Source organism: Ensifer sp. D2-11 (assembly GCF_054161295.1).
On record NZ_CP096433.1, the window covers coordinates 3,190,001 to 3,247,671 of the forward strand.

Sequence of the window (57,671 nt, forward strand, 5' to 3'; positions counted from 1 at the left end):
CTGACGACGGTCGCAGCGACAGCGGTCGTCGGCACATTCGTCGCGGGCTTCGCCGGCACGCCGACTTTCGCCCGCATCCAGCATCTCGTCTCTCCCCTGCTTGCCGTTCCGCATGCCGCCGCCGCCTTTGCGTTGGCTTTCCTCGTCGCCCCGTCGGGCTTCCTGCTCCGGCTGATCTCGCCGGAGGTGACGGGCTTCACGCGGCCGCCGGACTGGCTTCTTCCCAACGACCCTTGCGCGCTGACGATGATTGCCGGGCTCATCGCCAAGGAGGTGCCGTTTCTCTTTCTGGTGACGCTTGCCGCCCTGCCGCAGCTTGCCGTCACGAGAGCCTCGCGCCTTGCGGCGGCGCTCGGCTACGGGCGCGTCGCGGGCTTCGCCGTCTGCCTTTGGCCGGCCCTCTACCGCCAGATCCGCCTGCCGGTCTTCGCGGTGCTCGTCTATTCGGTATCCGTCGTGGACGTCGCCATGATTCTCGGGCCGAAGCTGCCGCCAACATTGCCGGTGCGAGTAACCCAATGGGCCGGAGATGACGACCTCGGCGCGCGATTTCTCGCATCGGCGGGCGCTTTCCTGCAGCTTGGGGTCGTCGTCGCTGCAATGGCCATCTGGATCGCGCTCGAACGGATCGGGAAAGCCGTTCTCGCGCGCCTGACCTTTTCGGGACGGCGCTTTGCGCGGGACGGCGCGGTTCGCGCCGCGGGCGCCCTCGCCATGACCACCTGTACGGTCACCATTTTCGCGGGGCTCAGCCTGCTTTCGATCTGGTCGGTTGCGGGCCTCTGGCCATTTCCCGACGCGTTGCCCGGAAGTCTCACGCCCAATACCTGGATGCGCATATTGCCTCAACTCTGGGCGCCGCTTGGCACCACGGTCGCGCTCGCTCTTTCGGCGTCATCGCTGGCGCTCGTATTTACGATCCTCCTGCTCTACCGCAACGGCATCGCCGGCGGACGGAAGAATGCAGCCGGCTACCGGCTGCTTTACCTCCCCTTGCTCGTCCCGGAGATCAGCTTCATCTTCGGGCTGCAGGTCCTGATGCTCTCGGCGGGGCTCACGCCGGGCTTCGCGAGCGTGCTGGCGGTCCATTTCGTTTTCGTGCTCCCTTACGTGCTTCTGTCACTGTCGGCCCCCTGGCGCGAGGTCGACCCGCGCTTCGAAAAAATCGCCGCCGGCTTCGGCAAGCCGGCGTTGGAAATCCTGTTCGCGGTCCGGCTGCCATTGCTCTTTCGTGCCTGCCTCACCGCGCTCGCGGTCGGTTTCGCGGTGTCGGTCAGCCTCTATCTTCCGACGCTCCTCATCGGGTCCGGGCGGCTGACGACGATCACGACCGAGGCCGTCGCACTCTCGTCGGGCGGCGACCGGCGGGTCATCGGCATCTACGCCCTCGTTCAGGGGCTCCTGCCTTTCCTCGCATTTCTCGTTGCGTCGCTCGGCCCGCAGTTGCTATTGCGCAACCGGCGGGCAATGAGGACGTGAATGCAGGAAAACGCCGGGTCAAAATCCCCGATCAAGACAGGATGCCTGACGCTCTCGGAGGTGACGATCGGTCTGGGCGGCCGGGCCCTGCTCGCCATATCGGCGGCCGTCGCGCCGGGCGAGGTGCTGACGATCATGGGGCCGTCCGGCTCCGGCAAGTCGACCCTGCTGGCCTTTGCGGGAGGCTTTCTCGATCCGGCATTCGATGTGAGCGGCCGCATCCTGATCGACGGCAAGGACCTGACGGCGGTTCCCGCCAACCGGCGACACGCGGGCATCCTGTTTCAGGATCCGCTGCTCTTTCCCCATCTATCGGTCGGCGGCAACATCGTCTTCGCCATAGCGCCCGATGTCAAAGGACGGGGCGCACGCCGCCGGCTGGCCGATGCAGCCCTCGACGAGGTGGGCCTTGCCGGCTTCTTCGACCGCGACCCGGACACGCTCTCCGGCGGCCAGAAGGCGCGCGTGGCACTGCAAAGGGTGCTCGTTTCAGCGCCACGATTCCTGCTGCTCGACGAACCCTTCTCCAATCTCGACGCGGCGCTCAGGCAGCAGACGCGCGAGCTCGTCTTTTCCAAGGCGAGGGCGGCCGGGCTGCCGACCATCCTCGTGACCCACGACAGTGCCGACGCGGAAGCCGCCGGCGGCCGCGTGATCGAAATCGGAACGGAGGAGCAGGCGTGATGCGCGCGCTTCCTGCCCTGCCCATCCGCGAGATCCTGCCCGGCCTTGGCGACGCGCTCGCTTCGGCGGGATCGGTCGTGCTGTCGGCTCCTCCCGGCGCCGGCAAGACGACGCTGGTGCCGCTTTTTCTGCTCGACCAGCCCTGGCGCGGCGACGGCAAGATCATTCTGCTCGAACCGCGGCGGCTCGCCGCGCGGGCCGCGGCCGGACGCATGGCCGAACTTCTGGGGGAGAAGGTCGGCGAAACCGTCGGCTATCGGATGCGGCTCGACAACCGCATATCGGGCAAAACCCGGATCGAGGTGGTAACGGAGGGCGTCTTCAGCCGGATGATCCTCGACGATCCCGAATTGTCCGGCGTTTCGGCTGTCCTGTTCGACGAGTTCCACGAGCGTTCGCTGGATGCGGATTTCGGACTGGCGCTGGCGCTGGACGTGCAATCGGCACTTCGCGAGGACCTCAGGATCGTCGTCATGTCGGCGACGCTCGACGTCGAGCGCATCGCCGGACTCGTCGGCGATGCGCCGGTCCTGAAAAGCGAGGGCCGGAGCTTCCCGATCGACATACGCTACGAAAACAGAGCGGCCGGTGAAAGCGTCGAGGACGCGATGGTCCGGACGATTGCCGAGGCGCACCGGTCCGAGGAAGGTTCCATCCTCGCCTTCCTGCCGGGGCAGGCGGAAATCGCCCGCACCGCCGCGCGTCTCGCCGATCGCTTCGGGGAGGCGACCGCAATCGTGCCGCTCTACGGCAATCTGAGCCAGAAGGAACAGGATGCGGCGATCCGACCGGCACCGAAGGGCACGCGCAAGATCGTGCTGGCGACCTCGATCGCCGAAACCTCGATCACCATCGACGGCGTCAGGATCGTCGTCGACAGCGGTCTGCAGCGGCTGCCGGTCTTCGAGGCCTCGACGGGCATAACGCGGCTCGAAACCGTGCGCGTTTCCAGAGCCTCGGCCGATCAGCGCGCCGGGCGCGCCGGAAGAACCGAGCCGGGTATCGCGATCCGCCTGTGGCATTCCGGCCAGACGGCGGCGCTCGCCGCTTTTACGCCGCCGCAGATCCTTGCCAGCGATCTCTCCGGCCTGCTCCTCGATCTTGCCCATTGGGGTGTGGCCGATCCGTCGACGCTGAGATTCCTCGACCCGCCGCCGGAAACGACCCTGCGCGAGGCGCGAGGCCTGCTCCTCGAGCTCGGCGCCATCGACAGCCGCGGCGCGCTGACGCCGAGAGGCCGCAGGATCCGCGATCTGGCGCTGCCGGTGCGGCTTGCGGCAATGGCGGTTGCAGCCGCCGAGGAAGGGCGGGCGCAGGAGGCCTGCCTCCTCGCGGTGATGCTCACCGAGCAGGGCCTCGGCGGCAACGGCATCGATATCGAGGAGCGGCTGCGCCGGTTCCGGAGCGAGCGCAGCGACCGGGCGGAAGCTGCCCGCGGTCTGGCGCGGCGAATGGCCGCCGAACTCGGCGCCTCAAAGAACGCGGGTCCGAAGCCCGTTTTGCCTGGAGCCCTGCTGATGCACGCCTTTCCCGACCGCATCGCGCTGCAGCGCGGCGGGCGCGGCCGCTTCGTCATGGCGAACGGACGCGGCGCCGAGATACCCGAGACCGAACGGCTTGCTGCGGCCGGAATGCTCGTCATTGCCGATCTTACCGGCAGAGCCGGCGCACAGCGGGTGCTCGCAGCCGCGGAGATAGACCGGTCGGATGTCGAGGGGCACATGCCGGAAGCCATCGTCACCGAGGAGCAGAGCTTCTTCGATCGGGCGAGCCGGCAGGTGCGTGCCCGCCGGGTGACACGGCTCGGGGCGATCATCTTCGAGGAGAAACCCCTGCCTCGTCCCAGCGGCGAGGCGGCGGCGCGGGCACTCGCGGACGGTATCCGGCAGTTGGGGCTCGCCGCTGTCCCGTTCCCGAAGGACGTGGAGCAACTGCGCGACCGCATCGGCTTCCTGCACCGCTCCATCGGCGAGCCCTGGCCGGACATGTCGGATACGGGTCTGATCTCCCGTCTCGACGAATGGTTCGTTCCTTTCCAGGGAGGCGCCGGCGGCATCGACGGGATCAAGGGCCGCGATCTCGCCGAAGGCCTCATGTCGCTCGTTCCATACGAGCTTCAGCGCGACCTCGCCCGGCTGGCCCCGACGCATTTCGAAGCGTCGACGGGCCAGCGTCATCCGATCCATTACGACGGCGACGAACCGCTCCTGTCGATCCGCGTTCAGGAGCTCTTCGGTCTGCAAACGCATCCCGCGATCGGCGACGGTCGACTGCCGCTGCTTCTCGAGCTGATTTCCCCCGGCCACCGCCCGATCCAGACGACACGGGACCTGCCCGGCTTCTGGGCGGGTTCGTGGAAGGACGTGAGAGCCGAGATGCGCGGCCGCTATCCGAAACATCCCTGGCCGGAGGACCCCGCCAATGCGATGCCGACGACGCGCGCGAAACCGCGCGGGACTTAGAGCGGGGTGGGATGAAGTGTACTCGTTTCCCGCTCGCATTCCGCTCCAACGTGGCCGGATGCGGCTCTACGGCGCACCGCGGTTGGGCGCCGTTTCATATTTGCCGGGTTCGGCATAAAGTCCGGTAAGATGAAATGACGCCCGGTCGCGCATGCGACCCGCATCGCGAAACGGAAACGCATGGCAGCTGCGACACTCTATAACGATCTGAACAGCAACCGCAGTCTGAGGCTGCAGACGCTCGTGCGGCTGCGCTGGCTGGCGGTGGGTGGACAATCGCTCGCCGTCATCGTCACGGCGCTGTGGCTGCAGTTCCCGCTGCCGGTCGTTCCCTGTTCCGTATTGATCGCCTGCCTGGCGCTTCTCAACGTCTTGCTCACGCTCCGCTTTCCGCCGACGCAGCGGCTGACGCCGCCGGCCGCCTTCACCCTGCTCGGCATCGACCTTGCGCAACTGACTGCGTTGCTCTTCATCACCGGCGGCCTTGCCAATCCCTTCGCACCGCTTCTCTGCGTGCCGGTCATCATATCGTCGGCCTCGCAGCCGAAGCCGCAGAGCATCGTGCTGGCCGGCCTCGCCGTCCTGGGCGTCACCGCCCTTGCCTTCTCGCCCTTCCCGCTGCCCTGGTATCCGGGCACCCTTCTGTTGATGCCGCGCGTGCTGACGGCCGGCATCTGGTTCGCGATCGTCTCGATGACGGCTTTCGCAGCCTTCTACACCTATCGCGTCTCGCTCGAGGCAAGCGAGCTTTCCGAAGCGCTGACGGCGACCGAGCTCGTGCTCCAGCGCGAGAAGCACCTGTCGCAGCTCGACGGTCTCGCGGCCGCCGCCGCCCACGAACTCGGAACGCCGCTCGCGACGATCAGCGTCGTCGCCAAGGAGATGGAACGGGAGCTCGGCGACGATCCGCGTTTCGGCGAGGACGTTCATCTCCTGCGCAGCCAGAGCGAACGCTGCCGCGACATTCTGAGGCGGCTGACCACCCTTTCGTCCGAAAGCGAGGAACATATGCGGCTTCTGCCGCTCTCATCGCTGATCGAGGAGGTAATGGCGCCACATCGCGAATTCGGCATAGAAATCGAGCTGAAGGAGCAGGGCGATCGCGCCTCGGAACCGGTCGGCATCCGCAATGCCGGCATTCTCTACGGCCTGGGCAATCTACTGGAGAACGCGGTCGACTATGCGCGCAAGAAGGTGACCGTCACGACGGAGCACACGGCCGAGCGCGTGCGGGTGACGATCGAAGACGACGGCGACGGTTTTTCGCCGGACATCCTGGCGCGGATCGGCGAACCCTATGTGACGCGGCGGCAGAAGGACGACAGCGCCGGCGGCCTCGGCCTCGGCCTCTTCATCGCCAAGACGCTGCTCGAGCGTTCAGGCGCCCGGCTGCGCTTCGAGAACGGCGGCTCGAAACACCCGGGCGCCCGGGTCAGCGTCGAATGGCCGCGCGTGCTGATGGACACGAAACTGGCGAAATGACTTTTGGCGGTTTATTGAAGACAGGTGCGGGGAAACCCACATGATTGCCAGAAAAACCACCGGTTTATGCCTACCGCATGTTTCCTTTGATCCTGTCCGGTGAAAGGATGGAACATGCAGCACTTGAAGGGTTACAGCGGCCTCTGCGCGTCCGGTGAGACGCATGGCGCTGTAGGGATTTGAGAAATGATCGAAAAGTCGATGCCTGCGCAAAACACTCACGCCGCGGATGCGGACCTGATCGGGCCTGACAAGAGCCTTCTGATCGTCGATGACGACACGGCCTTTCTGCGGCGCCTCGCCCGCGCCATGGAAGCGCGCGGCTTCGCGGTCGAGATCGCCGAATCGGTCGCCGAAGGCATAGCCAAGGCGAAGACCCGCCCGCCGAAACATGCAGTCATCGATCTCCGCCTGAGCGACGGCAGCGGTCTCGACGTGATCGAGGCGATCCGCGGGCGCCGCGACGACACACGCATGATCGTTCTGACGGGCTATGGAAACATCGCGACCGCGGTCAACGCCGTGAAGCTCGGAGCGCTCGACTATCTGGCCAAGCCCGCGGACGCCGACGACATTCTCGCGGCGCTGATTCAGCGCCCGGGCGAGCGGGTGGAGCCTCCCGAAAACCCGATGTCGGCCGACCGCGTACGGTGGGAGCATATTCAGCGCGTCTATGAAATGTGCGAGCGCAATGTTTCGGAAACCGCGCGCCGGCTCAACATGCACCGACGGACCCTGCAGCGCATTCTGGCGAAACGGGCGCCCAAATAACCGCGCCGCCCTTCTAATCCCGGTCCCCGCTGACGATGTCGCTGATCGACTGGCCAAGGTCGCCGTTCCGTTCGGCTGCCCATTCTGCGAGCGTCAGGCGCTGCGCCGCCGTGCGGGCGAAGGCCTGCGTCACCGATTTTCGCGTGCTCGGCGGCAGGCGGTGTTCCGGTGCCTCGCGCAGCATATGCGCGCCGTAGCCGTCGGAAAGCATCAGCCCGCATTCTTCCGGAAAGATGTCGAGCGGCACCTGCGCATGGGTTGCGAAGAACAGGCGGTCGCAGTGAAGCCGGTATTCCGGCCATTTGCGGTCGACGCGGAAGTCCTCGATCGAGGTCTTGATCTCGATGATCCAGATTTCGCCCTTGGGCGAGAGCGAGATGAGATCGGCCCGCCGCCCGCTCGCAAGCGTCAGTTCGGGCAAAGCCGCGTGGCGCAGTTCCATCAGCAGCCGCTGAACGCCGCGGCGTACCTTCATCGCCCGCTCTGACTGGCGTCCGTCTGCGAGCGGAGTATCGCCATGGATAGACAAGATCGTCATTGCCGCCCTCGGAAAGTGCTACGGCGACCGTTGCGCGTCTGACGGGACGCGCGGCGCTGCAGGGTGGTTTGTTGCAAAAAAGCAATCGTCACGGAATTTACACCTTTCGGCCACATTGCGGGGGGCCGGTCCCTTGCGCACTGCGGTGCAATAGAAAATAAGCTGGTGCCGCTGACGGCCGGACACCCTCCCCCGTATTTTCCTGACCTCTTTTACGAGACCATCATGCGCTTCCGCAACGCTCTCCTTCTGTGCAGCCTGGCGGCCACCGTTGCCCTCGCCGGCTGCTCACAGACCACGACCACGGCCGGCTCCTCTCCCGAGGGCGAGAAAGTGGCGACGAACCAGATATTCTCCAGCAATTATGGCCCTGTTGAGGACCACGGGTATGCGGTGCCGGGCGTTCCGATCAACCGCGTAGACCAGCGTTTCCACCGGCAGATCGTCGACTACCCGACGAAGGAACGCCCGGGAACGATCGTCGTCAACACGCCGAGCCGCTTCCTCTATTACGTGCTGCCCGGCGGCAAGGCCGTACGTTACGGGATCGGCGTCGGCAAGCAGGGTTTCGCGTGGGAAGGCGAGGCCTATGTCGCCTGGAAGCAGGAATGGCCGACCTGGCACCCGCCGAAGGAAATGGCCGAGCGCAAGCCGGAAGTCGCCAGATATGTCGAGGCCGGCATGGGCCCGGGCATCAGCAATCCGCTCGGCGCACGCGCTCTCTACCTCTTCAACAAGGAAGGCCGGGACACGCTCTTCCGCCTGCACGGCACGCCGGAATGGTCGTCGATCGGCACCGCTGCCTCGTCCGGCTGCATCCGCCTGATGAACCAGGACATCATGGATCTCTATTCGAGGGTCCGCCCCGGCCGCAACGCACGCGTCGTCGTGCAGCAGTAGCGGCTGCAACACATCGAAAAAGGGCCGCCCGGTGATGCCGGGTGGCCCTTTCTTTTTGCCGTAGCGGGGTGATTGCGCTCAACTCGATAAGTTAGTGCGTCCCTTTGGACGCACGGCGCGCCTTGTTGATCCCCTCATTCCTGTGCTTGTCACAGGAATGAGGAAATCAAACAAGCGACGGCGGGTGGCCCGAACCTCAACAGGCCTTATGCCCCCTGCTTCGCCTTCAGCTCCAGCCGGCGGCGGTGCAGGACCGGCTCGGTATAGCCGTTCGGCTGCTCGCGGCCCTTGAGCACGAGATCGAGCGCCGCCTGAAAGGCGATCGACTCCTCGAAGCGGCCGGCCATCGGCTGATAGTTCGGATCGCCGGCGTTCTGCCCGTCGACGATTGCCGCCATGCGCTTCATGGTTTCGACGATCTGCGCTTCGCTGACGATGCCGTGATGCAGCCAGTTCGCCATATGCTGCGCCGAGATGCGCAGCGTCGCGCGGTCCTCCATCAGGCCGACATTGTTGATGTCGGGCACCTTGGAGCAGCCGACGCCCTGGTCGACCCAGCGCACGACATAACCGAGAATGCCCTGCGCATTGTTGTCGAGTTCGCGCTGGATTTCCTCCTCGGTCCAGTTCGGCCGTGCGGCGACCGGCACGGAGAGGATATCGGCGAGCTTCGCGCGGGTGCGGCTCTTGAGGCCCGCCTGGACTTCGGCGACGTTGACGCGGTGATAGTGGGTCGCGTGCAGAGTCGCGGCCGTCGGCGACGGTACCCAGGCCGTGTTCGCGCCCGCCTTCGGATGGGCGATCTTCTGCTCCAGCATCGCCGCCATCAGGTCCGGCATCGCCCACATGCCCTTGCCGATCTGGGCGTGGCCGGAAAGCCCGCATTCGAGACCGACATCGACGTTCCAGTTCTCATAGGCCGATATCCACGGCGCCTGCTTCATGTCGCCCTTGCGGATCATCGGTCCGGCTTCCATCGAGGTGTGGATTTCGTCGCCGGTGCGGTCGAGGAAGCCGGTATTGATGAAGACGACTCGTTCGCGGGCGGCGCGGATGCATTCCTTGAGGTTGACGGTCGTCCGCCGCTCCTCGTCCATGATTCCCATCTTCATCGTGTTGGCCGGAAGCCCGAGCGCCGACTCTACGCGGGCGAAGATCTCGCAGGCGAAGGCGACTTCCTCCGGCCCATGCATTTTCGGCTTGACCACATACATGGAGCCGCTGCGGGAATTCGCCCGCCGACCGTTCCGGCCGATGTCGTGGAGTGCGATCAGCGCCGTCACCATGGCGTCCATCAGGCCTTCCGGCACCTCTTCGCCGTCCCGGTCGAGGACCGCGGGGTTGGTCATCAGGTGGCCGACATTGCGCACCAGCATCAGCGACCGCCCCGGCAGTGTCAGCGTCGCACCGTCCGGAGCCGTATAGGCCCTATCGGGGTTGAGCCTCCGGGTGAACGCCCTGCCGCCCTTGGTCACCTCCTCCTCGAGATCGCCTTTCATCAGCCCGAGCCAGTTGCGGTAGACGAGCACCTTGTCCTCGGCATCGACGGCCGCAATCGAATCCTCGCAATCCATGATCGTGGTGATCGCCGATTCCAAAACGACGTCGGAAATGCCGGCGGCGTCGGCCTTGCCGATCGGTGTCGTCGCGTCGATGACGATGACGATGTGAAGGCCGTTCCGACGCAGAACGATCTCGGACGGCGCCGCGGGGTCACCGGCATAGCCGGCGAACTGAACGGAATTGCGCGGCGCGCTCTTCGTGCCGTCGGCAAGCATTACGGTTAGCGTCGCTCCCTCGACCGAGAACGATCTGGCATCGCTCCAGCGGCCGGCCGCCAGCGGGGCGCTCGCGTCGAGAAATTCTCGCGCCCAGGCGATGACCTTGGCACCGCGCTTCGGATTGTATCCCTTGCCGCGCTCGGCCCCGTCGGTCTCGGCTATCGCATCGGTGCCGTAAAGGGCGTCGTAGAGCGATCCCCAGCGGGCATTGGCGGCATTGAGCGCATAGCGCGCGTTCATCACCGGCACGACAAGCTGCGGCCCGGCGATCGTCGCGATCTCGGAATCGACATTTGCGGTCGAGACGTAAAAATCGGGACCTTCCGGCAGGAGGTAGCCGATCTCCCGCAGGAAGGCTTCATAGGCTTCCATGTCGACCGGGGCACCATGCTCGCGATACCAGCCGTCGAGCCTGGCCTGCAGCTCGTCGCGCTTGACGAGAAGGGCCCGGTTCTTCGGTCCGAGATCGTGAACGAGATCCGAGAAGGCGGAAAAGAACCGATCCGCGTCGACGCCGGTGCCCGGCATCGCCTCTTCGACCAGAAAGCGGTGGAGCCCCGCATCGATCTGCAATCCATATTTCTCAACGCGGTCCATGCCACAGCTCCTGAATTCAGTATTTCTATTGCAATAGATAGAAGCGGTGCCCGGAAGGAAAAGCGCCTTGGCCCCGCTTACATGCGCGGACACTCTCTCATCAAACCATTCCCTGTCAATTCCGCAAGGATGCGAAGAATTGTTTCCGGAATGGAAAAGATCAAAACGCGTGATGCGCTATACGGGGCCGGCCGCTTGCCGAGGCGATGAAGCGTGCCTCGATCAGCTTGCGGCTGCCTTCGACTTCCGGCGCGTCGATCTCTTCCCGAAGCACCGCGGCCGGTTCTTCTGCACCGTTGGCGCGGGCGCTCTCCAGCGCCATCGTTTCGGCGCGCCGGCGGGCGACGCCGAAGGCCTCCTGCTGATCGACGAAGCGCTCGCTCGCGCCCGCACCGTTGACGATGAAAATGCCTTCTTCCGGCGTCGTCACGAAGACTGTGACTGTTGCCCGCACCTGACCGACAACCGCGCCGACGGCGTTTGCCACATCTGCCTCCGCGGGGATCGAGGCCTCGGTGGAAAGCATTTCGGCGATGGCGGGGTAATAGACCGGCGCCGAGGCGCCGAGGCCGACAAGCGGCCGGTCGAGGCTGATCGAAAAGCGCACGATGCCCGGTTCCCGTTTCAGCGCCCGGTCGACGGCAAGCGAGGCGGTGGGGTCGATGGCGGCGCTGTCCTCGCTGAGACAGGCCTGCAGGATGGCTTCCGAGGATTGCCGCGTCAGCCGGTCGACGATCATCTGCGCGAGAGCCTCGACGGAGGCGGCGACAGGCTGTCCCGAGCCGTCCTTGGTGCGGGCGGCGATCTCGAGGCCCAGGCGTGCGGCCTCGCCGTTCCACTGCGCCTGCCGTCCGAGAACATGCATCGCGTCCGAGGGGGTGAGCCCGCAGATATGCACCAGCCCGCGCGCCACGAGCCGGTCGAGCGTCGCCTTCTGCGGCGTGCTGACGAGAAGGTCCGCAAGCGCCACCGGCGCCATGCCGATGCGGCCGTAGAGTGCCTGCTCCTGCGGCTGAAGCCCGCTCGCCAGATGGTCGGGCAAGCCGGTGCGGACCGCCAGGCGGCCATCGTGACGGCCGGGATGGGGCGCCCGCAACTGCTTTTCGAGCACCGACAGGACCGCGTCGCCATGCAGCGCCGCGGCGAGGCTCAAGGGCAGAAAGCGGCGCGGCCCCAGATCGAGCCTGGCCTTGAGACCGCGATCGTTGATCTTCACCTCGGAGTCGCCGCCGAGGCCGTAGGTGCGCATGGCGACCGCCTCGACCATGGTCCGAAAGCCTCCGACGACCGCGCCCTCGGCATCGAGCCGCGGGCGGCCTTTTTCGAGTACGGCTACGTCGGTCGTCGTGCCGCCGATATCGGAAACGATCGCGTTGTCCAAGCCGGTCAGATAGCGAGCGCCGACGAGGCTTGCGGCCGGCCCGGAGAGGATCGTCTCGATCGGGCGCAGCCGCGCTTCGGCGGCGGAGATCAGCGCACCGTCGCCGCGCACCACCATCATCGGCACGTCGATGCCGCGGGCCTTGAGGAAATCTTCGCAGGAACCGATCAGCCGGTCGATCATCGAAACGAGGCGCGCATTCAGAAGCGTCGTCAGCGCCCGGCGCGGGCCGCCGAGCTTGGAGGAAAGCTCATGGCTGCAGGTGACCGGCAGGTGCGAGACCTCGCGGATGCGATCGCGCACGCGCTTCTCGTGGTCCGGGTTGCGCACGGCGAAATAACCGGCGATCGCGAAGGACGACACCTGGGAGCTGAGGTCCGGAAGCGCCTCGTCGAGCGCACTCATGTCGAGCGGCGTTTCGCCGCCATGGACGTTGTGGCCGCCGGGAAGGAAAAGAACGGGATCGGACCCGAGCGCTTCCTGAAGACCGTCGCGCTTCAGGTCTTCCGGACCGAAGCCGATCATGATCAGGCCAGCACGGCCGCCCTGGCCTTCGACCAGCGCATTGGTGGCAAGCGTCGTCGAGAGCGACACGAGGCTGATCGCCGAAACCGGTACCCTCGCCTTCGCGAGCACCGCCTCCACCGCGCCTGAAACGCCCTCGGCCAGATCGTGACGGGTCGTCAGCGCCTTGGCCTTGGCGACGACGCCGGTCGCTTCGCTGAAGAGGACGGCGTCGGTATAGGTGCCGCCGGTGTCGATGCCGAGGAGAAGATGCGGGGTCAATTTCTGCTCAGTCCAATGGTGAGGGGTCCGGAAAGGTCTGTCCGGTGATAGGACATATTTTTAGAAAAAACCATCGCGCGACAGCGACGTTTCCGTGTCTGATGGCGGGCGTATCCCGCCAACCGGAGACCTACTTGACCCTTGCCGACACCTTCATCGGCAAGCCGCCCCTCGGCTGCGTCGTCAGCCTTTGCACAGGCCAGGGATGCGTCTCGTCCGTCAGGTCGAAGCGGAAGCGGTGCATGAGCACGGCAAGCGCGATCACCGCCTCCTGCAGCGCGAAGGTCGCGCCGATGCAGACGCGCGGGCCGGCGCCGAAGGGCAGGTACTGGAAGCGGTTTATCTTGTCCCGGTTTTCCGGATGGAAGCGCTCCGGCATGAAGGCGCGGGGTTTCTGCCAGTAGAGCGCGTGCCGGTGGAGCGTCCAGGGCATGACCAGCACCGATATTCCCTTGCGGATCGGCACGCGCTCGCCTTCCGGGGATGTCCACGCATCCTCCTCGATCGCGGCCCGGTTGATGGATGGCGCCGGCGGATAGAGCCTCAACGCCTCCTCGAAGGCGGCAAGCACATGCGGCATGCGCCCGAGCCAGTCGACCGGATCGGCGCCGCTTGCAAGAACCGAATCGATCTCCTGCTCCATCGTCTCGCGATAGGCGGGCGTATTGGCGACGCAGTAGAAGCACCAGGCGAGCGCCCGTGCGGTCGTCTCGTGGCCGGCGCCGATGAAGGTGAGAATATTGTCCTCGATCTCGGAGGTCGAAAGTCCATCCGGACCTTCCAGCTGCAGAAGCAGGGTCAGGAAGTCGTTCGGGACGTCGCCGGGCGCTTCCGTCATTCGTCGCCGGCGCAGAGACATCGTCTCGGAAACGACGCCGCGGAAACGGTCGAGCACCTTCCGGCCGCCGATGCGGGTCAGCCGCGGAACCCAGCTCGGCGCAACCAGGAGGTCCATCGGATCGACGCGCCCCATTCGATGCAGCAATTCCTCGACATTGGCGGCGAAGCCCTGCTTTTCGACGGCGATTTCGCCGGAAAAGAGCGTCTCGGCCAGGATCTCGAAGGTGAGTTCCGTCATGTCCACGGCGACATTGGTGACGAAGGGCTCCGATGAAGCGCCCGCGTAGCGGTCAACGAAGGCCTCGCAAACGCGAAGCATCTGGCCGGCAAAGCCTTGTGCGTGCCTTGGCGTGAAAACCGGCGCCATCGCCTTGCGCGACCGTTTCCAGACCTCGCCTTCCGCCGTCAGGAGGCCGTCGCGCAGGATCGGGCGCAGGATCAGCCGCCGAACATTCGACATTTCGTAGTTGGCGGCGTTCTCGACGAGGATGTAGCGGATGAGGCCTGGATCGTTGACGATAAGCGTCCGCTGATTGATGAACTTCGTCTCGATCCAGGGAAGCGTGTATGAAGGCTCGCCCCAGAGCTCGAGCGGGTTTCGCAGAACCGTGCGGATGATCTCGAGCCGCGAGGGAATGCCGGTGCGCGGCACGGGCGCGGGCGGCTCGAACGGCTCCGGTCGCGTATCCATGTGAATGCCTTCCTAGAGCACTTCCAGGAAAAGTGTGCAGCGGTTTTCCGTCCGGAATGTGGAATGCTCTTGTCTGCGTACCGTTCCAGTTTTTTACGGCGCAATCAAGAAATGCTTCACGTGAATCGCGATGATTCCGGGCGACAAAGGATCACAACAGGCTTTCGAGCTCTGCCAGTTTGTCGTTGACGAGCCAGCCGTAATAGTTCTCCTCCGGCCAGTGGACCTCGCCCCCCTGGTTCTTCGCGGCAAGCGCGGCCGCACGGGCATCCGGATTGCCGACATTATAGAGCGTTGCCGTCAGGCCCGGATTGCCGGAGATATCCATGCCGGCGATCGTGCGATAGGCGTCGATCGAATGCCGGATGGAGGCGGCCATATAGGCAAGCGACACGTCCGGGTCCATGATCGCCTCATAGACGCCGGCGGCATTGCTTTCATCGAGGCGCTCATAGCCGGAGACGCGCGAGACCATATCCGTCAGCATCAATGCGGTCAGCGGATTGATCTGGCCGAGACCGAAGGTCTGCCCGGCGAAGAACGGCTGGAAGAAGACGGCACTGAAGCGGTTGTTCGGGAAGGATTTGCCGGCCACCGTATGGCCGCGGAACTGGCTGTCCCAGACCCGCTCGCGGCAGCTCCAGAGCGCGTAGGAGCCTTTCTTGCCGGCGCATTCGGCAAATTCGGGCCGCTCGACGAATTCGGCGATGGACTCGCCCTCATGGCCGAACTGGAAGCTGTCGCCCGCATAGGCGGCCGCCTTGACGTAATAGGATTGCAGCCGGTCATAGGCGTCGACATTGTAGGTGTGTTCGCCGACGATCGCCCCGACCATGTGGATGGGCGCGATGCCGTAGGCGCCCGCGACCGACTTGATCTTGCCGACGAGGCTGCGGTCGGTGGCGAGAAGCTCGCGCACCTTCTCGTATTTCGCGTCGAAGGATGTGCGGCCGGCCTTGGTGCGGCGCACCGAGGCGCCGGGAACGCCCGGCTGCTCGACGTGGCGATTGCCCTGCGGGACGATGAGTATCCCGCTCGCAGCCGAAGGCCCGGCAGCGAGGCAAAATGTGAAGATCACGAGCATGCAGGCGGTAAGGCGCACGATCTGTTTTCCTGTAGAACTCTTCCAAGAACCGGCGGATCCCGCCCGTTCGGCGGCGCCCCTAAGGCAAGATCATGTCGGAATGATGCCTTAATTCTTAACGGCTCTGATCGGTCTAGAAAAAATGAAGGCGCCTGTCGAGTGACAGGCGCCCCACAATTCGGTGATCGGCTGCTCCCGGCGCCGTGCCGGGTCAGAGGATCGCGTCAGAGGATATAGCGCGACAGGTCGGTATTGGCCGCGAGATCGCCGACATGCCGGCGAACGTACTCGGCATCGATCGTGACGCCCTGGCCGCCCCGATCGGGCGCGTTGAAGGAGACGTCGTCGAGCACCCGCTCCATCACGGTCTGCAGGCGACGCGCGCCGATGTTCTCGACATTGGCGTTGAGCTGGACCGCGACCTCCGCCAGCGCATCGATCGCGTCCTCGGTGAAGTCGAGGGCAACACCCTCGGTCTCGAGCAGCGCCTTGTACTGGCGGATGAGGCTCGCCTCCGTCTCGGTCAGGATGCGGCGGAAATCCTCCTTGGTGAGGGCCCGAAGCTCGACGCGGATCGGCAGGCGCCCCTGCAGCTCCGGCAAAAGATCCGACGGTTTGGCGACGTGGAACGCGCCGGAGGCGATGAAGAGGATGTGATCGGTCTTCACCGGCCCGTATTTCGTCGCCACAGTCGTGCCTTCGACCAGCGGCAGGAGGTCGCGCTGCACGCCTTCGCGCGACACGCCGGCACCGATGCCGCCTTCGCGGGTGGCGATCTTGTCGATCTCGTCGAGGAAGACGATGCCGTCGTTTTCCGCCGCCGCCACCGCCTCTCGCTGGATCTGCTCGTTGTCGAGCAGCTTGTCGGACTCGTCGTTGACCAGGAGCGCATAGGAGTCCTTGACCGTCGTCTTGACCTTCTTGGTCCTGCCGCCGAGTGCCTTGCCGAACATTTCCGAGAGGTTGAGGACGCCGATATTGGCGCCCGGCATTCCCGGGATCTCGAAGGCGCCGCCGGGCGAACCGGTTTCGGCGACATCGACCTCGATCTCCTTGTCGTCGAGTTCGTTGGCGCGCAGCTTCTTGCGGAAGGAATCGCGGGTTGCGGGCGAGGCGGTGGTGCCGACCAGCGCGTCGAGAACGCGCTCCTCGGCGTTCTGATGAGCCTTCGCCTTCACTTCGGCGCGCCTTTTCTCCCGCACGAGGCTGATGCCGACCTCCACGAGATCGCGCACGATCTGCTCCACGTCGCGGCCCACATAGCCGACCTCCGTGAATTTCGTTGCCTCCACCTTGACGAAGGGCGCGCCGGCGAGCTTGGCGAGACGACGGGAAATCTCCGTCTTGCCGACGCCGGTCGGACCGATCATCAGGATATTCTTGGGCATGACCTCGTCGCGCAGCTCGTCGTCGAGCTGCTGGCGGCGCCAGCGGTTGCGCAGCGCGATGGCAACCGCGCGCTTCGCATCCTTCTGGCCGATGATGTAGCGGTCGAGCTCCGACACGATTTCCCTGGGTGAAAAGTTGCTCATCGATTCCTCTCAAATTCCGTCCGCTTGAGCTCCATCAGGAGGGTTCGACCGGACTCGTCTATCCATTCGCCAAAAGGTACGAAACCGGCCTTCGCATAGGCTCGGACGGCGCGGCGGTTGCCGGCGTCGGGGTCGATGACGATGCGCGCGGCGCCGCTTTCGAACAGTCTTGCGGCAAAGGCTCTGAGCGCCATGGCGGCGACGCCTTTGCCTGTCATTTCGGGCGGGCCGATGAAGATGTCGACGCCGGGCGTGTCGCCCGACAGGTCCTTGGCCCAGGGCTCCTCGTCATATTCCGACGGGACCCAGGACTGGATATAGCCGGCCGGCTCCCCCTTCACACGAAAGACGAAACCGTCGACCTCACCCTTCGCACAACCGTCCCGTATCAGCCCGAGTTCCACATCGGGATCGCCCCACCACTGCCGGACATGCGGCTCGGAAAGCCAGGCGAGGAGCATCGGCAGGTGGCCCTCGGCCACCGGCTCGAAGCTGACCTCTGCCGGCTCATTCCGCATCCAGCGTCTCCACGACGACGTTGTGGTTGGTGTAGACGCAGATGTCGCCGGCGATTTCCAGCGCGCGGCGGGCGATCTCCTCGGCCGACTTGTCGCTGTCCATGAGCGCCCGTGCCGCGGCAAAAGCATAGTTGCCGCCCGACCCGATGGCGATCGTCCCGTGCTCGGGCTCGAGAACGTCGCCGTTGCCGGTGATCGCCAGCGTCACCGTCCGGTCGGCAACCAGCATCATCGCCTCAAGATTGCGCAGATACTTGTTGGTACGCCAGTCCTTGGCGAGCTCTACGGCCGCCCGCATCAGCTGGTCGGGATATTGCTCGAGCTTCGCCTCCAGCCGTTCCAGAAGCGTGAAGGCGTCCGCCGTCGCGCCGGCGAAGCCTGCAATCACGTCGCCCTTCGACAGGCGGCGGACCTTGCGGGCATTGCCCTTCATAACCGTCTGGCCGAGGCTCACCTGGCCATCGCCCGCCATAACCACTTTGCCGCCCTTGCGCACCGTGATGATGGTGGTCGCATGCATCGTTCCGTAAGGATTGTGTTCGCTCATGAAAGTACCTTTGGGCCCGGGAAGCCGGGGGGATGCGGCTCGAATGAGCCTGGTTGCTTGAGGCCTATGTAAGTCGCAGCCGCGCGATTGCAAATGTGCGAACCCCGTCCGGGCGCCTTTCGTTTTCACGTCGCCGCGGCGGACCGAATCTCCGTCGCAGTTCTGGATATTTCATGCCTCCCCTGATAAGGAGCGGCTCTGTGACGGAATGCGAAGAGCGAAGGCGGTATTTCGGCCCTCTCCGCAACGCCCGAAAACGATGTTGCTCCGATAGCCCGGCTGGCCCAAAGTCATCGGAGAGTGCAGACAGGAGAGCCTGATGGCAGACGTGACGCCGAGCCGCACCGGCCAAGTTTCGCGAAAGACGAATGAAACCGCCATATCCGTCTCGGTCAATGTCGACGGAACGGGCGTATCGAAGATCGCGACCGGCGTCGGCTTCTTCGACCATATGCTGGACCAGCTCTCGCGCCATTCGCTGATCGACATGGAGATCAAGGCGGAGGGCGACCTCCATGTCGATGATCACCACACGGTCGAGGACACGGGCATCGCCATCGGCCAGGCGCTGGCCAAGGCGCTCGGCGATCGCCGCGGCATCACCCGCTATGCCTCCATCGACCTCGCCATGGACGAGACGATGACGCGCGCCGCCGTCGACGTCTCCGGCCGGCCCTTCCTCGTCTGGAACGTGACCTTCACGTCGCCGAAGATCGGCACCTTCGACACCGAACTCGTGCGCGAATTCTTCCAGGCGCTCGCCCAGCATGCCGGCATCACGCTGCATGTGCAGAACATCTACGGCGCCAACAACCATCATGTCGCCGAGACCTGCTTCAAGTCCGTCGCCCGCGTGCTCCGCACGGCAACCGAAATCGATCCGCGCCAGGCGGGACGCGTCCCCTCGACCAAGGGGACGCTCGCCTGAGCCGGCCAGTATCTGGTTTAAAGACCATGGCCTCCTACCTGATCATGACCCCGCCCGGCGCACCGGCCGATGACGAAAGGGCGCGGTTCATCGCCGACGGATTCTCCTGGGCCGCCTTCTTCTTCCCCGGTCCGTGGCTCATCGTCAAACGCGCGTGGCTCATCGGAATCTTCGTTTCCGTTCTGCAGTTCCTGTTGCTTCTTGCGGCAACGATGCCCGGCGGCTTCAGCGCAGCGCTGCTCATCCATCTGGCGCTCGGTCTCATCGTGTCGCTCGAAGGACCGCTTCTCGTCGCCCGCAAGCTCTCCGCACGCGACTGGACGTTTCGTTCGGTCGTTCCGGCACGCGATCTCGAGACGGCCGAAGAAATCTATTACTCGAACGCCGAGCCGTCCGCCCGTGAAGGACATGCGGCTCCCATGCCGGCCGACCGGTCCGCCACGGGACGGCCGGGCGCTGCCGCCGGGCTCGGCTTCTTTGAATCCTATGGAGAGCGCTGATGCGGGTCGCCATCATTGACTACGGGTCGGGCAATCTGCGCTCGGCCACCAAGGCCTTCGAGCGCGCCGCCCGCGAGGCGGGCATCGCGGCCGAAATCGATCTCACCGACAGGCCGGAACGGGTGGCCACGGCCGATCGCATCGTGCTGCCGGGCGTCGGCGCCTATGCCGATTGCCGCCGCGGCCTCGCCGCCGTGGAGGGCATGGAGGAAGCGCTGACAGAGGCGGTCGAGAAAACCGGCCGCCCCTTCTTCGGCATCTGCGTCGGCATGCAGCTCATGTCGTCCCGCGGACTCGAAAAGACGGTGACGAAAGGTTTCGGCTGGATCGCCGGCGATGTCGTCGAGATGACGCCCGGGCACCCCTCGCTCAAGATCCCCCAGATCGGCTGGAACACGCTTGATCTCAAGCGCCCGCACCCGCTCTTGGACGGCATTCCGACCGGCGAGAACGGTCTGCACGCCTATTTCGTCCATTCCTACCACCTCGCGGCGGAGCGTGCCGAAGACGTGGTGGCCGAGGCGGGCTATGGCGGCCCGGTGACGGCCTTCGTCGCACGCGACAACAAGGCGGGCTCGCAGTTCCATCCGGAAAAGAGCCAGGCACTCGGCCTTGCCCTCATTTCGAATTTCCTGCGCTGGAAGCCCTGAGGCTGCCGCGTCATTTCTGATCGGACGAACAAATGATTCTCTTTCCCGCGATCGACCTCAAGGACGGGCAATGCGTGCGCCTGAAGCTCGGCGACATGGAGCAGGCGACGGTCTATAATCCCGACCCGGCCGCCCAGGCACGCGCCTTCGAGGAGCAGGGTTTCGAATGGCTGCACGTGGTCGACCTGAACGGCGCCTTTGCCGGGGAGACCGTCAACGGCGCGGCGGTCGACGCCATCCTCAAGGCGACGAAGAACCCCGTGCAGCTCGGCGGCGGCATCCGCACGCTGGAGCATATCGAGAACTGGCTTTCGCGCGGGCTGAAGCGCGTGATCCTCGGCACCGTCGCGGTGCGCGATCCGGCCCTGGTGATCGAAGCCTGCAGCAAGTTCCCGGGACGGGTCGCCGTCGGCATCGATGCGAAGGGCGGCAAGGTCGCCGTCGAGGGCTGGGCGGAAGCCTCCGAGCTCGGCGTGGTCGAACTCGCCAGGAAGTTCGAGGGCGCGGGCGTCGCGGCGATCATCTATACGGACATCGACCGTGACGGCATCCTGACCGGCATCAACTGGGTCTCGACGCTCGAACTCGCGGACGCGGTTTCGATCCCGGTGATCGCGTCGGGCGGCCTCGCCTCGATGGACGACATCCGCCGCATGACCGAACCGGATGCGCAAAAGCTCGAAGGCGCGATTTCCGGCCGGGCGCTCTATGACGGGCGCATCGATCCGAAGGAAGCCCTGGATCTGATCCGCGAAGCAAGAAAGGGGAAGTTATGACCCTTAAAGCCCGTGTAATCCCCTGTCTCGATGTGAAGGACGGCCGCGTCGTCAAGGGCGTGAACTTCGTCGATCTGATCGACGCCGGGGACCCGGTGGAGGCGGCACGCGCCTATGACGCGGCCGGGGCCGACGAGCTCTGCTTCCTCGACATCACCGCCTCCTCCGACAATCGCGAAACGATCTTCGACGTCGTCGCCCGCACCGCGGAGCAATGCTTCATGCCGCTCACCGTCGGCGGCGGCGTGCGCCAGGTAGCGGACATCCGCAAGCTCCTGCTTGCCGGCGCCGACAAGGTGTCGATCAACACGGCGGCGGTGAAAAATCCGGAATTCGTCGCGGAAGCCGCCGACAAGTTCGGCGACCAGTGCATCGTCGTCGCGATCGACGCCAAGAAAGTCTCGGCGCAAGGTGAGGCGGACCGTTGGGAGATATTCACCCATGGCGGGCGGCAGCCGACAGGCATCGACGCGATCGAATTTGCGCGGAAGGTCGTCGATCTCGGCGCCGGCGAAATCCTTCTCACCTCCATGGACCGCGACGGTACGAAGAGCGGCTACGACATCAGCCTGACACGGGCGATCGCCGATGCGGTACGCGCTCCCGTCATCGCCTCCGGCGGCGTCGGCACGCTCGACCACATGGTCGAGGGCATCCGCGACGGCCATGCGACTGCAGTGCTCGCCGCCTCGATTTTCCACTTCGGCACCTACAGCATCGGCGAGGCGAAGCGCCACATGGCCAAGCACGGCATCGCCATGCGGCTTGATTGAGACAGTAACGATGCAGGCCAGATGGGTGAACGCGTATGCCGCATAAGACCGAAGGGATCCGACAATGACCGACTTCACCCTTTCCGACCTGGAGAAGATCGTGGCGACCCGCGCCCGGGCGGCGCCGGAGGAGTCCTGGACCGCCAAGCTGGTGGCTGCGGGTCAGACGAAGGCTGCCAAGAAGCTCGGCGAAGAGGCGGTGGAAACGGTCATCGCCGCGATCGGCGAGGACCGGAAGAATCTGGTCGATGAGAGTGCCGATCTCCTCTATCATCTTATGGTCGTATTGAATATCGCCGCCGTCCCGTTGCAGGATGTGATGAGCGAACTGGCCAGGCGGACGAGCCAATCCGGCCTGCAGGAAAAGGCGAACCGGCAGAATCCATGAGCATCGCCGCGAAAGACATCGAACCGGCCGACATTCCGGGCAATCTCCAGGGGGGCGAATATTCGCCCTATCACGTCTTCTCCGCGGAGGAATGGTCGCGCTTTCGCGCCGACACGCCGCTGACGCTGACGGCCGACGAGGTGCAGCGCCTGCGATCGCTCAACGATCCGGTCGATCTCGACGAGGTGCGACGGATCTATCTCTCGCTCTCACGACTCCTCTCGGCCCATGTGGAGGCGTCGCAGATCCTCTTCAGGCAGCGCACGCGCTTCCTCAGCATGTCGAACGAGACGAAGACGCCCTTCGTCATCGGCGTCGCCGGCTCGGTCGCCGTCGGCAAGTCGACGACCGCGCGCATCCTTGCCGAGCTTCTCGCGCGCTGGCCCTCGAGCCCGAAGGTCGACCTCGTCACCACCGACGGCTTTCTTTATCCAAATGCGGTTCTCCAGCGGGAAAACCTGATGGACCGCAAGGGTTTTCCAGCGAGCTACGATATCGGTGCGCTGCTCAGATTCCTCTCGGCGATCAAGGCGGGCCGGCCGAACGTCAAGGCACCGACCTATTCGCACCTGACCTATGACGTGATCCCCGATCAGTTCCAGGTGATCGACCGGCCGGACATCCTGATTTTCGAAGGGATAAACGTACTGCAGTCGCGCGATCTGCCGGCCGACGGCAAGATCGTGCCGATGGTCTCCGATTTCTTCGACTTTTCGATCTATATCGATGCCGAGGAGAGTCTGATCCATAGCTGGTACGTGAACCGCTTCATGCGACTGCGCGAAACCGCGTTCCAGAACCCGCAGTCCTTCTTCCATCGCTATGCCACGATCAGCGAGGATGCGGCGCGCGCGATCGCCGAGGGCCTCTGGCACAATATCAACCTGAAGAACCTGCATCAGAACATCCTGCCGACGCGGCCGCGCGCCGATCTCATCCTGCAGAAGGGTCCCAACCACCTGACGCAGACGGTGGCGCTCAGAAAGCTCTGAACGAGGTGATCGTCTTTTGAGAAGACCCCTCCCCACAGTGGGAGGGGCTTAATCCGCCGCGCCCGCGTCGCCACTGATGACCGCCGCGACAGTTTCAAGATTGCAGGGACGACAGACGGCCGCCGCAAGCGCCGAGCCCCTCCCCCTTGTGGGGAGCTACGGCATGCACATATCTCTTGCGCGCCGGTGCGGCGGATACTGCTCATGAAAGGGATCCCTCGGGAACCCAACCGCCTCAACCCCGCTCGGTCTCGGTTGCCCCTCAACCGGCTGCCGCCACCTTCTCCCCGCAGGCGGGGAGAAGGGGTATGCCGCGCCCGCTCGCTCCCTCGGGCGGGCGGTGAATGCGGGGTTCAGTTGGCGCCGCTTGTCCCTTCTCCCCGCCTGCGGGGAGAAGGTGCCGGCAGGCGGATGAGGGGCGGGTGACCGCTAATGCCAATGTTAGCGCATATGGGTTTGATCCCAAGGACCCATCCGCAAGCCTCTCCACTGCTGGAAAATACAGATGCCGCCACTCCGGAGTAAGTCCGCGAAGGGCTGGACAACAAGAGATATGTGCATGCCGTAGTTGTGACGAGGGGTTGGGGAGGGGCCTTTTGCGGACACCGCGACCTCAAGGATTGACCCGCCGCAGCGTCAGATTGAGCCGGCCGCCGCTCCTCAGGAGCGTCGACGTGTTCGGATAGACGCGGTCGACGCCGTGAAAGGCGAGGCGTCCTTCGCCGCCGAGCACGACGACGTCGCCGCTTTCGAGCCTGAAAGACACGGTCTGTCCGCCGCGCGTGCGGCCGCCGACGCGGAAGAGGCAGTCGTCGCCGAGCGAGATCGAAACGACGGCAATCTCGAGATCGCGCTCGTCCCGGTCCTGGTGGAGCCCCATGCGTGCCTCTGCCGAGTAGAAATTCACCAGGCAGGCCTCGGGGGACTTGTCGCTTCCGGCCACGGCATTCCAGATGTCCTGCAGCATGCCCGGTATCGGCGGCCACGGCTTGCCGGTGACCGGATGCGTGGCCTGGTAGCGGTAGCCGCGCTCGCGGTCGGTGACCCAGCCGAGCGCGCCGCAATTGGTCATGCGCACGGACATGGGTTTGCCGGTCTTCGGCATTGCGGGCGCGAAGAGCGGAGCCTCCGCCACGACGGCGCGGACGGCCTCGACCAGTCCCTCCTGGCGCGAACGGTCGAGGAAACCGGGAATGTGTCTCACCCCTTTCGGCAGCACAAGCATTGGCGGCATCCTGTCATGCGGTATCGATCGAATCCTCCCGTCAGCAGATCCGGCGGGAGATGACAGGTACATAGCGCTCACCGGGGTCGGGATCGACCCGAAACGGCCTTCGTTCAGCCGGCATCCAGATCCGGGATGCGCAGCACCTGCCCCGGATAGATCTTGTCGGGATGGGTGAGCATGGGCTTGTTGGCTTCGAAGATCGCGGTGTGCTTGGCGCCCTTGCCCTTGCCGTAATGCGCCTCGGCGATCTTCCAGAGATTGTCCCCCCTCTTCACTGTGTAGAAGACCGGGGCCTTCGCCTCGGCCGGCGCGGCGGCGCCGTCGGCGACCTTGAGCTCGGATGCCTCGACCTTGGATATGCCGAGCGTATTGCCGACCGCCACGACCGCCTTCTCGAAGGTGGACTGGTCCCGTACGACACCCTTCAGTACGACCTTGTCATCCACGACATCGACCTTGACGTCCTTCGTGCCGAGATCATGGGAAGCGAGCTCCTTTTCGACACTCGCCGCATCCGGCGGCGTGTCGTCGCCGCCAATCCCGAGCTTCTTTCCCGCGTTCTTGATGAAACTGAACAAACCCATGATTGCCTCCTCTTCCGCAGACTATCCAATAAGAGAGGGCGATTGCGGGAAAAAGACAAGAGGAGCGAACACAACTTTCGCGCGCTCAGTCGCCGGCGGGGCGGCCGCGCAGCTTCTTGACTTCGGAACGGCCGGATTTTTCCTTCAGCCGGCGCTCGATCGAACCGCGCGTCGGCTTCGTCTTCCTGCGCGGCGGGGGCGGCGGTTCCGCCGCCTTCAGGATCAGTTCCTTCAGCCGCTCGCGGGCGTCCTCGCGGTTGCGTTCCTGACTGCGGAAGCGATTGGCTTCGATCATCAGGACGCCCTCCTTCGAGGCGCGCCGTCCGGCCAGCTTCAAGGCATTGGCCTTGACGCGCTCCGGCAGGGACGGCGAAGCCTGCACGTCGAAGAAAAGCTGGACGGCCGTCGAGACCTTGTTGACGTTCTGCCCGCCCGGGCCGCCGGCCAGCACGAATTGCTCCGTGAGCTCCCATCCGGCGATCACGATGTTTTCGTTGATGTAAAGCGGTTCGCTTGCCATGGTTCTTCCTCGGCCGTTCTATCGCATGCCTGAAAACCAGCCGCAAATGCAAAACCCGGCCGCAGGCAGCCGGGTTTCACGTGAATCATGGCAAGAGACCGGTTTATTCGGCGGCCACCCTCGCGCCCGGGGCTGCGTCGCGCACGCTGCCGTCGACATGGCGCTCGAACTTGGCGAAGTTGGCAATGAACATGTCGACGAGGCGCCGTGCCTGGGTGTCGTAAGCCACGCCATCCGCCCAGGTCGAGCGCGGGTCGAGAATGCCGGCCTCGACGCCCGGTACCGACACCGGCACCGCGAAGCCGAAATTCGCATCCGTGCGGAACGAGGCGTTGTTCAGCGAGCCGTCGAGCGCTGCCGAAAGAAGTGCGCGCGTCACCTTGATCGGCATGCGGCTTCCCGTGCCAAAGGCGCCGCCGGTCCAGCCGGTGTTGACGAGCCAGCAGGTGACGCCGTTCCTGGCGATGAGGTCCTTGAGAAGATTGCCGTATTCGGACGGATGGCGCGGCATGAAGGGTGCGCCGAAGCAGGTCGAGAAAGTCGCCTCCGGCTCCGTCACGCCCCTTTCGGTGCCGGCGACCTTGGCGGTGTAGCCGGAGAGGAAGTGATACATGGCCTGTTCCGGCGTCAGCTTGGCGATCGGCGGCAGAACCCCGAAGGCGTCCGCCGTCAGCATGATGATCGTGCGCGGCTGCGGCGCCGTGCCGGTCTTGCTGGCGTTCGGAATGAAGTGCAGCGGATAGGCGCAGCGGGTGTTCTCCGTCAGCGAACCGTCGTCGAAGTCAGGAAGGCGCCGCTCGTCGAGGACGACGTTCTCCATCACGGTACCGAAGCGGCGCGTCGTCGCAAAGATCTCGGGCTCGGCCGCTTCCGAAAGGCGGATCGCCTTGGCATAGCAGCCGCCCTCGAAATTGAAGACGCCCTTTTCGCTCCAGCCATGCTCGTCGTCACCGATCAGGGTACGGTTCGGATCGGCGGAGAGCGTCGTCTTGCCGGTGCCCGAGAGGCCGAAGAAGATCGCCGTGTCCCCGGCGGGCCCGACATTGGCCGAGCAGTGCATCGGCATCACCGACTTCTCGGGCAGCAGGTAATTGAGAACGGTGAAAACCGACTTCTTCATCTCGCCCGCATAGGACGTCCCGCCGATCAGCACGAGGCCGTTGGTCAGGTCGCAGGCGATGACCGTCTCGCTGCGGCAGCCGTGGCGTGCGGGATCGGCCTTGAAGCTCGGCAGGTCGATGATCGTGAGCTTCGGCCGAAAAGACGGAAGCGCCTCGCGCTCCGGGCGGATCAACAGATTGCGGATGAACAGCGAGTGCCAGGCGAACTCGGTGACGACGCGCGTCGGCAGCGCGTTCTCCGGGTCGGCACCGCCGACGAGGTCCTGGACATAGAGCGACATGCCCTTTGCATGCGCGAGCATGTCCCGACGAAGAACCTCGAAATGCTCCGGCGAAATCGCGCTGTTGTTGTCCCACCAGATCTGGTCGGCCGTGTTGGCGTCGCGCACGACATACTTGTCCTTGGGCGAGCGGCCCGTGTGCTGGCCGGTGCGGGCGCAAAGCGCGCCATGGGCCGTCAGTTCGGCTTCACCGCGGGCCAGGGCTTCTTCGTAAAGCTGCGCCGCCTCGAAGTTGTAGCGGACCACCGACAGGTCGGAAAATCCGATCGATTCCAGTCCGATAGAGGGATTGCGGCTGCCGAGCTCATCCATGGTCAAGCTTCCTTCGTGTTTGGCCATTGGCGTTGAATTTCGTCGGAACATACCGGCAAGGCAGACCCAAGACAAGATAGCCAATTCTAAAATGGTAATGAATTCAGTATATTAATCGATTTAAAGAAAAATATGCATTTTTTAATCGGTTGAATCGCAGCTTCCGGAAACCCACCTGCGAGGCCAATTGCGGGGAAACTGGATCAGGTGCTTTTGCACTTCGCCACAATTTGTTCCACCTTTATACTCAAGTAACGCGGCCGTGACTCGCGGTTGCCGCGATTCTTGCAACGCATCTCGAAGCGTCTCGGCAACCGGGCCTCGAAACGGAGTAGAATAAGATGCAGACCATCGCGCTTGTCGATGACGACCGCAACATCCTGACGTCCGTGTCCATCGCGCTGGAAGCCGAGGGCTACAAGGTCGAAACCTATACGGACGGCGCATCGGCGCTGGAGGGTCTGCTGGCGCGTCCGCCGCAGCTCGCTATCTTCGACATCAAGATGCCCCGCATGGACGGCATGGAGCTGTTGCGGCGGCTGAGACAGAAGTCCGACCTGCCCGTCATCTTTCTGACGTCCAAGGACGAGGAGATCGACGAGCTCTTCGGTCTGAAGATGGGCGCCGACGACTTCATCACCAAGCCCTTCTCACAGCGCCTCCTGGTGGAGCGCGTCAAGGCGATTCTGCGTCGCGCGGCCAACCGGGAGGCCGCGGCCGGAGGCACCGGACCGGCGAAGAATGCCGACACGCCTTCCCGCTCGCTCGAACGGGGACAGCTCGTCATGGACCAGGAGCGGCATACCTGCACCTGGAAGAACGAGTCCGTCACGCTGACCGTCACGGAGTTCCTCATCCTGCACGCACTGGCGCAGCGACCCGGCGTGGTGAAGAGCCGCGACGCGCTGATGGATGCCGCCTACGACGAACAGGTCTATGTGGACGACCGCACGATCGACAGCCACATCAAGCGGCTTCGCAAGAAGTTCAAGATGGTCGACAACGACTTCGACATGATCGAGACGCTCTACGGCGTCGGCTATCGCTTCCGCGAGACGGCCTGAGGGAGCGAGCCGGCGGATTGCGGATCACTCGTGGCCAGCGCCGTTGCGCCCGTGCCCCCCTTGCTGGATCACGATGTTTTTAGGTCGGGTGGACCTAAAAACATGAACGTGATCGACTAAGAAGTTAGCGGGATGCGGGCGGAAAACCGCACACAGTTTTCCTCATCCCGCTCTACTGCATGTTTCCTTTAATCGCATCCGATTAAAGGGCAAAAACATGCAGCAGATCAAAGTGCTACAGTGACCTTTGCGCGTCTGATAAGACGCGCGGCGCTGTAGCGCTTGCGCAGCAGCGCCGGCTGGCGTAGGGCATCGCGGGAACGGGCGAATGCGACAGGCGACGCGGGCAGTAGCGAACGTCGAATCGCGGGAGCGGGAGACTTGGTAGAAGTCTTGCAGGGCGATATCGAAGAAGCGGAAGGACGGGCATCGACGCTGCGCGGGCAGCGGCGATGGGCGCATCCCTTTACGCTGATCCGGCGCCTGTTCGGCAATGCGGTCTTCTCGAGCCTCACGCGGCGCATCGTCTTCTTCAACCTGGTGGCGCTCGTGGTCCTCGTCGGCGGGATCATGTATCTCAACCAGTTCCGGGAAGGTCTGATCGACGCCCGGGTGGAGAGCCTTCTGACGCAGGGCGAGATCATCGCCGGCGCCATCTCGGCCTCCGCCTCGGTGGACACCAATTCGATCACCATCGATCCGGAAAAGCTGCTCGAATTGCAGGCCGGCGAAAGCATCACGCCGCTGCCGAGCGACGAAGACCTCGAATTCCCGATCATTCAGGAGCGCGTGGCGCCGGTCTTGAGAAGACTGATCTCGCCGACGCGCACGCGCGCGCGCCTCTTCGACGCCGATGCCGACCTGCTGCTCGATTCGCGCCACCTCTATAGCGGCGGACAGGTGCTTCGTTTCGACCTGCCGCCGGTCGATCCGGAAAGTCCGAGCCTCGCCGATGAGTTCGGCACCTGGTTCAACCGGCTGCTGCAGCCGGGCGACCTGCCACTCTACAAGGAGCCGCCCGGCGGCAACGGCTCGATCTATCCGGAGGTGATGAACGCCCTGACCGGCGTGCGCGGCGCCGTGGTGCGCGTGACCGAGAAGGGCGAGCTGATCGTTTCGGTGGCCGTTCCGGTACAGCGCTTCCGCGCGGTCCTCGGCGTGCTCCTCCTCTCCACCCAGGCCGGCGACATCGACAAGATCGTCCATGCGGAACGGCTGGCGATCATCCGCGTTTTCGGCGTGGCCGCACTGGTCAACGTCATCCTCTCGCTGCTTCTCTCGTCGACGATCGCCAACCCGCTGCGGCGGCTTTCGGCCGCGGCCATCCGCGTGCGCCGCGGCGGCGCCAAGGAACGGGAGGAGATCCCGGACTTCTCATCCCGCCAGGACGAAATCGGCAATCTTTCCGTGGCGCTCCGGGAGATGACGACGGCGCTCTACGACCGCATCGCGGCGATCGAGAATTTCGCCGCCGATGTGAGCCACGAACTCAAGAACCCGCTGACGTCGCTTCGCAGCGCGGTCGAAACCTTGCCGCTCGCGCGCAACGAGGAATCGAAGAAGCGGCTGATGGACGTCATCCAGCACGACGTGCGACGCCTCGACCGGCTGATCAGCGATATCTCCGACGCCTCGCGCCTGGATGCGGAGCTTGCCCGCGCCGACGCGAAGAAGGTCGACCTCGAAAAGCTGCTCGGCGACCTCGTCGAAATCTCACGCCAGATCCGGGGCAGCAAGAAACCGGTGCTGCTCGACTTCGTCGTCGACCGCAAGGACAATCCGCGCGCAAGCTTCATCGTCAGCGGCTACGAGCTTCGCATCGGCCAGATCATCACGAACCTGATCGAAAACGCCCGCTCCTTCGTCCCCGAGCAGAACGGCCGCATCGTCGTCCGGCTGACCCGGTCGCGATCGAGGTGCATCGTCTATGTCGAAGACAACGGCCCGGGCATCCAGGCGGAGGACATCGACCGTATCTTCGAGCGCTTCTACACAGACCGGCCGGAAGGCGAGGACTTCGGCCAGAACTCGGGACTCGGCCTTTCGATCTCGCGCCAGATCGCCGAGGCGCATGGCGGAACGCTCAGGGCCGAGAACATCGCCGGCAAGGACGGCCGCATCAGCGGCGCCCGCTTCGTTCTCTCGCTGCCCGCCGGACCGCACCCGTGAATGCGCCCTTCGTCAATGTCCACGGGACCGCGATCGTTCTCGGCACGACCGGGCTGCTGATCACAGGGCCTTCCGGCTCGGGCAAGTCGGCGCTCGCGCTTTCCTGTCTTTCGGAAGTGAGGCACCGGGGCCGCTTCGCCGCGCTCGTCGCGGACGACCGCGTCGATCTGACGCTCGAGAACGGGCGCATCGTCGCGCGCTGCCCTGCCGCCATTCGCGGGCTCATCGAAATCCGCGGATCCGGAATTGCGGAAGTCGATACCGTCTCCGCCTGTGTTCTCGATTGGGCGATCATGCCGGTCAGGGCGCCCTTCGATCCGCGTCTGCCGCCGGAGGAGGAGTTGCAGCTCGAGATCGGGAGAAATCTGCCGCTGTTGCGCCTCCCCGTTGAAGGGCCGCTGTCCCCGGTCGATGCGCTCGCCGCGCTTCTGCCCCAAATCTAGAGCGGGATGAGGAAAAGTGTTTGCGGTTTTCCGCCCGCATCCCGCGTCTCAACTTCTAGGAATCGATCACATTCATGTTTTTAGGTCGACCCCGACCTAAAAACATCGTGATCTAGGACTTTAGCCTTATCGGAAGGCAGTGCGGCTGCTTTTTCGGCATTTTTGGCTTGCACTTCGCCTTTTCCTTGCCAAGATGGCGCCCCCAACAGGTGGACGAAATTGCTGCATTGCGATATCTGGCCATCAACGAGTTGCATATGCAGTTGGAGCAAAGATACCCATGATCGGACTTGTGCTTGTCACTCATGGCAAGCTGGCGGATGAGTTTCGGCATGCTTTGGAGCATGTCGTCGGTCCGCAAAAAGCTATCGAGACCGTCTGCATAGGCCCCGAGGACGACATGGATCAGCGGCGTCAGGATATCCTCGATGCCGTCGAAAAGGCCAATGAAGGCGACGGCGTCATCATCCTGACGGACATGTTCGGCGGTACCCCCTCCAATCTCGCCATTTCCGTGATGCGCGGCGGCAGCGTCGAGGTCATCGCCGGCGTCAACCTGCCGATGCTGATCAAGCTCGCAGGCGTGCGCGGCGAAAGCGACATGGACAAGGCGCTGGTGGAAGCCTCCGAGGCGGGGCGCAAATACATCAACGTCGCCAGCCGGGTTCTGAGTGGAAAATGATGGACCACCGCCCCGACACGGCTCTGACGCGCGAACTGCTCATCGTCAACAAACGCGGCCTGCATGCGCGTGCCTCTGCGAAATTCGTGCAGACCGTCGAGACCTTCGACGCGGAGATCACCGTCTCCAAGGACGGCATGACCGTCGGCGGGACCTCGATCATGGGGCTGATGATGCTGGCGGCGAGCACCGGCTGCTCGGTCTTCGTCACCGCCAGCGGCGCTCAGGCCGAAGAAGCGCTCAACGCGCTGGATAGGCTGGTTCGCGACAGGTTCGGCGAAGAGATGTGACCGATATAAACATATAAAGACCTCTTTATATGTCGGTTGCCCTTCACGGGGTTTCCTGATAGACCGAAGGCACGCTGCCCGCGATCGCGGGAGGCACTGTCATGCCGCCAAACGGCCATGTGGCCGCGCGGCCCTAGGATCAGCCTGGAGAACTTCATGAGCGCAACTCAGGACTATATCGTCGCCGACATCGGGCTTGCCGACTTCGGCCGCAAGGAAATCGCCATCGCCGAAACGGAAATGCCGGGCCTGATGGCCTGCCGTGAGGAGTTCGGCGCATCGAAGCCGCTGAAGGGCGCCCGCATCACCGGCTCGCTCCACATGACCATCCAGACCGCCGTGCTGATCGAGACGCTGGTTGCGCTCGGTGCCGAGGTCCGTTGGGCGTCGTGCAACATCTTCTCGACCCAGGACCACGCTGCCGCCGCCATTGCCGCGAGCGGCGTACCCGTCTTCGCCGTCAAGGGCGAGACGCTCGAGGAATACTGGACCTACACCGACAGGATCTTCCAATGGGCCGATGGCGGCGTCTCGAACATGATTCTCGACGACGGCGGCGACGCGACCATGTACATCCTGCTCGGCGCCCGCGCCGAGGCCGGCGAGAACATTCTGACGAATCCGGGCTCCGAAGAGGAAGAGATCCTTTTCGCGCAGATCAAGAAGCGCCTCGCCGCGACACCCGGCTGGTTCACCAGGCAGCGTGACGCGATCAAGGGCGTGACCGAAGAGACGACGACGGGCGTCAACCGCCTCTACCAGCTCCAGGCCAAGGGCCTGCTGCCCTTCCCGGCGATCAACGTCAACGACAGCGTCACCAAGTCGAAGTTCGACAACAAGTACGGCTGCAAGGAATCGCTCGTCGACGGCATCCGCCGCGGCACCGATGTGATGATGGCCGGCAAGGTCGCGGTGGTCTGCGGCTACGGCGACGTCGGCAAGGGCTCGGCGGCTTCGCTCAGCGGCGCCGGCGCACGCGTCAAGGTCACGGAAGTCGACCCGATCTGCGCCCTCCAGGCGGCCATGGACGGCTATGAAGTCGTCCAGCTCGAAGACGTGGTATCCTCCGCCGACATCTTCATCACCACCACCGGCAACAAGGACGTCATCCGCATCGAGCACATGCGCGCGATGAAGGACATGGCGATCGTCGGCAATATCGGCCATTTCGACAACGAGATTCAGGTCTCGGCGCTTCGGAACCTGAAGTGGACGAACGTCAAGCCGCAGGTCGACCTGATCGAGTTCCCGAAGGGCAACCGCATCATCCTGCTTTCGGAAGGCCGCCTGCTCAACCTCGGCAACGCCACCGGGCATCCGTCCTTCGTCATGTCGGCATCCTTCTCCAACCAGGTTCTGGCGCAGATCGAGCTCTTCACCAAGGGCGAGCAGTACAAGAACGAAGTTTACGTGCTGCCGAAGCAGCTCGACGAGAAGGTGGCGCGCCTGCATCTTGCCAAGCTCGGCGCCAAGCTGACCGAGCTCTCGGAGGAACAGGCCTCCTATATCGGCGTCAAGCAGCAGGGTCCGTTCAAGGCCGAACACTACCGGTACTAATCCTTACCCGGGCAATCCACAACATCTTGTGGCCGCGATCTTGACAAGAGATCGCGGCCGCTTTTTTGGGCCTCGCACTTTCAGCCGAATCGTCAAAGAAGTATGTTTAGCTTATCGATTCGTTATGCCAGCGCGGTCTTTCCGGGCTGGCGCGGTCGAAATGGGATGTCTTGTCGGACAGGCGGCAAACAGACGGAGACAGACCGGAGATGCAATCGGAACTGACAGGAGCCTTTGAACGGGCTCCGGCGCGCGGGGGCGCAAGGTCGCCGGCACTTTCCGGACGAACGGGGACGGCGCCGTGAAAACACATGAAACCATGTCTTCTGCAGGACGGCTGGGGGCGCCGAGACTGATCAAGCGGCTCCTTGCAGGAACGGTATTGCTTGCGGCAAGCGATGCCGCAGCCCAGGCCACCGATCCCGGCAGAAGCATATTCGGCACCTCCGAGGTCGTGACGTTCTCCGTCCTGATCGGCGTTATTTCCGCCGCCATGATTTCGGCGATCTGGCTCATCCGCCAGCGCGGCAACATCGAGGCCGAGAACCGCGAGCTTCGTTCCAATCTATCCGACGCGAACCAGCGCATTTCCCGCTTCCAGGCTCTCATTGCCGACAAGAACAGGCGCATCGTGATCTGGGACGGGCTAGCGGAGCGCCCCGAATTCCTCGGTCAGCTTCCGGCCGAAACCGGCGCGCCGCAGGACGACCGGGACTTTCTCGCCTTCGGCCGCTGGATCAAGCCACAATCGGCAGGCCAGCTCGAAAAGGCGATCGAGGCCTTGCGTGCCCAGGCGCAGAGCTTCGATCTCGTACTCGAAACCCAGCGCAACGAGGTACTCGAGGCCCAGGGCCGGGTATCCGGCGGGCGGGCCTTCGTGCGCTTCATCGCGCTCAACAATCTCAGGGCCGAACTCGCCGAGCTGAAGCTCGAGCGCGACCAGCTGCATGCTTCGCTTTCGACGTTCCGCACGCTGCTCGACGCGGTCGATCTTCCCGCGTGGCAGCGCGGAGGAGACGGCAGGCTCGAATGGGTCAATGCGGCCTATGCCAATGCGGTCGAAACCCAGAGCGCGAGCACGGCCGTCGCCGAAGAGCGCGAGCTGCTTGCGACCACGGCCCGCGAGCGTATCCGGGCGGTCTCGACGCTCCAGACGCCTTTCCGCGACAAGGTTTCGACGGTGGTCAGGGGCAACCGGACGTTCTTCGACGTCGTGGACGCCCGCACGCCCGCCGGCTCCGCCGGAATCGCAATCGACGTCTCCGGCATCGAGGCGGTGCGCGAGGAGCTGGCGCGGACGCTCAAGAGCCATGCCGAGACGCTCGAACACCTGGCAACGCCGGTGGCAATCTTCGACGGCAATCAGCGGCTGCAGTTCTACAATCAGGCCTTCCAGCGGCTTTGGGATCTCGACATGGGATTCCTCGAGCGCAAGCCCGACAACGGCGAGGTGCTCGATCGGCTGCGTGCCGGCGGCAAGCTGCCGGAGCAGCTCAACTGGAAGCAATGGAAGACGAGTGCGCTCTCCGTCTATCAGGCGATCGATACGCAGTCCGATCTCTGGCACCTGCCGAACGGCCAGACGCTCCGCGTTTTCGCCACCGCGCGGCCGCAGGGCGGCGCCACCTGGGTGTTCGAGAACCTGACGGAACGGGTCGATCTCGAAACGCGCTACAACACGCTGGTCCAGGTCCAGGGCGAAACGATCGACCATCTCGCCGAGGGCGTCGCCGTTTTCGGCCCCGACGGCCGCATCCGGCTCTCCAACCCGGCCTTCCGGGCGATCTGGGGCATCAGCGAGACCGAGGCGCAGCCGGGCACCCATATCCGCGCGATCGAGCAGGCTTGCCTCGCCTCCTACGACCAGCCCGACGGCTGGAAGCGCTTCGCCCATATCATCACCAGCTTCGACGACGAGCGGCCGTCGAGCCGCGGCATTCTGGAGCTGCGCACCGGCCTCATCCTCGACTACGCGGTCATTCCGCTGCCCAATGCCCAGACGATGCTGACCTTCGTCAACATCACCGACAGCGTCCGCGTCGAGCGCGCACTCACCGAGAAGAACGAGGCGCTGCGCAAGGCGGATGCGCTGAAGAACGATTTCGTGCACCACGTCTCCTACGAGCTGCGCTCGCCGCTGACCAACATCATCGGTTTTGCCGACCTTCTGAAAACGCCGGTCTTCGGCGAGCTCAACGAGCGCCAGGCCGAATATGTCGACCACATCGCCACCTCCTCGTCGCTGCTTCTGACGATCGTCAACGACATCCTCGATCTTGCAACCGTCGATGCCGGCATCGTCGAGCTCGAACTCTCGGAGGTGAATCTCATCGACCTGATCGACGATGTGACGCAGCAGATGGGCGACCGGCTGGTCGAGAGCGGCGTGTCGCTTCGAACCGATGCACCCGATAATCTCGGCCGCATCACCGCGGACCAGCAGCGGCTGAAGCAGATCTTCATAAAGCTTCTCACCAATGCGGCGAATTTCGCGCCGGACGGGAGCACGATCGAGCTCAAATGCTGGCGCGAGGGGAGCGACTTCGCCTTCTCCGTCACCGACACCGGACCGGGCATCCCGCAGGACGTTCTCAACACCGTGTTCAACCGCTTCGAAAGCTACGGCCAGCGCGGCGGCGCGGGTCTGGGCCTGTCCATTGTGGAGAGCTTCGTCAGCCTTCACCACGGCAATGTTTCGATCCGCAGCAAGGAGGGTGAAGGTACGGCAGTAACCTGCCGCATTCCCTCCGCCGAAGCGCCGAAGGTCATCGCGGCGGAATAGATGAACTAAATGAAATCTCTCGAACGTCTGCTGAAGGACGAGGCCGCCACCATCGAATTCGGCGAAGATCTCGCATTGGCGCTGAAGGCCGGCGAATGCGTCGCGCTCTCGGGCGATCTCGGCGCGGGAAAGTCGACCTTCGCAAGAGCCTTCATCCGGGCAATGGCCGACGACGAGACGCTCGAGGTGCCGAGCCCAACCTTCACCCTGGTTCAAAGCTACGACCTCAGGATCCCGGTCGCTCATTTCGATCTCTACCGGCTCGCGGACGCATCCGAGCTTGACGAGCTCGGTTTCGACGAGGCGCTCGCCGACGGCATCTGTCTCGTCGAATGGCCGGAGAAGGCCGAGGAGGCGCTTCCGGCCGACCGGATCACGCTCACCTTCTCGCATGAAGACGACGGGCGGCGCATTCACCTGACGGCTCCGGACGCGGCTTTCGAACGGATCACCCGCTCGCTTGCCATTCGCAAGTTCCTTATCGATGCAGCCCATCCCGACGCCCGGCGGCGCCACCTGAGCGGCGATGCTTCGATCAGGGCCTATGAACGCATCGACACCCAGGATGGTGCGCCGGCGAAGATTCTCATGGATGCGCCGAGACACAAGCCGGGACCTATCCTCCAGGACGGAAAGTATTACCAGCAGCTCGCCCATATCGCCGAGGACGTCGTCCCATTCGTCGCGGTCTCGCAACTCCTGCGCAAACGCGGTTTCGCCGCACCGGCGATCTACGCGCGCGACCTCGACCAGGGTCTGCTGCTCATCGAAAATCTTGGATCCGAAGGCATCCTCGACACCGATGGCCGCCCCGTCGCGGAGCGCTACATCGAAGGCGCGCGGCTTCTCGCCCGGCTGCATGCCCAGCCTGCGGAGCGCGACATCGCGATCGCTGAAGGGGTCGTGCACAGCATCCCCGATTTCGACCGGACGGCGATCAGGATCGAAACCAGTCTGCTCGTCGACTGGTATCTCCCGTGGAAACGGGGGCGGCCTGCCTCGGACGATGAGCGGCGGGAATACTTCGCCGTATGGGATGGACTGATCGACGTTCTCGCCTCCGCGGAGAAGAACCTTCTTCTGCGCGATTTCCACTCGCCGAACATTCTCTGGCGTCAGGACCGCGCCGGCTTCGACCGCATCGGCATCATCGACTTCCAGGACGCGATGATCGGGCCGACGGCCTATGACGTGGCCTCGCTGGTGCAGGATGCGCGCGTGACGATCGAGCCCGATCTCGCCAAGCGGATGATGACTGCCTACATCTCCGAGCGCCGGGAGTTGGGTCCCTTCGACGAGGCGACCTTCCGGCGCGACTGGCATCTGATGGCCGCTCAGCGCAACTGCAAGCTCGCCGGCATTTGGGTGCGGCTAAAGGAGCGCGACGGCAAGCCCGGCTACATGAAGCACATGCCGCGCACCTTCGCCTATCTCGAACATGCGCTCTCCCATCAGGTGCTGACACCCTTGCGCGAATGGTGCAATAAGGCTGGAATCCTCGCTCCCGAATCAGCGAACCGTTAGGATACGATGCCCATCACCAATGCCATGGTGCTTGCGGCCGGACTGGGCACCCGCCTGCGGCCGGTCACCGACACGCTGCCGAAGCCGCTTGTCAGGATAGCCGGCAAGCCGATGATCGACTATGTGCTGGATCTGCTCGCGGCCGCGGGTGTGACCAGGGCCGTTGTGAACGTCCATCATTTCGCCGGCCAGATGGAGGAGCACCTCGGCCGGCGGGAGGCGCCGCATATTCTGATTTCGGACGAGCGGGACGCGCTGATGAATTCCGGCGGCGGGCTCGCGAAGGGCCTGAAACTGCTCGATGGCGGGCCCGTCCTCGTGATGAATGCCGACCTCTTCTGGATTGGCGAAAAGCCGCGGCAACCGTGCAACCTGAAAAAGCTTGCCGAGTTCTTCGATCCGGAGCGCATGGACATGGCGCTGCTCTGCGTGCGTCTCGAGGACACGACCGGGCACAACGGCAAACGGGATTTCTCGCTATCGGAAGACGGCCGGCTCACGCGTTATGAAGAAGGCATGGAAAATCCCGTCGTCTATGCCGGCGCGATCGCCATGGACGCAGCGCTGCTTGCCGATGCGCCGGACGAGGCGTTCAACCTCAACATCTATTTCGACCGGGCGATCGCCCGGGGACGCCTTTTCGGCCTGATGCTCGAAGGGCACTGGATCACCGTCGGCTCGCCGGAAGCCATAGCGGAGGCCGAGGCTGCGATCCGCCGCTTCCGGCCGGAGGGATGAGGTGCCCGGACATCCGAACGTCTTCACGATTCCAGCCGGCCTGCCCTTTCTGAGGACGGTCGCGGAAAGGCTCTGCAATGGCGAGCTGACCCCTGGCTTCCGCTACGATCCGGCGCAGCCGCTGGCACTGGCCGGTGTTACGATCTTCGTGCCGACCCGGCGCTCCGCCCGCGTGCTGCGTTCGGAATTCGTCGATCTGCTCGGCGGCCGTTCGGCGATCCTGCCGATGATCCGGGCGCTCGGCGAGACCGACGACGACAGCGGCTTCTTCGACGCCGAGGTGCCGGCGATCCTCGACCTCGCGCCGCCGCTTTCCGGAACGGCACGGCTCATCGAACTCGGCCGCCTCATTCTCGCCTGGCGAAACCGCCTGCCGCAGGTGGTCCTCGACATCCACGCGGAAAGCCCGCTGATCGCTCCGGCAAGCCCTGCCGACGCCATCTGGCTCGCGCGGAACCTCGCCGAACTCATCGATGCGATCGAGACCGAGGAACTCGACTGGGATGCCCTCGACGGGCTCGATGGCGGCGAACATGCGCTCTGGTGGCAACTGACGCTCGCCTTCCTCAAGATCGCCCGCACCTATTGGCCGGAGCGGCTGGCCGAACTCAAGCACTCCTCGCCCGCACGCCACCGCAATGCGGTGCTGAAGGCCGAGACCCAGCGTATCGCCGCCGGCAAAGTGAGCGGACCGATCATCATCGCCGGTTCGACCGGTTCGATCCCGGCGACGGCCGCACTGATCGCCGCGGTCAAGGCGCTGCCGAACGGTACGATCGTGCTCCCCGGCCTCGACGGATCGATGAGCGATGCGGAGTGGCGGCTGATCGCGGGAGAGACGTCCGGCTCCGGCACTTCTGCAAGGAACCCGGCAAGCCGCACGCACCCGCAATATGGATTTCACCGTCTGCTCAAGCGCATGGGCATCGAACGCGGGGACGTGCCCGCCCTCGCGAGCGCTGCCGATGATCTCGACTATCGCAGCGCGGTCCTTTCGCGGGCGCTGTTACCGGCCGACGCGACTGACGTCTGGATGGAAGCCCGCCGGAGCTTCGATGCGGAAAGACTCCTCTCCGCCTTTGCGGATGTGGCGCTGATCGAAGCGGCCAACGAACGCGAAGAGGCAACCGCCATCGCGATCGCGCTTCGGCTCGCGCTCGAAGCCGACGAGGAGAGCCAGGCGGCGCTCATCACCCCCGATCGAGGCCTTGCGCGTCGAGTCGGCACCGAGCTTGCCCGCTTCGGCATAGAGGCGGACGATTCCGCCGGCATTCCGCTCTCGGCGACGCCGGCGGGCGCACTTGCCCGGCTGCTGCTGGAGGCAACGCTCAGGCCCGACGACCCGGTCGCCCTGGTCGCACTCCTCAAGCATCCGCTGGCTCGCTTCGGCCGGACGGCGGAGGATGCGCGCCGAGCTGCGGACGTGCTGGAGCTCGCGGCCCTGCGCGGCGGCACCGATGCGGCCGACATATCGGCCTTGGAAGCGGTCCTCGACAAGGCGCTCGACAGGCAGAAGACCGACCGGCACCCGCCGCCCTGGAGAGCGGGTATCGGCCCGGACGATATCGCCATGGCGCGCGCACTCGCACGCCGGATAGCCTCGGCGGTCGCCCCCCTGTTCAGCACTCTCTCTGCCGATCCGCAAACCGGCCGTCACCGCTCGACCGTGCTGCCCCTTTCGGATTGGGCGGAGCGTACGGGGCGCGCTCTGGAGGCGGCCGCCATCGACGAGCAAGGCAATCTCGGCGCCCTCTGGGCTTCGGAAGCCGGCGAAATATTGGCGACGCTCCTCAGGGGCATCATCGAAACCGATGGCCAGATGGAGGCCGACGGGCCGCAATGGTGCGACATTCTCGAGGCGCTTGCCGCAAGCGAAGCCGTCAAGCCGCGGTCGATGCGCCATCCCCGCGTCTTCATTTTCGGAGCGCTCGAGTCGCGCCTGCAAAGCGTGGACCTCGTGGTGCTCGGCGGCATGAACGAGGGCACCTGGCCCGGGCAGACGTCGAACGATCCGTTCCTTTCGCGAACGATGAAGGCGGGTATCGGTCTGGAGCCGCCGGAGCGGCGAATCGGCCAGCTCGCGCATGATTTCCAGATGGCCTGCGGCACCCGCCGGCTGATCCTTTCGCGCTCCATGCGTCAGGGATCCGCGCCGACGGTGGCTTCCCGATGGCTGCAGCGCCTTCAGGCGCTCGGCGGCGAGAGGCTGACGGCGCTGCTCAAGGCAAATGGCGCCGACTATCTCCACTGGATGCGCATTCTCGACCAAGGCGAGCGTCAGCCGTTGTCGGAGCGGCCGGAACCGAAGCCTCCCGCGGAGCTGCAGCCCCGAAAATATTCCTTCAGCGAAGTGACGCGGCTGCGCCGCGATCCCTATGCCGTCTACGCGAGGCGCATTCTCCGGCTGGAACCGATCCAACCGTTCAACCGCGATCCGGGTGCGGCCGAACGCGGCCTGCTCTATCACCGGATCGTCGATCGATTCGTGAAGGGCGGCTTCGACCCGGCGGCGCGCGAGGGCGAGGAAGCGATGATCCGGCTCACCGACGAGGCCTTCGACGAGGAGAAACTGCCTGCGCATATCGACACCATCTGGCGGCCACGCTTCCAGGCGGTCGGAAGGGCGTTCCTCGAATGGGAACGGGAGCGCCGGCACGGCATTGTGAAATCGTTCACCGAGGTACCGGCGGCGATGGATCTCGGCATCGGCGATATCCGGCTGACCGGCATCGCCGACCGGTTGGATCGCCTGGCGGACGGAACGATCGACATCATCGACTACAAGACCGGATCGAGCCCCTCGCCCAAAGAGGCACGGGCGCTTCTCGACCCGCAGCTGGCGCTCGAGGCGGCGGCGCTCAGGGCCGGGGCATTCCGTGTGATCGGGCCGGCTCAGCCGCACTCGCTGCGCTATGTCCGGCTGAAGCCGGGGAGCCGGTTTGCCGTCGACACGGTCAACAACGAGGGCGCCCGTTCGAAGGAGACGAAATCTACCGGACAGCTGGCGGACGAGTCGCTCGCCGAGCTCCGCAAGCTGCTTTCCGCGCTTATGAGCGGCAGGTTCGGCTTCGCCTCGCGCCTGATCGTTCAGAAACAACGCGACTACGGCGGGGAATACGATCATCTGGCGCGGGTCGCCGAATGGGCGACCGCGGATGGCGAGGACGACGATGAGGAGTGATGCGACAGGCCCGGAGGAGAGAAGCCCCGAGGGGTGGCTCGACTGGACGACGCAACGACAGGCGCTCGCCTCCGATCCCGCGCGTTCCGCCTGGGTTTCCGCCAATGCCGGCTCCGGCAAGACGCATGTGCTCACGCAGCGCGTCATCCGGCTTCTGCTTGCGGGTTGCCGGCCGTCCGCCATCCTCTGCCTGACCTATACGAAGGCGGCCGCCTCCGAGATGTCGAACCGCGTGTTCGAGAAACTCGCCGAATGGGCGACACTCGACGATACCACGCTGGAAAAGCGCATCGAGGCGATCGAAGGCAAGCGGCCGCCCACGGCCAAGATCCAGGAGGCCCGCCGGCTGTTCGCGCGCGCCCTGGAAACCCCGGGCGGGCTGAAAATCCAGACGATTCATGCCTTCTGCGAGGCGCTTCTGCACCAGTTCCCGCTCGAGGCCAATGTCGCAGGGCATTTCTCCGTTCTCGACGACCGCGCAGCGGCGGTGCTGCTCGCCGATGCCCGCAGGGCTCTCTTGACCGCCACGGCAGCAGCGAGCGACGGGGAACTGGCGGAGGCCTTCGCCACGGTCCTTGATCTTGCCGACGATACCGGGCTTGAAAAACTGCTTGCGGCGATCGTCGCCAACCGGGCACCGATCCAGGCCTTTCTCGACCACGCCTCCGGACGCGGCGGGATGGAAGCGCATCTGCGGGCAGCGCTCGGCCTCGAACCCGGCGAGACCGCCGGGACGGTCATGGCCGCGGTCTGGCCGCTGGCGGGGCTAAATGGCCCGGCACTCGATGACTATATCGACCTTGGATTGCGCCTCGGCGGCGCGAAACCCTCTGCCATCGCAGGCGGCTTGCGGGCCGTCTGCGCGATCGATGACGCCGCCGCCCGCTATTCCAAACTCGTGGAACTCTTCTTCAACGGCGGCGGCAAGCCGAAGGCGGAATCGGCCTTTCTGAACGCCGCCATGCGCCGTGCAGCGCCGCAGCTCGAACTCAGGGTCGAAGAGGCGCGCAGCCATATGCTCGCCTGCGTGGACCGCCTGAGCATCGTCCAGATGTACGGGGCGACCCGCGCCGCCCTCGTTCTCGCCGAGAGGCTCAACCGCGACTACGAAGCGCTCAAGAAGGCACGCAGCCAGCTCGATTTCGAGGATCTCATCAACCGCACGGCGGCACTGCTTGCCCGAAGCGACGTCGGCGCCTGGGTGCACTACAAGCTGGATCAGGGGATCGACCATATCCTCGTCGACGAGGCGCAGGATACGAGTCCCGCGCAGTGGACGATTATCCAGTCGCTCGCGGCGGATTTCTTTGCCGGCGAAACGGCGCGTGCGGACGACCGCACGATCTTCGCCGTCGGCGACGAGAAGCAGTCGATCTATTCCTTCCAGGGAGCCCGGCCGGAGCGCTTTTCGCGTGAAAGCACGTTGACGGAGCGGCGGGTGCGCGCGGGCAACAAGCACTTCAGCCCCATCCGCCTGCAGCTTTCCTTCCGCTCGACGGTGGACGTGCTCTCCGCCGTCGATACGGTCTTTGCAAATTCCGGGAATGCGAGAGGCCTGAGCGCCCGGAGCGAGGCGATCGTGCATGCCTCGAACAGGATCGGCCAGCCCGGCGCCGTCGACCTCTGGGATGTGATCGCGCCCGAGCCGGCGGCTTCGGAAGAGGATTGGACCGCTCCTTTCGACGCGACGCCCGAGCGCGCGCCGGTCAACATCCTCGCCCGGCGCATTGCAGCGGTCCTCGAAGATTGGATCGGCCGGGAGACGGTGATCGAAAAAGGCGTGCGCCGAGCGATGCGGCCCGGCGACGTCATCGTGCTGGTCCGCAAACGCGACGCCTTCGTCAACGCCCTGACGCGCGCCCTCAAGCGGCGGGGCAATATCCCGGTCGCCGGCGCGGACCGCCTGGTTCTGACCAGCCATATCGCCGTGCAGGACCTGATCGCGCTCGGCCGGTTCGTGCTTCTGCCCGAGGACGACCTGTCGCTCGCGGCACTGCTGAAGAGCCCGCTCCTCGATCTTGGCGAGGAGGATGTCTTCGAACTCGCCGCCCGGCGGACCGAGGGCGAAAGTCTCTGGCGGCGGCTGCGGCAGGCGGGCGCGGAGGAGACGAGCCGTTATCATGAAGCGGTCCGCACGCTTTCGCGCTATTCCGGCCTGGCGCGGGAACTGCTGCCGCACGATTTCTATGCCCGTGTCCTGGGCGCCGATGGCGGACGGCGTGCCTTCCTGGCGCGCCTCGGCAGCGAAGTCAGTGATATTCTCGACGAATTCCTCACCTTCGCTCTCGATCATGAAAGGAACGGTCTGCCGGGCCTGCAGGCTTTCATCTCGACGCTGGAGATCGAAGCGCCGACGGTCAAGCGCGAACAGGACAAGGAACGCGACGAGGTCCGCGTGATGACCGTGCATGCCGCAAAGGGCCTCGAGGCGCCGGTCGTCTTCCTGGTCGACGGCGGCGGCGAGGCCTTCGTTCGCCAGCAGGTCTCGGACCTGCGCTTCCTGGAGAAAGCGCAGGCCGATCATTCCACCCTCACGGTCCCGGTCTGGCGCGCGCCGGGCTCGGCGCCGAACTCGCTCATCGCAGCCGACAACGAGCGGCTGAAGAAGCTCGCCGAGGAGGAATACCGCCGGCTCCTCTATGTCGGCATGACGCGCGCAGCCGACCGCCTGATCGTCTGCGGCTATCGCGGGCAGCGCCAGAACACCGACACCTGGCATTCGATGGTGCAGGGGACGCTGGCACAGGACCTCAAGGGCCGCGGAACGCCGAGGCTTTTCCGCGCCGGAAGCGAGGAGTGGCAGGGGATAGCCTGGCGCGAAGCGCATGTGCCGCGCGAGCTTCCGACATCCGAAGGCCGCTCCGAAGAATCGCAACGGCCGACAGCCGGCCTGCCGACGGCGCTTTTCACGCCTCCGGCCGTGCCGCGGCGGCTGCCCCGGCCTCTTGCCCCGTCCGGCACGACCATCGCAATCGACGATCCCGACGCCGAAGCGATCGTCGGCTCGGCCCTCTTCGCCGGCAAGAGCGCGCCGAAATTCTCGATGCTGCGCGGCGCGATCCTGCACCGGTTGCTGCAGGTTCTTCCGTCGGTCGACGGCCCCGAGCGTCTGGCCGCGGCGGAGCGCTACCTCACCCGTTCCGTGCCACGCTGGCCCGAAGCCGAACGGCGCGCACTCGCCGGGACCGTGATGGACGTGCTCGACCATGCGGATCTGCAACCGCTTTTCGGCGAGCACAGCCGGGCGGAGGTCTCCGTGATGGGGACGCTGAAGCTTGGGGTCCGCGAATTCGCCGTATCGGGCCGGATCGACCGTCTGGCCGTCACCGGCGACATGGTGACGATCGCCGATTACAAGACCAACCGCGAAATCCCTGAGACGCCCGAAGAGATAGCGCCGGTCTACAGAAATCAGCTTGCGATCTATCGCGAACTCCTGAAACCTCTTTACCCCGGCAAGCGTTTCCGATGCGTGCTGATCTTCACGGAAGGGCCCGCGATCCGGGTGCTTCCCGAGCCGATGCTGGACAGGAGTCTTGAAGAGCTCGCGACAAAGTGAGATACACGATATTGAAAATCCGGTGGCGATGCCTCACATGAGACACAACATCTGGACACTGCCATTCCGAAGGAGCACCCGATGGCTACTGTGAAAGTCGATACTGCCAATTTTCAGAAGGAAGTTCTGAACTCGGCCGAACCGGTCGTCGTCGACTTCTGGGCGGAATGGTGCGGCCCGTGCAAGATGATTGCGCCGAGCCTCGAAGAAATCGCCACCGAGCTTGCCGGCAAGGTCAAGGTCGTCAAGCTCAATATCGACGAAAACCCCGAGCTCGCGGCACAATACGGGGTCCGCTCGATCCCGACGCTTGCCATGTTCAAGGGCGGCGAAGTCGCAGACATCAAGGTCGGAGCCGCACCGAAGACGGCGCTCAGCTCGTGGATTTCGAGCGCGGTGGCTTGAGCCGCCGGGACTTCACTTCGACAATGCGAAAGCCCGGCTTGGCCGGGCTTTTTCTTTTCGGCTGAACCATGTGCGTCGCCGGCTATCTGCCCCTCACCCTAACCCTCTCCCCGCGAGCGGGGAGAGGGGATTGCCCTGGCGCTTGCCGCGAGTCTCCTTCGCCCCGCCTGCGGGGAGAAGGTGGCCGGCAGGCCGGATGAGGGGCCGGCAACTGCGAACCCTTCGTTCCGAACCTTAGAGCGGGATGACGAAACGTGTGTCGGTTTTCCGCCCGCATCCCGCGTCAATCCATTCGAATCGATCACGTTCATGATTTTGGGTCTATCCTGAAACCATCGTGATCTACCGCGGCGGCGTGCCGTTTTCCGCCAGCACGTCGCCGACCAGGTAGAGCGAGCCGCCGATCAGCACACGCGGCGGCACCGGGTCCTCGTCGGTGAGTTCGGCGATCTGGCCGAGCGCTTCGGCAACCGAGGAGGTGGCATTGGCCTCGAGTCCCGCAGCGGCCGCATCGGCGGCCAGCGCCAGCGGGTCCAGTCCCGCGTCGGACCCGTGCACCGGCACGGTGAAGACCTGTTCGGTCAGATCGAGGAAAGCCTTGAAATAGCCGATCGGTTCCTTGGTATTGATCATGCCGATGATCAGGAAGAGCGGTCGCGGGTCGCGCTCCTCGAAGGTGGCCATCGCCTCGGCAATGACATGGCCGGCGCCCGGATTGTGTCCGCCGTCGATCCAGATCTCGGCGCCCGGCGGGCCGAAATGCGAGAGCCTGCCGCCGGCGAGGCGCTGCAGGCGTCCCGGCCACTCGACGCCGGCCAACCCTTTCTCGATAGCCGCCTCGGGAACATCGAAGCCGGCTGCCCGAACGGCACGGATCGCCGCCGCGGCATTGGCATATTGATGCCGGCCCGGCAAGCGCGGCAGCGGCAGATCCGCAAGGCCGTTCTCATCCTGGAAGATCAGCCTGCCGAACTCCTCATGCGCCATGAAATCCTGTCCGTAGACGGATATGGGGCAGCCGAGACGTTCGGCGGTCGCGATCAGCACATCGCGCGCACTCTCTTCCTCCTGGTGGCCGATCACCACCGGGCAGCCGCGCTTCATGATCCCCGCCTTTTCCGCAGCGATCAGCTCGACCCGGTCGCCGAGATAGGCCTGATGATCGAGCGAGATCGGCATGATCACGGCGACGGCCGGCCGGGCGATCACATTGGTCGCATCGTAGCGTCCGCCGAGACCGACTTCTATGATCGCGACATCGGCCGGATGTTCCGCGAAAAGCAGGAAAGTGACCGCGGTCAGGATTTCGAACACGGTGATCTTCTCACCGCCATTCGCTTCTGCAACGCGGCGTACGGCATCGGCAAGCACGGGGTCGCTGACCAGGGCGCCCTTGCCGCCCTTTACACCCAGGCGATAGCGCTCGTGCCAGTTCACTAGATGCGGCGACGTGTGGACATGGACGCTGAGGCCCGCGGCCTCCAGGATCGCCCGGCAGAAGGCCGTGACCGAGCCCTTGCCGTTGGTGCCGGCCACGTGGATGACCGGTGGCAGGCGCTCGTGAGGATTGCCGAGGGCAGCAAGCAGCCGCGTGATCCTGTCGAGCGAAAGGTCGAACCCCTTGGGATGCAGCGCGAGAAGCTTCTCGATCTCCTGCGCCGCCTCGCTGACCTCAGTCGCCGTCATGATGGTAGCCCTAATCTAGGCGCTCGCGGCCACCGGCAGCGGGGCCAACTCCGTCGCGGTATCGCGCTTGACCGCCTTGGCCGGCTTCTTCATCAGAATGTTGAGAACGCGCGCGAGCGTCTCCGGGATGTCGTGGCGCTTGACGACCATGTCGACCATGCCATGCTCCAGCAGATATTCCGAAGTCTGGAAGCCTTCGGGAAGCTTTTCCCGCAGCGTCTGCTCGATCACCCGTTTGCCGGCAAAGCCGATTTCCGCGCCGGGTTCGGCCATGTGGATATCGCCCAGCATCGCATAGGATGCGGTGACGCCACCGGTCGTCGGGTTCGTCAGGACGACGATATAGGGAAGGCCCGCTTCCTTGAGCATGTTAAGAGCCACGGTCGTCCGCGGCAGCTGCATCAGCGACAGGATGCCTTCCTGCATGCGGGCGCCGCCCGAGGCCGGGAACATCACCAGCGGGCACTTCTCCGCTATCGCGCGCTCGAAGGCCTTCACGATCGCTTCGCCCGCGGCAATGCCCAGCGAGCCGCCGATGAAGTTGAACTCATGCGCGACGGCGACGAGCTTGATGCCCTGGACCTGGCCGAGGCCGGCAACGATCGTGTCCTCGAGTTCGGTCTTGGCGCGGCTGTCGCGCAGGCGATCGGAGTACTTCTTCGAGTCGCGGAACTTGAGCGGGTCCTGCGCCACCTTGGGCTGCGGGAAGGCCTCGTAGATTCCGCCGTCGAAGAGATCCTTCAAACGGGCCTTCGCCGGCATCTTCATGTGGAAGCCGGATTGCGGGATGACCCATTTGTTCTCTTCCAGATCGCGATGGAACACCATCTCGCCCGTTTCAGGGCACTTGATCCAGAGGTTCTCCGGAACTTCCCTGCGGCCGAGCATCGAGTTGATCTTCGGCCGAACGTAGTTTGTGATCCAGTTCAATTAAGCAGTCTCCTGACGATTTTCCTTCGGCTTGTGCGCGTCAATATGGGCAATTATTCGGCTGCAGCAAGCCGTGCCGCCCGTACGCCGGCCGCAAGCCCCCTGACGAGCGCTTCGACACCCGGGACCGTCGCTTCCGTTGCCCGGCCTTCTTCGGTCAAGCTCGACGCGATCTGATTGACGATCGCCGTGCCGACGACGACGCCGTCTGCGGATGCGCCGATGGCGCGCGCATGGTCGGCGGTCTTCACCCCGAAGCCGACGCAGACAGGCAAGGGCGTATGCGCCTTGATGCGCGCGACCGCTCCGGCGATCAGCGACGGATCGGGCAGCGCCGAGCCGGTGATCCCGGTCATCGAGACGTAATACACGAAACCCGACGTGTTTTCGAGAACCTTGGGCAGGCGGCGATCGTCCGTCGTGGGCGTTGCCAGGCGGATGAAGCTGATGCCCTTCTCAAGTGCCGGAATGCAGAGTTCGTCGTCCATTTCCGGGGGCAGATCGACGACGATCAGGCCGTCGACGCCGGCCTCGAGCGCGTCCGCCAGGAACCGCTCGACGCCATAGATATAGATCGGGTTGTAATAGCCCATCAGCACGATGGGGGTGCGCTGGTCCTCCGCCCGGAAGAGCCGGGCGAGCTCCAGCGTCTTGGCGAGAGACTGCCCCGCCTTCAGCGCGCGCTGGCCGGCGAGCTGGATCGCCGGTCCATCGGCCATCGGGTCGGAAAAGGGCACGCCGAGTTCGATGATGTCGGCACCCGCCTGCCGCAGCGCCTTCATGATCGCCAGCGACGTGTCGAAATCCGGGTCGCCGCCCATGAAATAGGTCACGAGGACCGGGCGCCCCTCGGCCGCCACGTCGGCGAACCGTTGCTCCATGCGTGCGGTCATGATCTTTACTGCCCCATACCGAGAATTTTGCCGACGGTGAAAATGTCCTTGTCGCCGCGACCGGAGAGATTCATCAGGATGATCTCGTCCTTGCCCATTTTCGGCGCGCGCTTGATGACTTCGGCAAGCGCATGGGACGGTTCGAGCGCCGGGATAATGCCTTCGAGCCGCGTCAGCGTCTGAAAGGCCTCGAGTGCCTCATGATCCATGATCGGCACATATTCGACGCGGCCGATGTCGTTCAGCCAGGCATGTTCCGGTCCGATGCCAGGATAATCGAGCCCGGCCGAGATCGAATGGCCTTCCTTGATCTGGCCGTCACCGTCCTGAAGAAGATAGGTGCGGTTGCCGTGGAGCACGCCGGGCGAGCCGGCGGTCAGCGAAGCGCAATGCTCGTCGCCGTCGAGCCCCTTGCCACCCGCTTCGACGCCGACGATCCTGACGCCCTCGTCGTCGAGGAACGAATGGAAGATGCCGATCGCATTGGAACCGCCGCCGACGGCGGCGACGACGAGATCGGGAAGCCGGCCTTCGGCTTCGAGGATCTGCTGCTTGGCTTCCTCACCGATGACTGCCTGGAAGTCGCGCACCATCTCCGGATAGGGATGCGGGCCGGCAGCCGTGCCGATCAGGTAGTAGGTGCTGTCGACATTGGTCACCCAGTCGCGCAACGCCTCGTTCATGGCGTCCTTGAGGGTGCCGTTGCCGGCGGTCACCGGCTTCACCTCGGCGCCGAGAAGCTTCATGCGGAAGACGTTCGGCGCCTGCCGCTCCACGTCGGTCGCACCCATGTAGACCACGCAGGGCAGGCCGAAGCGCGCCGCGACCGTCGCCGATGCCACTCCGTGCTGGCCGGCGCCGGTTTCTGCGATGATGCGGGTCTTGCCCATGCGCTTGGCGAGCAGGATCTGGCCGATGCAATTGTTGATCTTGTGGGAGCCCGTGTGATTGAGCTCCTCGCGCTTGAAATAGATCTTGGCGCCACCGAGTTCGGCCGTCAGGCGCTCGGCGAAATAGAGCGGGCTCGGCCGGCCGATATAGTGGGTGCCGAGATTTTCGAGTTCCGCCTTGAAAGCCGGATCGTTCTTCGCCCTCGCCCATTCATCCTGGAGATCGAGGATCAGCGGCATCAGCGTCTCGGCGACGAAGCGCCCGCCGAATATGCCGAAACGGCCCTCTTCATCGGGTCCGGACCTGAAGGAGTTCGGTTTAGGCGGTTGATTCACGTCTTGCTCCCTGATCACGGCCGCTCAAGCTTCCGCCCGGCGGACCGCTTCGAAAAACGCTTCCATGAGCGTCAGATCCTTGATCCCCGGCGCGCTTTCCACTCCGGAGGATGTATCGATGGCGCGGGCGCCGGTCAGCGCAAGTGCGTCTGCGATGTTGCCCGCGTTCAATCCACCGGAAAGCATGTAATCGACGCTTCCGTCAAGCGCGTCGAGAAGCCGCCAGTCGAAAGAAATCCCGTTGCCGCCCGGCAGATCGGAACCGGCCGGAGGCTTCGCATCCAGGAGAAAACGGTCGACGATGCCCAAATAGGGATCGATCCGCTCCAGATCGGAGGCCTCGCGGACGGCAAGCGCCTTCATCACCGGAAGACCATAAAGCGCCTTGATGGAAAGGACCCGCTCGGGAGTCTCGGAACCGTGAAGCTGGAGGACGTCGGGGTCGAGCGCCGACACGATCTCGTCGAGACCGTCATTGTCCGCATCGACCGTGACAGCAACGATCTTCGCGCGCCCGCGGGCGCGCGCGGCAAGGCGGCCGGCATCGTCCGGTTCGATGTTGCGGGGGCTCTTGGGAAAGAAGATGAAGCCTACGTGGGAAGCGCCGAGCGCGACGGCACGTTCCACGGCCTCGGCCGTCTTCAAACCACAGATCTTCACTTCCGTTTTCATGGAAAGCGACCTTGCATGAAATGCCGCCCGAGTCGAGCAAAACCGTTGCACGGCAGCGGCCAATCTTAGGACGAGGGCGGCGGCGGGCATCCGGTGTTTTTCGAGCGAACCAAGCCGGCCCCCCTCATCCGCCTGCAGGAACCTTCTCCCCGCAAGCGGGGCGAAGGGAGAAGCGGCATGCTCCGTCAGTCCCCTCTCCCCGCCCGCGGGTTGAGGGGCCGTTTGGCCACTCTCGATCTACCCGAAATCGATCGCATGCAGCATCGTGCCGTTGCGCTTGAGCCAGTGCTTGGCATCCTTCGTTTCCGGGCACAGGCTTTCGCACAGCGCCCAGAAACGCGGTCCATGATTCATTTCCTGAAGATGGGCGACCTCGTGTGCCGCGAGATAGGCGATCACCTTCGGCGGCGCCATGGCAATCCGCCAGGAAAAGCTCAAATCGCCCTCGGCGGAGCAGGAGCCCCAACGGCTGCGGGTGTCCTTCAGGCTGAGGGAGCGTGCCCTGCGCCCCGTCCTGCCCGCATAGACGGCGACCAGGCGCTCGAGCTCGCTGCGGGCTTCCTTCTTGAGGTAGTCGGCGATGCGCCGGCGCAGATGCTCCTCGGCACCGCCCACCCTCAGAACCGCCTCGTCGTCGATCACGAGCGCTTCGGTCAAGCCGCGCAGGCGGCCCGTTCTCTCGATGCGGTGCGCAACGCCGCGAACAAGGATGGTGCCGCCGTCCTCGAGCTCGCTTTCGCCGGAAAAGCGGGCGAGCTTGGTCATCAACCAGCCTTGGTGCCGGATGAGAAAGGCGCTGACCTCGCGCTCCGGCAGGCCCTCCGGTACGGTGAGCTTCAACGCTCGCCCGCCGGGCTCGATGCGGAGCGTCATCCGCGTCGCTCGCGCATTTTGCCGAATGGTCAGGGGAAGGACCTTGCCGGCGACCTCGATGTCACGGATGACATCAAGGGGCGGTCCACTGCCACGGCGCCGCTTGAGAGATGAAAACATGAGGCCGTTCTAGCCGATTCGCAGGGCACTTGGCAGATGGACGAGTAACATCCGGCGTTTCACATGAAACACCGGATGTCATGAAACACCGGATGGGATCAGCTCGATTCGAAGCCGGCTTCCGGACCGGTGCGGCCGTTCTTGCGTTCGCGCATGAAGCGGTCGAATTCCTCCTGGTCCTTTGCACGACGGAGCTCGCGTACATAGCCGTCGAATTCCTCGCGCATCTCGTCGAGCTTGCGGCGCTCCTCGTCGAGACGGGCAAGTTCCGCTGTCCGCCAGTCGTCGAAGGCGACATTGCCGGTACGATGATGTGCCCATTGTCCCCGGCGGTTCCGTTTGAAGCCGGCACACATGCGATCCACTCCTTCATTGGCGTCCTTCTTGAACGCCCTCAGCTTGTCGCCGAAGAGGATGTAGGCGAGCATTGCCAGGCCGAGCGGCCAGAACACAATGAAACCCAGCACCATCAATGCAATGGTCGCAGGCGTCCAGTCCGGACGGATCAGTGCAGATTGGTTCATCTTCAGGATTCCTCGCAGTCGGCGGGCCGCCCTTCGCGGCCCGATGAAAACGATGTGGGAAACCCACGGCCCCGACGCAAGACATTGTATCAAGGAATCGGACAACCCCCTGACTTTGCTCCGGCAAATCGAGCGCTCCAATGACGCGCTCAGGCCGACTTGCCGCCCTTGATGAGCTGTTTGACCGGCTTCGCATGGCGTGAATGCCGGCGCTGGAAGGCGACTATGCGCGGTGCGATCTCGCGGCGGAAACGCGAACCGTTGAAGACGCCGTAATGGCCGACGTCGGGCTGCATGTAGTGCTGCCGCATAGAATCGGGAATGCCGGTGCAGATCGTCTGCGCCGCCTTGGTCTGGCCGAGGCCGGAAATGTCGTCGTTCTCGCCCTCGACGGTCAGCAGCGCGACGCGTCGGATCGCCGTCGGATCGACACGCTTGCCGCGGTGGATCATCTCGCCCTTGGGCAGCGCATGTTGCATGAACACCACCTGCACGGTCTGTAGGTAGAACTCCGCGGTCAGATCCATCACCGCCAGATATTCGTCGTAGAAGTCACGGTGTTTTTCGGCCGCATCGCCATCGTTCTTGACAAGATGGGCGAAGAACTCCTTGTGGGCGATCAGGTGCCGGTCGAGGTTCATCGACATGAAGCCGGAGAGCTGGAGAAAGCCCGGATAGACCATGCGCATGAAGCCGGGCTGCGGCCACGGAACCGGCATGACGACATTGTCGCGGAACCACTCGATCGGCCGTTCCTTCGCAAGCTCGTTGACCGCGGTCGGGTTGATGCGCGTGTCGATCGGCCCGCCCATCAGCGTCATCGTCGACGGTGCGAGGGGATCCTCCGCCGCCTCCATCAGCGCGACGGCCGCCAGAACCGGCACGGCCGGTTGACAGACCCCGATCACATGCGCATCCGGCCCCAGGAAATGCAGCATCTGAATGACGTAGTCGATATAGTCGTCGAGATCGAAGGTTCCCTCGCTCAAGGGAACCATGCGGGCGTCGATCCAGTCGGTGATGTAGACGTCGGAATGGGGCAGCAGTGCTTCCACCGTTCCGCGCAACAGCGTGGCGTAGTGGCCGGACATCGGCGCAACGATCAGGACTTTCGGATCCGGAGCGCGATCCCTTGGCAGGCTGCGCTCGAAATGTATGAGGTTGCAGAACGGCTCGCGCCAGACGATCCTTTCGCGGACCGGCACGGGCTGCCCATCGATCTCGGTTTCGGGAAGGCCGAATTCCGGCTTGCCGTAGCGGCGGGTGGCACGCTCGAAAACCTCCAGCCCCGCGGCTGCGGCACGGCCGAAATAGGTATGCGAAACCGGGTTCATCGGATTGCTGAAGGCCAGCCGCATGGCGTCCGCCGCCGTGCGCCACGGAGCCATCATCGCATGGTTCATCTCGTAAAGCTGGTAGAACATGGGCGCGTATCCCTTGTTTCAAATCAACGAAAACGCCGCTCCCAGTCCGACGCCGGAGCGCTTCCACAGGAAACATTTCTAATGGTTTCCATCCGAAAGCGCCTAGTCACGAAGAGTGGATCATTTCACCGGGACGGCGGAATGATCTAGCTTGCGGTTGTTCGTCTCTGGTGTCCGCAATCGCTGCTACACTAGCATTTTTCTTGTGCAGCGCAACAAACGCATCCCTCACTTTTTGGGAAGGACATCCCCATGGAATGAAGCCTCTCACCCGGCGCTCACCGCGACAACCGCCTTGACGAGCCCCGACTTGTCGTGGACCCAGCGGGGAAGGTCGCGGACGAGGTCCTCGAGCGTCGTGCGGTGGGTGACGAGCGCCTCTATCGGGACGAGCCCCGCCGCAAGCGACTGAATGACGTGATCGAAGTCCTCGCGCGTGGCGTTGCGGCTGGCGACGAGCGTCATTTCCCGCTTGTGGAATTCGGGATCCGAGAAGCGGATCTCCTCCTTGACCACGCTGACGAAGACGAGCGTGCCGCCGTGGGCGACATGGCCAAACGCCCGTTCCATCGACTGGGCGTTGCCGGTGGCGTCGAAGACGACGTCGAAACCCTCCTCGCCCGTCGCCTGCGCGAGCGCCGCATCGTCGCCCGCTAGGATGCCGGGCGAAAAGCCGAGCTTTTCCGTGGCGAAGGCCAGGCGCTCCTCGCTCGTGTCGAGCAGCCTTACGTCGTGGCCGGCGATGCGCGAGAAGAGGGCCGTCCCAAGTCCTATCGGACCGGCACCTATCACCAGCGAACGGACGCCTCGGCCTGCCACCGAACGCCGGACGGCATGAGCGCCGATCGCCAGGAACTCGACCGCCGAGGCGGCTTCCGGCGAAAGGCCTTCGGCCGGATAGAGGTTCTGCTCGGGCATGACGATTTCTTCACAGAAGGCGCCGTCGGTGTGAACGCCGAGGACGCGGATCGCCGTGCAGCAGTTCGGCTTGCCTTTGCGGCAGGCGATGCACTCCCCGCAGGAGAGATAGGGATTTACGACCACGAGCGTCCCCGGCGCGAGCCGGGTGCCGGGACCGCCTTCGATCACTCTCGCAGAGATCTCGTGGCCCATCACGCGCGGATATTCGAGAAAGGGGTGCTTGCCCTCGAAGATATGATAATCGGTGCCGCAGATCCCGACGCGGCTGACGGCAAGGCGCACCGAGCCGGGTGGCGGTGCCTCAGGCCCGCTGCGGGCGACGAGCGCGAGGCGGCCGGGCTCTGAACAGACGACGGCTTTCATGCGGCGCTCCGAAGCTTCCTGGGGACCGGTTGCGGGCAGGCGGCCATCACCGCGCCCCCCGCCGCCGCAACTGGTCGAAATAGACGATCACGATGATCAGCAGCCCGGTGATGATGCGCTGCCAGAAGGAATTTACGTTCAGGAGATTGGCGCCGTTGTTGATCGTCGCAAGGATGAAGGCGCCGAGCAGGGGACCGTGGACCGAGCCGACGGCGCCGAAAAGGCTCGTGCCGCCGATGACCGACGAAGCGATCGCCTGCAGCTCCCAGCCTTCGGCCTGCGTGGCGTTGCCGATGCCGATGCGCGAGGCGAGCAGCAGCCCGACGAAGGCGGCGCACGTCGATGACAGGATATAGGCCAGATAGATCGTGCGGTTGACGTTGACGCCGGAAAGGCGCGCCGCCTCGCTGTTGGAGCCGACGGCGAAGAGATAACGGCCGAAGCGGCTAAGATGCAGGAAGACGTAAGCCGGAATCGCAACGACGATCACCATCCAGAAGAGACTGGGAATTCCGAGGAAGTCGGCCCGTGAGAACGTGGTGAAGGCGTCGTTGGTGATCGAGATGGTCGAGCCGTTGGTGATCAGGAGACCGATGCCGCGAAGCGAGGTCAGCGTCGCAAGCGTGATGATGAAGGGCGGCAGCCCCATGCGGACGATGCCGAAGGCATGGAAGGCGCCGATCAGCACGCCGATCGCCAGCGTCGCGATGATCGCGAGCCAGAGCGGAACCCCCGCCGCGAGCAGCCAGGCGACGATGACGCTGGTGAAACCGACGACGGCGCCGACCGAAAGGTCGATGCCGGCCGTGATGATGACGAAGGTCTGGCCGACGGCGAGAATCGCGGTCATCGCCCCCTGACGCAGGAGGTTGCTGATGTTGTTCGGCGTCCAGAAGGCGTTGGTCGCCAGGCCGAGGAGCAGCCAGAGGACGACCAGCAATCCCACGAGCGTCAGACCGAACAGGATGCTGACGCCTTTCTTCGGCGTCGGTCCCGCGCTTTCAACCGTTTCCACACTCATCGCTTCCTCCCTGCGTCCTTCCTCATCCGGCTCTCAGGCATTGATCGCCTGCGCCAGCACTTCCTCATGGCTTGCGGCCCGGTAGTCGTGGCTTGCCACAAGCCGCCCCTGCCGGAACACATGCAGGCGATCGGCCAGTTCATAGACCTCCGGCAGGTAGGAGGAGATCAGGATGATCCCTGCCCCCTTCTCCAGAAGCCGCGCAAACAGCCGGTAGATTTCCGCCTTGGTGCCGACATCGACGCCCACGGTCGGCTCGTCGAAGATGAAGAGCTTCGCTCCGTGGCTCAGCCATCTGCCGATAACGATTTTCTGCTGGTTGCCGCCGGACATGGCGGAGGCAAGCACCCGCCGCGACGGCGTCTTGATCTTCAGATCCCTGATCTGACGTTCGGCATTGGAGGCCTCCTGCGCGCGGTTGATCGTCAAGCCGCGCGTCAGCCTTTTGAAAACAGGCAGGTTGATATTGACGCCGATCGGCAGGTTGAGGCACAGGCCCTGATCGCGGCGGCTCTCCGGCGCGAGCGCGATCCCGAGATCCATGGCCTTCCGCTCATTGCCTATCGCGACCTTGCGGCCCTGCCAGAAGATCTCTCCGGCGCTCACCGGATTGCGCCCGTAAAGGCCGAGCGCGAATTCGCTGCGGCCGGCGCCGATCAGACCGTAGAGCCCGACGATCTCGCCCGCCCTGACCGAGAGCGATATGTCGCGGAAACCTGGACCGGAGAGCCCGCGCGTCTCGACGATCATCTCGCCCGGTTCGAAACGTTCCTTGTGGTAGATCTGTTCGATCGTGCGGTTGATCATCAAAGTGATGAGCTCGGCCTCGTTCGTCTCGGAAATCGCGCGCGTGCCGACATGCGTGCCGTCGCGAAGCACCGAGACGCGGTCCGCAAGCTCGAACACCTCTTCCAGCCTGTGGCTGATGTAGACGATCGTGACGCCCTCGCCCTGCAGCCGGCGGATCAGGCGGAAAAGCTGTGCCGATTCCTGTCGCGTGAGATAGGCCGTGGGCTCGTCGAAGATGAGGAACTGCGTGCCGCGCATGGCCGCCCGAGCAGTGGCGACCAGCTGCTGCTGGCCGATCGTCAGGCTGCCGAGTTCGGCATTGGCGGGCAGATTGAAGCCGAGATCGTCAAGCACGCCCTGGGCCGCGCCGGTCATCGCGCGCTTGCGCATCAGCCCGCGCCGGTTCATCTCGTCGCCCAGGAACATGTTCGCCGCAACGCTCAGATGCGGGCAAAGCACCACCTCCTGGTGAACCGCATTGATGCCGCGGGCGATCGCTTCGTTGGGCGTGGCGAGGTCGACAGTTTCGCCGCACCAGCGGATTTCTCCGGCACTGCGGGCAATGACCCCGGTCAGGAGCTTGATCAGCGTCGATTTGCCGGCACCGTTCTCGCCGACGATCGCGTGGATTTCGCCGGATAGAAAGGTCATCGTCGCGGGCTTCAGAGCCTCGACCGCGCCATAGTTTTTCTGCAGGCCGCGGAGTTCC

General features: G+C 64.5%; 48 protein-coding genes (2 of these 48 running past the window's edge). 25 read left to right on the top strand and 23 right to left on the bottom strand.

What is annotated here, in order from left to right:
• The 5 genes from M1D34_RS15320 to actR all read left to right on the top strand — a co-directional run.
• Positions 1-1,479, top strand: partial view of an ABC transporter permease gene (locus M1D34_RS15320; RefSeq protein WP_498779755.1) — the 3' portion only. 210 nt of this gene lie to the left of the window's left edge; 1,479 of the gene's 1,689 nt are visible here — the last part of the coding sequence; its start codon lies beyond the left edge, outside the window; the stop codon is at positions 1,477-1,479.
• Entirely contained in the window at positions 1,480-2,163 is a 684-nt protein-coding gene (locus tag M1D34_RS15325) for an ATP-binding cassette domain-containing protein (protein WP_027992987.1), read from the top strand.
• Positions 2,163-4,625, top strand: coding sequence for an ATP-dependent helicase HrpB (hrpB, locus tag M1D34_RS15330; protein ID WP_498779756.1), 2,463 nt, complete (start codon positions 2,163-2,165; stop codon positions 4,623-4,625). Before M1D34_RS15325 ends, hrpB begins: the two co-directional genes overlap by 1 nt.
• Before the next feature lie 180 nt (positions 4,626-4,805).
• Positions 4,806-6,107: an ActS/PrrB/RegB family redox-sensitive histidine kinase gene (locus M1D34_RS15335; protein WP_498779758.1), complete on the top strand. Its 1,302-nt coding sequence runs from the start codon at positions 4,806-4,808 to the stop codon at positions 6,105-6,107.
• A gap of 186 nt (positions 6,108-6,293) precedes the next feature.
• Positions 6,294-6,878, top strand: coding sequence for a global response regulator transcription factor ActR (gene actR / locus M1D34_RS15340; RefSeq protein WP_010968328.1), 585 nt, complete (start codon positions 6,294-6,296; stop codon positions 6,876-6,878).
• Between the two features lie 13 nt (positions 6,879-6,891).
• Here the strand turns inward: actR and M1D34_RS15345 are convergent, their stop codons facing one another.
• A complete protein-coding gene (locus M1D34_RS15345) occupies positions 6,892-7,416 on the bottom strand; it encodes an MmcB family DNA repair protein (protein ID WP_498779761.1) in 525 nt (174 codons plus the stop codon).
• Positions 7,417-7,641: 225 nt separating this feature from the next.
• On the opposite strand from M1D34_RS15345, the gene M1D34_RS15350 reads away from it, so the two are divergent.
• Positions 7,642-8,316 (top strand): L,D-transpeptidase, encoded by a 675-nt coding sequence (locus M1D34_RS15350; RefSeq protein ID WP_003531973.1) that lies wholly within the window; start codon positions 7,642-7,644, stop codon positions 8,314-8,316.
• A gap of 206 nt (positions 8,317-8,522) precedes the next feature.
• Here the strand turns inward: M1D34_RS15350 and M1D34_RS15355 are convergent, their stop codons facing one another.
• The 7 genes from M1D34_RS15355 to hslV all read right to left on the bottom strand — a co-directional run bounded on the left by M1D34_RS15355 (position 8,523) and on the right by hslV (position 18,073).
• A complete protein-coding gene (locus M1D34_RS15355; protein WP_498779763.1) occupies positions 8,523-10,694 on the bottom strand; it encodes a malate synthase G in 2,172 nt (723 codons plus the stop codon).
• Positions 10,695-10,854: 160 nt separating this feature from the next.
• Positions 10,855-12,861, bottom strand: coding sequence for a hydantoinase/oxoprolinase N-terminal domain-containing protein (locus M1D34_RS15360; protein WP_498779765.1), 2,007 nt, complete (start codon positions 12,859-12,861; stop codon positions 10,855-10,857).
• A gap of 130 nt (positions 12,862-12,991) precedes the next feature.
• Positions 12,992-14,392 carry a cytochrome P450 gene (locus tag M1D34_RS15365; RefSeq protein WP_498779767.1) on the bottom strand — a complete coding sequence of 467 codons (1,401 nt, stop codon included), beginning with the start codon at positions 14,390-14,392 and terminating at the stop codon, positions 12,992-12,994.
• A gap of 151 nt (positions 14,393-14,543) precedes the next feature.
• A complete protein-coding gene (locus M1D34_RS15370) occupies positions 14,544-15,494 on the bottom strand; it encodes a DUF1402 family protein (RefSeq protein ID WP_003531977.1) in 951 nt (316 codons plus the stop codon).
• A gap of 206 nt (positions 15,495-15,700) precedes the next feature.
• The gene (hslU, locus tag M1D34_RS15375) at positions 15,701-17,008 is read right to left on the bottom strand and encodes an ATP-dependent protease ATPase subunit HslU (RefSeq protein ID WP_003531978.1); all 1,308 of its coding nucleotides are present in this window, start codon (positions 17,006-17,008) and stop codon (positions 15,701-15,703) included.
• Entirely contained in the window at positions 17,005-17,526 is a 522-nt protein-coding gene (locus M1D34_RS15380; RefSeq protein ID WP_013844959.1) for a GNAT family N-acetyltransferase, read from the bottom strand. Before M1D34_RS15380 ends, hslU begins: the two co-directional genes overlap by 4 nt.
• Positions 17,516-18,073 (bottom strand): ATP-dependent protease subunit HslV, encoded by a 558-nt coding sequence (hslV, locus tag M1D34_RS15385; protein WP_003531980.1) that lies wholly within the window; start codon positions 18,071-18,073, stop codon positions 17,516-17,518. The genes M1D34_RS15380 and hslV overlap by 11 nt, the downstream gene beginning before the upstream one ends.
• 319 nt (positions 18,074-18,392) lie before the next feature.
• On the opposite strand from hslV, the gene hisB reads away from it, so the two are divergent.
• From hisB to coaA, 7 genes are all read left to right on the top strand, one after another.
• Positions 18,393-19,001 carry an imidazoleglycerol-phosphate dehydratase HisB gene (hisB, locus tag M1D34_RS15390; RefSeq protein ID WP_003531981.1) on the top strand — a complete coding sequence of 203 codons (609 nt, stop codon included), beginning with the start codon at positions 18,393-18,395 and terminating at the stop codon, positions 18,999-19,001.
• Positions 19,002-19,027: 26 nt separating this feature from the next.
• Positions 19,028-19,501, top strand: coding sequence for a DUF2628 domain-containing protein (locus M1D34_RS15395; protein ID WP_003531987.1), 474 nt, complete (start codon positions 19,028-19,030; stop codon positions 19,499-19,501).
• On the top strand, positions 19,501-20,151 hold the full coding sequence (gene hisH, locus M1D34_RS15400) for an imidazole glycerol phosphate synthase subunit HisH (RefSeq protein WP_498779772.1): 651 nt from the start codon (positions 19,501-19,503) through the stop codon (positions 20,149-20,151). The genes M1D34_RS15395 and hisH overlap by 1 nt, the downstream gene beginning before the upstream one ends.
• A gap of 32 nt (positions 20,152-20,183) precedes the next feature.
• Positions 20,184-20,927, top strand: coding sequence for a 1-(5-phosphoribosyl)-5-[(5-phosphoribosylamino)methylideneamino]imidazole-4-carboxamide isomerase (gene hisA, locus M1D34_RS15405; protein WP_498779774.1), 744 nt, complete (start codon positions 20,184-20,186; stop codon positions 20,925-20,927).
• A complete protein-coding gene (gene hisF / locus M1D34_RS15410) occupies positions 20,924-21,700 on the top strand; it encodes an imidazole glycerol phosphate synthase subunit HisF (RefSeq protein ID WP_010968318.1) in 777 nt (258 codons plus the stop codon). Before hisA ends, hisF begins: the two co-directional genes overlap by 4 nt.
• A gap of 64 nt (positions 21,701-21,764) precedes the next feature.
• Entirely contained in the window at positions 21,765-22,088 is a 324-nt protein-coding gene (locus M1D34_RS15415; protein WP_003531991.1) for a phosphoribosyl-ATP diphosphatase, read from the top strand.
• The gene (gene coaA / locus M1D34_RS15420; RefSeq protein WP_003531992.1) at positions 22,085-23,080 is read left to right on the top strand and encodes a type I pantothenate kinase; all 996 of its coding nucleotides are present in this window, start codon (positions 22,085-22,087) and stop codon (positions 23,078-23,080) included. Before M1D34_RS15415 ends, coaA begins: the two co-directional genes overlap by 4 nt.
• Positions 23,081-23,693: 613 nt before the next feature.
• Here coaA and M1D34_RS15425 read toward each other — a convergent pair.
• The 4 genes from M1D34_RS15425 to M1D34_RS15440 all read right to left on the bottom strand — a co-directional run bounded on the left by M1D34_RS15425 (position 23,694) and on the right by M1D34_RS15440 (position 27,126).
• Positions 23,694-24,305 (bottom strand): alpha-ketoglutarate-dependent dioxygenase AlkB, encoded by a 612-nt coding sequence (locus M1D34_RS15425; protein WP_498779777.1) that lies wholly within the window; start codon positions 24,303-24,305, stop codon positions 23,694-23,696.
• A gap of 113 nt (positions 24,306-24,418) precedes the next feature.
• Entirely contained in the window at positions 24,419-24,892 is a 474-nt protein-coding gene (lysM, locus tag M1D34_RS15430) for a peptidoglycan-binding protein LysM (RefSeq protein ID WP_498779779.1), read from the bottom strand.
• Between the two features lie 85 nt (positions 24,893-24,977).
• Positions 24,978-25,412 carry an alternative ribosome rescue aminoacyl-tRNA hydrolase ArfB gene (gene arfB / locus M1D34_RS15435; RefSeq protein WP_003531995.1) on the bottom strand — a complete coding sequence of 145 codons (435 nt, stop codon included), beginning with the start codon at positions 25,410-25,412 and terminating at the stop codon, positions 24,978-24,980.
• 103 nt (positions 25,413-25,515) lie between these two features.
• Positions 25,516-27,126 carry a phosphoenolpyruvate carboxykinase gene (locus M1D34_RS15440; protein ID WP_498779781.1) on the bottom strand — a complete coding sequence of 537 codons (1,611 nt, stop codon included), beginning with the start codon at positions 27,124-27,126 and terminating at the stop codon, positions 25,516-25,518.
• A gap of 341 nt (positions 27,127-27,467) precedes the next feature.
• Here M1D34_RS15440 and chvI point away from each other — a divergent pair, with 341 nt between their 5' ends.
• From chvI to trxA, 12 genes are all read left to right on the top strand, one after another.
• Entirely contained in the window at positions 27,468-28,190 is a 723-nt protein-coding gene (gene chvI, locus M1D34_RS15445; protein ID WP_003531999.1) for a two-component system response regulator ChvI, read from the top strand.
• 435 nt (positions 28,191-28,625) lie between these two features.
• Positions 28,626-30,359, top strand: coding sequence for a sensor histidine kinase (gene chvG / locus M1D34_RS15450; RefSeq protein WP_215624655.1), 1,734 nt, complete (start codon positions 28,626-28,628; stop codon positions 30,357-30,359).
• The gene (locus M1D34_RS15455; RefSeq protein ID WP_003532002.1) at positions 30,356-30,802 is read left to right on the top strand and encodes an HPr kinase/phosphorylase; all 447 of its coding nucleotides are present in this window, start codon (positions 30,356-30,358) and stop codon (positions 30,800-30,802) included. Before chvG ends, M1D34_RS15455 begins: the two co-directional genes overlap by 4 nt.
• A 280-nt stretch (positions 30,803-31,082) precedes the next feature.
• Positions 31,083-31,484 (top strand): PTS sugar transporter subunit IIA, encoded by a 402-nt coding sequence (locus M1D34_RS15460; protein ID WP_003532013.1) that lies wholly within the window; start codon positions 31,083-31,085, stop codon positions 31,482-31,484.
• On the top strand, positions 31,481-31,774 hold the full coding sequence (locus M1D34_RS15465) for an HPr family phosphocarrier protein (protein ID WP_013844956.1): 294 nt from the start codon (positions 31,481-31,483) through the stop codon (positions 31,772-31,774). Before M1D34_RS15460 ends, M1D34_RS15465 begins: the two co-directional genes overlap by 4 nt.
• Positions 31,775-31,930: 156 nt before the next feature.
• Positions 31,931-33,331, top strand: coding sequence for an adenosylhomocysteinase (gene ahcY / locus M1D34_RS15470; RefSeq protein WP_107607810.1), 1,401 nt, complete (start codon positions 31,931-31,933; stop codon positions 33,329-33,331).
• Between the two features lie 301 nt (positions 33,332-33,632).
• Positions 33,633-36,113: a sensor histidine kinase gene (locus M1D34_RS15475; protein WP_013844955.1), complete on the top strand. Its 2,481-nt coding sequence runs from the start codon at positions 33,633-33,635 to the stop codon at positions 36,111-36,113.
• A gap of 9 nt (positions 36,114-36,122) precedes the next feature.
• Positions 36,123-37,637: a tRNA (adenosine(37)-N6)-threonylcarbamoyltransferase complex ATPase subunit type 1 TsaE gene (gene tsaE / locus M1D34_RS15480; RefSeq protein ID WP_498779785.1), complete on the top strand. Its 1,515-nt coding sequence runs from the start codon at positions 36,123-36,125 to the stop codon at positions 37,635-37,637.
• Positions 37,638-37,643: 6 nt separating this feature from the next.
• Positions 37,644-38,375, top strand: coding sequence for a nucleotidyltransferase family protein (locus M1D34_RS15485; RefSeq protein ID WP_027992972.1), 732 nt, complete (start codon positions 37,644-37,646; stop codon positions 38,373-38,375).
• A 1-nt stretch (position 38,376) separates the two neighbouring features.
• On the top strand, positions 38,377-41,556 hold the full coding sequence (addB, locus tag M1D34_RS15490; RefSeq protein ID WP_498779787.1) for a double-strand break repair protein AddB: 3,180 nt from the start codon (positions 38,377-38,379) through the stop codon (positions 41,554-41,556).
• Positions 41,546-45,115 (top strand): double-strand break repair helicase AddA, encoded by a 3,570-nt coding sequence (gene addA, locus M1D34_RS15495; protein WP_498779789.1) that lies wholly within the window; start codon positions 41,546-41,548, stop codon positions 45,113-45,115. Before addB ends, addA begins: the two co-directional genes overlap by 11 nt.
• Positions 45,116-45,196: 81 nt before the next feature.
• The gene (gene trxA / locus M1D34_RS15500) at positions 45,197-45,520 is read left to right on the top strand and encodes a thioredoxin (RefSeq protein WP_003532034.1); all 324 of its coding nucleotides are present in this window, start codon (positions 45,197-45,199) and stop codon (positions 45,518-45,520) included.
• A 342-nt stretch (positions 45,521-45,862) separates the two neighbouring features.
• On the opposite strand, the gene M1D34_RS15505 is transcribed toward trxA, so the two are convergent.
• The 11 genes from M1D34_RS15505 to M1D34_RS15555 form a co-directional block, all read right to left on the bottom strand.
• Positions 45,863-47,206 (bottom strand): bifunctional folylpolyglutamate synthase/dihydrofolate synthase, encoded by a 1,344-nt coding sequence (locus M1D34_RS15505; RefSeq protein WP_003536449.1) that lies wholly within the window; start codon positions 47,204-47,206, stop codon positions 45,863-45,865.
• 15 nt (positions 47,207-47,221) lie between these two features.
• The gene (gene accD / locus M1D34_RS15510; protein ID WP_003536448.1) at positions 47,222-48,136 is read right to left on the bottom strand and encodes an acetyl-CoA carboxylase, carboxyltransferase subunit beta; all 915 of its coding nucleotides are present in this window, start codon (positions 48,134-48,136) and stop codon (positions 47,222-47,224) included.
• Between the two features lie 53 nt (positions 48,137-48,189).
• On the bottom strand, positions 48,190-49,029 hold the full coding sequence (gene trpA / locus M1D34_RS15515; RefSeq protein ID WP_010968305.1) for a tryptophan synthase subunit alpha: 840 nt from the start codon (positions 49,027-49,029) through the stop codon (positions 48,190-48,192).
• A gap of 5 nt (positions 49,030-49,034) precedes the next feature.
• Entirely contained in the window at positions 49,035-50,255 is a 1,221-nt protein-coding gene (trpB, locus tag M1D34_RS15520; protein WP_003536446.1) for a tryptophan synthase subunit beta, read from the bottom strand.
• A 24-nt stretch (positions 50,256-50,279) separates the two neighbouring features.
• Positions 50,280-50,927: a phosphoribosylanthranilate isomerase gene (locus M1D34_RS15525; RefSeq protein ID WP_003536445.1), complete on the bottom strand. Its 648-nt coding sequence runs from the start codon at positions 50,925-50,927 to the stop codon at positions 50,280-50,282.
• A gap of 237 nt (positions 50,928-51,164) precedes the next feature.
• Positions 51,165-51,920: a M48 family metallopeptidase gene (locus M1D34_RS15530; RefSeq protein ID WP_010968304.1), complete on the bottom strand. Its 756-nt coding sequence runs from the start codon at positions 51,918-51,920 to the stop codon at positions 51,165-51,167.
• Positions 51,921-52,018: 98 nt separating this feature from the next.
• Positions 52,019-52,444, bottom strand: a complete 426-nt coding sequence (locus M1D34_RS15535) for a DUF2852 domain-containing protein (protein WP_010968303.1) — start codon at positions 52,442-52,444, stop codon at positions 52,019-52,021.
• 149 nt (positions 52,445-52,593) lie between these two features.
• A complete protein-coding gene (phaZ, locus tag M1D34_RS15540) occupies positions 52,594-53,868 on the bottom strand; it encodes a polyhydroxyalkanoate depolymerase (protein WP_003536442.1) in 1,275 nt (424 codons plus the stop codon).
• A 267-nt stretch (positions 53,869-54,135) separates the two neighbouring features.
• Positions 54,136-55,152, bottom strand: a complete 1,017-nt coding sequence (locus tag M1D34_RS15545; RefSeq protein WP_498779795.1) for a zinc-binding alcohol dehydrogenase family protein — start codon at positions 55,150-55,152, stop codon at positions 54,136-54,138.
• A 46-nt stretch (positions 55,153-55,198) separates the two neighbouring features.
• On the bottom strand, positions 55,199-56,173 hold the full coding sequence (locus tag M1D34_RS15550; RefSeq protein ID WP_010968301.1) for an ABC transporter permease: 975 nt from the start codon (positions 56,171-56,173) through the stop codon (positions 55,199-55,201).
• Between the two features lie 33 nt (positions 56,174-56,206).
• Positions 56,207-57,671, bottom strand: partial view of a sugar ABC transporter ATP-binding protein gene (locus M1D34_RS15555; RefSeq protein WP_498779797.1) — the 3' portion only. 89 nt of this gene lie beyond the right edge of the window; 1,465 of the gene's 1,554 nt are visible here — the last part of the coding sequence; its start codon lies beyond the right edge, outside the window — the gene reads right to left on this strand; the stop codon is at positions 56,207-56,209.

Bases quoted from the DNA above. Each gene is read 5' to 3' on its own strand.
- M1D34_RS15465 (WP_013844956.1), top strand. From the start codon at position 31,481: ATGATGGACCACCGCCCCGACACGGCTCTGACGCGCGAACTGCTCATC.
- chvI (WP_003531999.1), top strand. From the start codon at position 27,468: ATGCAGACCATCGCGCTTGTCGATGACGACCGCAACATCCTGACGTCC.
- M1D34_RS15335 (WP_498779758.1), top strand. From the start codon at position 4,806: ATGGCAGCTGCGACACTCTATAACGATCTGAACAGCAACCGCAGTCTG.
- M1D34_RS15485 (WP_027992972.1), top strand. From the start codon at position 37,644: ATGCCCATCACCAATGCCATGGTGCTTGCGGCCGGACTGGGCACCCGC.
- hisB (WP_003531981.1), top strand. From the start codon at position 18,393: ATGGCAGACGTGACGCCGAGCCGCACCGGCCAAGTTTCGCGAAAGACG.
- M1D34_RS15365 (WP_498779767.1), bottom strand. From the start codon at position 14,392: ATGGATACGCGACCGGAGCCGTTCGAGCCGCCCGCGCCCGTGCCGCGC.
- M1D34_RS15325 (WP_027992987.1), top strand. From the start codon at position 1,480: ATGCAGGAAAACGCCGGGTCAAAATCCCCGATCAAGACAGGATGCCTG.
- M1D34_RS15550 (WP_010968301.1), bottom strand. From the start codon at position 56,173: ATGAGTGTGGAAACGGTTGAAAGCGCGGGACCGACGCCGAAGAAAGGC.
- lysM (WP_498779779.1), bottom strand. From the start codon at position 24,892: ATGGGTTTGTTCAGTTTCATCAAGAACGCGGGAAAGAAGCTCGGGATT.
- M1D34_RS15545 (WP_498779795.1), bottom strand. From the start codon at position 55,152: ATGAAAGCCGTCGTCTGTTCAGAGCCCGGCCGCCTCGCGCTCGTCGCC.
- trxA (WP_003532034.1), top strand. From the start codon at position 45,197: ATGGCTACTGTGAAAGTCGATACTGCCAATTTTCAGAAGGAAGTTCTG.
- M1D34_RS15460 (WP_003532013.1), top strand. From the start codon at position 31,083: ATGATCGGACTTGTGCTTGTCACTCATGGCAAGCTGGCGGATGAGTTT.
- M1D34_RS15535 (WP_010968303.1), bottom strand. From the start codon at position 52,444: ATGAACCAATCTGCACTGATCCGTCCGGACTGGACGCCTGCGACCATT.
- actR (WP_010968328.1), top strand. From the start codon at position 6,294: ATGATCGAAAAGTCGATGCCTGCGCAAAACACTCACGCCGCGGATGCG.
- trpA (WP_010968305.1), bottom strand. From the start codon at position 49,029: ATGACCGCACGCATGGAGCAACGGTTCGCCGACGTGGCGGCCGAGGGG.
- M1D34_RS15355 (WP_498779763.1), bottom strand. From the start codon at position 10,694: ATGGACCGCGTTGAGAAATATGGATTGCAGATCGATGCGGGGCTCCAC.
- M1D34_RS15530 (WP_010968304.1), bottom strand. From the start codon at position 51,920: ATGTTTTCATCTCTCAAGCGGCGCCGTGGCAGTGGACCGCCCCTTGAT.
- ahcY (WP_107607810.1), top strand. From the start codon at position 31,931: ATGAGCGCAACTCAGGACTATATCGTCGCCGACATCGGGCTTGCCGAC.
- hisF (WP_010968318.1), top strand. From the start codon at position 20,924: ATGACCCTTAAAGCCCGTGTAATCCCCTGTCTCGATGTGAAGGACGGC.
- hrpB (WP_498779756.1), top strand. From the start codon at position 2,163: ATGCGCGCGCTTCCTGCCCTGCCCATCCGCGAGATCCTGCCCGGCCTT.
- hisA (WP_498779774.1), top strand. From the start codon at position 20,184: ATGATTCTCTTTCCCGCGATCGACCTCAAGGACGGGCAATGCGTGCGC.
- addA (WP_498779789.1), top strand. From the start codon at position 41,546: ATGAGGAGTGATGCGACAGGCCCGGAGGAGAGAAGCCCCGAGGGGTGG.
- M1D34_RS15345 (WP_498779761.1), bottom strand. From the start codon at position 7,416: ATGACGATCTTGTCTATCCATGGCGATACTCCGCTCGCAGACGGACGC.
- phaZ (WP_003536442.1), bottom strand. From the start codon at position 53,868: ATGTTCTACCAGCTTTACGAGATGAACCATGCGATGATGGCTCCGTGG.
- arfB (WP_003531995.1), bottom strand. From the start codon at position 25,412: ATGGCAAGCGAACCGCTTTACATCAACGAAAACATCGTGATCGCCGGA.
- M1D34_RS15395 (WP_003531987.1), top strand. From the start codon at position 19,028: ATGGCCTCCTACCTGATCATGACCCCGCCCGGCGCACCGGCCGATGAC.
- M1D34_RS15350 (WP_003531973.1), top strand. From the start codon at position 7,642: ATGCGCTTCCGCAACGCTCTCCTTCTGTGCAGCCTGGCGGCCACCGTT.
- M1D34_RS15425 (WP_498779777.1), bottom strand. From the start codon at position 24,305: ATGCTTGTGCTGCCGAAAGGGGTGAGACACATTCCCGGTTTCCTCGAC.
- M1D34_RS15505 (WP_003536449.1), bottom strand. From the start codon at position 47,206: ATGACGGCGACTGAGGTCAGCGAGGCGGCGCAGGAGATCGAGAAGCTT.
- M1D34_RS15415 (WP_003531991.1), top strand. From the start codon at position 21,765: ATGACCGACTTCACCCTTTCCGACCTGGAGAAGATCGTGGCGACCCGC.
- hslU (WP_003531978.1), bottom strand. From the start codon at position 17,008: ATGAGCAACTTTTCACCCAGGGAAATCGTGTCGGAGCTCGACCGCTAC.
- M1D34_RS15525 (WP_003536445.1), bottom strand. From the start codon at position 50,927: ATGAAAACGGAAGTGAAGATCTGTGGTTTGAAGACGGCCGAGGCCGTG.
- tsaE (WP_498779785.1), top strand. From the start codon at position 36,123: ATGAAATCTCTCGAACGTCTGCTGAAGGACGAGGCCGCCACCATCGAA.
- hisH (WP_498779772.1), top strand. From the start codon at position 19,501: ATGCGGGTCGCCATCATTGACTACGGGTCGGGCAATCTGCGCTCGGCC.
- hslV (WP_003531980.1), bottom strand. From the start codon at position 18,073: ATGAGCGAACACAATCCTTACGGAACGATGCATGCGACCACCATCATC.
- M1D34_RS15440 (WP_498779781.1), bottom strand. From the start codon at position 27,126: ATGGATGAGCTCGGCAGCCGCAATCCCTCTATCGGACTGGAATCGATC.
- M1D34_RS15380 (WP_013844959.1), bottom strand. From the start codon at position 17,526: ATGCGGAATGAGCCGGCAGAGGTCAGCTTCGAGCCGGTGGCCGAGGGC.
- coaA (WP_003531992.1), top strand. From the start codon at position 22,085: ATGAGCATCGCCGCGAAAGACATCGAACCGGCCGACATTCCGGGCAAT.